The sequence below is a fragment of the Gammaproteobacteria bacterium genome, from assembly GCA_035501935.1.
GTDB lineage: Bacteria > Pseudomonadota > Gammaproteobacteria > JAJPIJ01 > JAJPIJ01 > JAJPIJ01.
Genome location: DATJVC010000022.1, coordinates 1 through 53,325 on the forward strand (window position 1 = coordinate 1; position 53,325 = coordinate 53,325).

Sequence of the window (53,325 nt, forward strand, 5' to 3'; positions counted from 1 at the left end):
AAGATGGACTTATATATTGGCCTGGCCAGTTAAATATAAGATTTCTAGGTGGCGGAGGCGGAGGTTTAATTTTGTCACGAATTTTCGTAAACGAATCTTTAATTTTCTCCCACATAGAATGTATGTACCTTATCTCATCCATATACAATTTGATTTATTTTGATGCGTTAAGTGATGATCCGAATTCCCATCTCGCGGGATGATGGAACACTGGCGATTCACGCCCATCAATCTCAGTAACATGAAATTCAATACATCTAGCCAGTAAATCAAACCGTTTTGCGGTGTTGATTTCACGCGGATCTGTATCATCAAAAACCGAGAACGATAAAATATAATCACCCGCTCCCAAAAGTAGCGGATCGATTTGAACGGTTACAAATCTAACTTCGTTCTCCGAAATCTTAAAAAAATCCACGGAGCTAGTTATCCATGCCAGTCTTCTGCCATCAAGCCCAAATATCGAAACATAATAGCGGCAGCGAAATTCTCCATTCATTTCGGCACGTAACTTGATGCTGATTTGCATACTGCCGCCTGTTGTAAAGTTCGTAGTGGAAACTCCATTACAAGATATTTCTATATTTAGAATTTTTACTCCAACATTGCTGGGCCAACGAAAAACCTGTTTGCCATTCTCCAGCATGATAGAAAATGCCTTAACGTTGTGGTCTCGTTGCAACAACATTTGGGGGTCAATTCTTTTAGCAATCCAATCTTTATTTGCATATCGGGGCGTTGTTTCACCAGCTTGGTGCTTTCCATCACCATGAAGCGCTATTGGCGACGATGACCAAACTGCCTGTATCACTTGTTCCTGACAAGCAACCTCGTATGAACCCACGATTTCTCGAGAGTTACCTTCCATTATTACTTTACCTTTCTCTATCCATACTGCTCTATCACAAAACTGCAAGACTTGAGGCATCGAATGTGAAACAAGTAGCAGAGTGCATCCAGAATGTGCCAGACTTTCCATTCGAACCGACGATTTCGCACTAAAATAAGCATCACCGGCTCCGAGTATCTCATCAATAATTAGAACATCTGGTTTAATGGCCGTCGCGGCGGCGAATTGGACGCGCGCTTGCATACCTTGAGAATAAGTATTCATGGGCTGATGCAGAAACTCACCGAGCTCGACAAATTTAACAACGTCCTCAAGGGCTGCCTCAAAATCATCGCCTAGCAATCCGTTGTAAAGTAAAGAAGAGCAGATGTTCTGGTAGCCGCTGAACTCGGGATGGAAGCCAAGCCCCGTCTGCATCAAGGCCTGAACCTTGCCGTTGACGGTTATCTCCCCGGAGGTCGGTGCGAAGTTGCCGGTGATGAGCTTGAGCAGTGTTGTCTTGCCGGCGCCATTCCTGCCGACGACGCCGACTCTCTCGCCACGCCGTATGGTCATTGAAACGGCATCCAGCGCCTTGAATTCCTCAATCGCGCGCCGTTTCAACGGCAACCAGCGATATAATCCCAACTCGTCGAGCACGCGCTCGCGCTGGCTGGCGTAAAGACGGTAGATCTTGGTCAGGTCCCTGCATTGAATCGCAATCGCGGATTCGGCGGGAACTGCCGTGATTGCGGTCGTTGGCAAATCCTTACGCATATTCATAGAACAGCTGTTTGCCGCGCTGCCAGGCCCAGTAACCGGCCATGGACGAACCCAGACCGAGCGTCACGGCAATCAGCACGACCTTCCACGATGGCAGTTCGCCCAGGACAATGAGACTCTGATAGCTCGTCACGAAATAGAAGAGCGGGTTGAGGTACATGATGAATCGCAGGTGTCCGGGCGCCATATCCGGGGTATAGGCGATCGGCGTGACGACCAGCAAGACCATGGTCACATACGTCAGTATCTGCTGAATATCGCGAATGAGCAGGTTAAGCAGGGACAGTACCCATACCACACCGGTCACAAACATGATTTGCAACAGCATGACGATCGGCACCAGCAACAGCGTGAGCGAAGGCTGGCCCAACGCGACATCGGCGGCCACCACCAGCAGGAGACCGACGGGCAGCACGACGCTGGCAACCAGGACGCTGCGCAGCGGAATCATCTCCGCAGGGAAGACTGTATTCAATAATATCTGTTTGTTCGCGGCCAGGGATGAGGACCCCGCACTGAGCGCGCCTCCGAATGCGAGAAACGGCACCATTCCAGAAAAGATATAGAGTATGTATTCCCGCTGCCCCATCGCGGCCGGCTGGATTTTGAAAATAACGGTATAAATAAGCGTATAAAGCCCGAGAAAAAATACCGGGCCGAGCACCACCCAGACCAAACCAAGGAGCGAGCCGGCGTACATGCCGCGGATCTCGACAGCGGCTGTCTTGAACAGGATCCCACGATGCGACCATACGGCGGAAAAAGGGGCGCTGAGAAATTTCATCTTGTTTTTTGCGCTTGATCCACTGCCGCGAAAACGGCATCCACCACCCGTTGCTGGGTGTCGTCGTCGAGAAAAGGATGCATGGGCAGGCTGATGACGCGCGCGGCGGCGGCCTCGGAGACTGGCAGCAACCCCGGCTTCTGACCTGCGCGGGCGAAGGCGGGTTGCAGGTGCAGTGGCGTCGGATAATGGACGGCGGTCGGTACGCCTTTCTGCCTGAGCTTTTCCGCCACGGCTTCGCGGTTCCCGACTTGTATGGTGTATTGGGCGTAAACGCTGGTGTTGTGGGGCTCAAGATACGGCGTGGTTATGCCGGGGTTGCTTCGCAACAATTCCGTATAACGGGCGCCGATACGCTCACGCGCCGCCACTTCGTCAGGGAAGCTTTCGAGCTTGGCCAGCAATATGGCCGCCTGCAGGGTGTCGATTCTGCCGTTGATGCCGATGCGTGGATGATGATAGCGGCGATCCTGGCCATGCACGTGGATCTCGCGCATGATTTTCGCCAGCGCGTCATCATCGGTGAAGCAGGCGCCCGCATCGCCATAAGCCCCGAGCGGTTTTGACGGGAAGAAGCTGGTGCAGCCGATGGTGGACAGGGCGCACGATCTCCGCCCCTTGCAGGTGGCGCCGAAGCTTTGTGCACCATCCTCGATGACCGGCAGATTGTGCCGCGCGGCGATGGCATTGATGGCATCAAAGTCGGCGCACTGGCCGTAGAGGCTGACCGGCATGATGCAACGGGTACGCGGCGTAATCGCCGCCTCGATCAATTGCGGATCGAGGTTATAGGTGCGCGGGTCGATGTCGACAAAAACCGGCTTTGCGCCGAGAAGCGCGATGGTCTCCGCGGTGGAGATGAAGGAGAACGGCGTGGTGATGACCTCATCGCCAACCCCCACTCCGAGCGCCATCATGGCGATGAGCAGCGCATCGGTGCCACTCGCCACGGCGATGCAATGTTTGGAGCCGCTGTAGGCGGCGAGACGTTCCTCAAGTTCCGTGACCTCCGGGCCCAGGATGTATTGCCCCTGTTCCAGCACGCGGCGTATGCGCGCATCGATGTCCGCCTGCAACTTACGATACTGTGTCTTTAGATCGATAAATTCCATCGATTTATTTTTACATCATCATGGAAACCGTTCGTGCTGAGGTATCGAAGCACGAACAATCGATTGTAGCAGGCGGTATTCGCCCTTCGATACCTCAGGGTGAACGGAATTTTTGAAATTGGCCTTGGTCACTCCCCCACCACGACACACACGCCGTTTTGCAAGCGATAGACTTCACGCGTGCGGGGACAGTGTGCCTCACCGACGCCAACCAAGGGCAGGTCGAGGCGTTCGCCGTGGCGGCTGATCCAGCCGATCTGCTTCGCCGGCACGCCGACGACCAATGAGTAATCGGGAACGTCACGGTTCACCACCGCGCCGGCGCCGATGAAGGCGTATTCACCGATGGTGACGCCGCAGACGACCGTGCAGTTGGCGCCCAATGTCGCACCACGTTTCACGAGCGTATCGCGAAATTCGTCCTTGCGCGACACGAAGGAGCGGGGATTGTAGACGTTGGTGAACACCATGCTTGGCCCGCAGAAGACGTCATCTTCCAGCGTAACATTGTCATAGACCGAGACGCTGTTCTGTATACGGACATTGTTACCGATGACCACATGATTTCCGACAAAGACGCCCTGCCCCAACATGCAGTCCCGGCCGATGCGAGCGCCGCCGCAAACATGCACCCAGTGCCAGATCGCCGTACCCTGACCGATCTGCGCACCCTCATCTACTATGGCTGTCGGATGAACCTTGTATTCCACTGGCTCAATAATCCAGAGGCAAAGACACGCGGTGACCATCGCGGGCGGAGGTGTAGGCAGCGACAAGCAACTCCAGAGATCGCAGTCCCTCACGGCCGTCGGTGTCGGGCTCCGCTTCTCCGCGCAGCACTTTAATCACGTTGTCGTAATAGAGCGGGTGGCCGAAGCCGTAAACGGAAGTGGTCTGATAGCTGGCCCCCTTGATTTCCTCATCCATTGCATCGGCCTCGGCAAATTTCCAGTGTTCAATTTTATTCACCGCCAGACCACCGACACGTACGGTTCCCTTTTCACCGATGATTGTGATTGAGCCCTCCAAATTTTGGGGATAGGTCAGCATGGTAACGGCAACAGTACCCAGGGCGCCCGAACGCCATTTCACGTTCATGACACCGCTGTCTTCGACCTGGATATCGCGCGCCAGCGTGGCGGTATAGGCCTGCACGCTCTCCACAGGGCCGATCAGCCAATCCAGTAAATCGATGTAATGACTGGCCTGGTTCATGAAGGCACCGCCGTCGAATTCCCAGGTGCCGCGCCATTTGGCGCTGTCGTAGTATTCCTGTGGACGCGTCCAGAACACATTGATGCTCACCATGTAGATGCGGCCAAACCGCTTTTTCTCGAAGGCCCGCTTGAGCAGTTGCAATGTGGCATTGCGACGATTTTGCTTGACCACGAACAACCGTACATTGGCAGCGTCACAGGCCGCCACCATCCGTTTGCCGTCGTGCCAGCGCGTTGCCATGGGCTTCTCGGTCACGACATGAAGTCCTGCTTCGGCTGCTTGTATGGTCTGTTGCGGGTGCAGACCGCTCGGCGTGGCGAGTACCACCACATCCGCTTTGGCCTGCTTGAGCATTTGCTCGAAATGCAGAAACTCCCTGGCGCCGGTTTCCTCCTTGGCCTTGGCGAGCACGCGTGGATCAATATCGCAGACCGCGACGAGGTCGGCGTTTTCCTGATGCTTCTTAAAGGCCTCAAAATGATTTTTGGAGATGCGTCCACAACCGGCAAGTGCAAAACGAATCTTCCGATCTTTAATGGGCGGCTTGAATTGGTTCATCATTTGATACGCCTCCTGATTCACTGTTCCGCTTGTGGGGGAATTCTCATTTGAAATAATAAAATACGCGATGGCCTACACACCGGCATAATTCATAACGCACAGCCTCTTTGAGATTCCCCGTGCCATTTCCCTGGCCAGCGCCTTCTGCTCACGACTAATCCAATCTCGCGCCTCTAAGCGAATTGAATACTTGTTCGCATATATAGTCTGACTCCGCGTCGCCCACGCAGGGCCCGATGGGCAGCGTCAGCAGACGTGGAGCGGCATCTTCGGTCGCTGGAAGACTGGTCCGCGCTGCATAGAGCGGCATTTGATGCAGCGGCGCGTAGTGCAGGCTCGCGCCCACATTGTGTTTTCTCAATTCGGCGATGATCTGATCGCGGGATTTCTTCATCCGCTCGACGGGCAGCAGCACCAGAAATAAATGTTTCGCATGGTTCGATCTCAGCACGCCCGCCTGAAGCCGGACGCCCTCGAACTGTTCCAGCATTTTGGCGTAGCGCCGGGCGGTCTCCAGCCGCCTCGCCTGCAATTCCGGCAGGCGACGCAACTGCACGCGGCCGATCGCCGCCTGCAGAATGGTGGCGCCGCGTCCTGCAGGCCCATGGAGAAATCATGCCCGTAAAAGATATTGTCGCCGAGAACCAGCGCGCAGCGATCGGTCGCGATGAAATCCCGGCCAATCAGGAAGGCCTGGGCCAGGCCCTCTGAATCCGGCGCCTCCCGTCACCAATATGACGTTGCCACTCATGGGGCTTTCCGCCGGACGTCTGTTGACCGGCTGGTGTCAGGAAACACCTTGTCATAGGTGTCGCGGATGCCGTCCTGCAGTTTGATCTTCGGGCGCCAGCCGAGATTGAAGATTCGGGCCGCGTCCGAAAGCTTGCGCGGCGTACCGTCGGGCTTGGAGGCGTCATAGACGATCCCGCCGCCATAGCCGACCACGTCCTTGATCAACAAGGCCAGATCGCGAATGGATATCTCCTCGCCCGTGCCGATGTTAATGATCTCCGGATCGTCGTAATGCTCCATCAGGAACAGGCAGGCGGCCGCGCAATCGTCCACGTGCAGAAATTCGCGCAGCGGCGTCCCGGTGCCCCAGAGGGTGACCGTTGGCGCATCGTTCACCCTGCCTTCGTGGAATTTGCGGATCATCGCCGGCAGGACATGGGAGGTCTGAAGATCAAAGTTGTCCCCGGGGCCGTAGAGGTTCGTGGGCATGGCCGAGATGAAACGGCAGCCGTACTGCCGCCAATAGGCCTGACAGAGTTTGATGCCCGCAATTTTGGCCACGGCATACCACTGGTTGGTCGGCTCCAGAGCCCCGGTCAGCAAATATTCCTCCTTGATGGGTTGATCGGCATATTTGGGATAGATGCAGGTGCTCCCGAGAAAGAGCAGTTTCTTCACCGCGCAGCGGTAGGCCGCGTCGATGATATTGGCCTCGATCATGAGGTTGTCGTAGATGAATTCCGCCGGATGGGTGTCATTGGCCAGGATTCCCCCCACCCTGGCGGCCGCAAGAAACACATGGTCGGGCCGCTCCGACTGGAAGAACTGCCGCACCGCGGCCTGTTCCTTGAGATCAACCTCCTTGTGCGGGACGGTGAGAATGTTGGCAAATCCCCGCGCGCGCAACGCCCGCACGATGGCGGAACCGACCAACCCGCCGTGACCCGCCACGAATATTTTCGCGTCCTTTTCCATGAAGCCTATTCGAAATAATGAAACACGCGATATCCTTCACGGCGGCATAGATCGTCGCGTTCGGCCTCCTTGAGATCCTCCCGCATCATTTCCTTGACCATCTCTTCAAGCGTGATCTTCGCGACCCATCCGAGTCTGGTCCGCGCCTTGGTGGGATCTCCCAGCAGCGTATCGACCTCCGTGGGGCGGAAGTATCGGGGGTCGACCTTGACCAATACCCTGCCGGTGCGCCGTTCCCGGCCTTCCTCGCTCACACCCTGCCCCTGCCAATCCAGTTCGATGCCGATTTCCTTGAAGGCCAGATTCACGAAGTCGCGCACGGAATACTGCCTGCCCGTGGCAATCACGTAGTCATCGGGCTCCGACTGCTGCAGCACCAGCCACTGGGCCTCGACGTAATCCTTCGCGTGTCCCCAGTCCCGCAGGGCGTTGAGGTTGCCGAGATAGAGGCGCTCCTGCAGTCCGAGTTTGATGCGCGCGGCCGCCCGCGTGATTTTGCGGGTGACGAAGGTTTCCCCGCGCACCGGTGATTCATGATTGAAAAGGATTCCATTGCATCCGTAGATGCCATAGGCCTCGCGGTAATTGACGGTGACCCAATAGGCATAGAGTTTGGCGGCGGCATAGGGACTGCGGGGATAAAAGGGAGTGGTCTCGTTCTGCGGTATCTCCCGCACCTTGCCGTAGAGTTCGCTGGTCGAGGCCTGGTAGAAACGGGTCTTTTTTTCCATGCCCAGAATGCGGATGGCTTCGAGCAATCTCAAGGTTCCCAGTGCATCGGCGTTCGCGGTGTATTCCGGGGTTTCGAATGAGACGGCGACATGGCTCTGGGCCGCGAGGTTGTAGATCTCGCCGGGCTGCACCTCCTGCATGATGCGGATGAGGTTGGTGGCATCGGTGAGATCGCCGTAATGCAGTATGAATTTTCGATCGGATTCGTGGGGATCCTGATAAAGATGATCAATGCGGCCGGTGTTGAAACTCGAAGACCGGCGCTTTATTCCGTGAACCTCGTAGTTCTTCTTGAGAAGGAACTCCGCCAGGTACGCGCCGTCCTGCCCGGTGACGCCGGTAATCAACGCCACTTTCCTGTTCTGTCGGCCTTTTTTCATTGTAGTCTCCTGCTGGTACTGATTCTGATTACCCTGACCACGCCACCGCCCTGCCGTGAGACGTCGATTGTAATGGCATGCGATCTACCGGCGTGAGACCGTCAACCGCCGGTAGAGATCAACATACGCCGCCGCCATCTGCCTGGCCGTGAAGAGCTTCCAGTATCGCTCTTCCGCCCGCCGCCCCATCGCCGCCGCCTCGTCCGGATGTTCCCAGAGGTGGCGCATGGCTTCGCGAAGTGCGGTTGGATCGCCGGCCGGCACTACAATTCCCGTTTCCCCTCCGATATTGATGAACGTCGTTCCGGTCCCAATTTCGCTGGAGATCATCGGCTTGCCGAACATGGCGCCTTCCAGCAACGATATGCCGAAGGCCTCGGAACGAAGGTGGGAGGGGAAAACCACGCCATGACACAGGGTCAGCAAGGCCGTCTTGTCTTCCTCCGGCAGTTGACCGAGAAAATGCACGTTACGCAAATCAAGTTTCGCTGCCTGCGCTTTCAGTTCCTGCTCGATGGGGCCGGCGCCGACAACCACAACCGGGTAATCGAGCCCACGTGCCGCCTCCATCAGAATGTGCAGTCCCTTGTAGTAACGAATGGCCCCCACGAAAAGAAAGAACCGTTCACCAAGCCGCCCCCGCCAGAAAGCGAGACGCTCTGGTGTCGGCTTTGGATAGGATGCCTTATCCATGCCGATGGGGATTACGCTGACCTTGGCGGAGAAACGATTCAAGACCTGGCTGGTAGCCAGATAGTTTGGGGATGTCGCCACAATATGATCAACACTCGCCAGGAAGCGCCACATGAGCGGCCGATAAAGTTTCAAGAGGTGCCGCTGGCGGATGATATCCGAATGATAAGTGACCACCGTCGGTTTTTTTACGCGAACCGCAAAGTGCACCACGTCCATGAACGGCCAGGGGAAATGATAGTGAATGACATCCGCGTGTTCCGCCAGTTGCGCAAAACGCAGCAATACCGACGCCGAAAAACCCGTTGACGCAATCTGAAAATCCTGGCGCGCGCGGTGGGCGCGGTGGCCGTGAATCTCAATCGTGCGGGCAACCCCCTTCCTGCTCAATGACAACACCTCCGCCTCCACCCCGAAATCCGAGACACCGCGCGCCAGCTGATTGATGACCTGTTCAATGCCTCCAATCGTGTCTGGAAAGTATGTCCTGTAGAAATGCAAAACCCGCATCAACCGACGCCCGGCTCATCCCGCCATTGCCTTGAACCACACGGCGTACGGCTGGGCCAGCCACCATTTCAACGGCACGCGGCCATAGTGCCTGCGCACGACTTCCATCGCCTCACGGTAATGCAGCCGGCGTCTGTTCTTTGTCTTGGTGTCCGCGTGCTCCCGGTTGCACGCGACGAATTCATCGACAAACTGCAAGGGCCCGAACGCCTTGAACAGCCGCCACCATAAATCGTAATCCATCGCCATGTGAAGTTTTTCATCAACGCCGCCGGCGGACTCCCACGCGGATCGCCTGATCAGTGTCGCGGGTTGGGAAATGATGCAGCGCAAGGCCAGACGACGCTCGGTAAAGGGCTCCACCCATGCGGGACGCCGGGTCCGGGTCTTTTCAACGACATTCCAGGATCTGCCGTACGCCGCCGGCGCGGCGGGACGACTTTCCAGGGCGCGGAGCAAAAGCGCCAGACCACCGGGTAGCAGCCGGTCATCGCTGTTCAGCCAGCACACGTAAGGCGCGCGTCCCTTCGCGATTCCCTCGTTGATCGCCTGCGCCTGCCCACCGTCCCTGCGGCTACGCCAGCCCGCCAACCTGTCTTCCCATTTCCGGATTACGTCAACCGAGTCGTCCGTCGAGCCGCCATCGGAAACAAAAACTTCGACGGGAATTTCCTGCTGAAAGATTGACGCCAATGCTTCATCAAGATAACGACCATGGTTATACGACGGAACGGCAATTGTAATCAGCGGATCTACAGCCATACGTTATTCGCCACTATTGGTCAGGAAATTCAGTTTCCTTCCACAGTTTTATCATCTTGAACACTAGCAATTAACAGACACGAGTTGCTTTGTCTGCAAGACCATATGCCGCGCGGCTTTCTCTTACTGCGGCGACGAATGCTCGAATTGAAAACAGCCCCGGGAGACTTGATAGAAGAATTATCACGCCATATAACACGGTCATGGCAAGAGCTTGCTCCGAGCCAACCCCCAATAATCCAAACAGATGGATACTACTCAGTTCTCGCACACCCCAACCAGCATACGAAATTGGAAGCGAGGCAAATACAGAAAAAACGGGGACTACAAAAAAACAATGGCTGATGTACAGTGCCACTCCCATTGCTTTTGCGGTGACATAGAATATTAGGCACATCCCCATGTTGATAATGAATGAGGTTACCAGCGCCGCCCAACCGGAGCTTGTACTGAAGACATTAATGATGCCAAAGTATATTTTGGACAAGAAATCCAGAATTCGCTTGGAAATAATTTTGTTTCCGACCCTTATAAATAATCCCAATATAAAAATTCCTATAAATGAAAATACAAATACCACAACAACCATTATTTTCACTTCGGCGTGCATCCCATCAAGGCCCTCCATGAATGATGAAATAATCGCCAGGAATAATGCCGTAACCATCGCGCTGAATTTCTCGGCAAAAAAAGCGCCCAGCCATCTACCCTGATCGGCACCTCGATAGCGCAATGTATAGCTTCGCACAAAATCTCCCGCAGCAGATGTGGGCAGAATATTATTAAGAAAATGTCCAGACCAGACTGATAATATATCTTTACGGAACGTAGAATAGATAGTCAAAGCTCGAAGCACAAAGTGCCAGCGAAGCGCCTGAAAAAATACCAGTACGATCGCGGCATAAATTGCAATAATGAGCATTCGCATTTTTTCAATACGAATCATCATTAGCTGGTCAAGGTCGATCTTGTGAGCTACAAAATAAAAAGCGAGTATAGTAATCCCCAACTTCAAGGAGAGAATGTAAAGAGTTTTATTTTTATTGAGCAATGTTGTAATTACTGCCATTTTTCATGCACCGCGATTAATTTTTATACTGCTTAATGCGAAGTTTAGAAACCGAAAATCAATTAAAACCTCAGGGCGGATCAATGCACCGTAACGAGCAACCGGCTTGACGTCATCCTGGCTCTCAACATAAAAACAATTCATGCCCGGCTTTAGATCGACAGCCTGAAAACGAACTCTGGTATTTCCCCGATCAAAAGAAGCCTCATGTTGCCCAGTTGGTGTTCTAAACCGAAGGTTGCGGCGCGCCGGGCCATTTACAAAGCCGGGGATTGCATCAAACTCAACATCGACTCGTTCTGATCGGACTGTAAATACATAAATCTCGACCCCATGCTCAATCCATCTGAATTTCGTAGGAAATCCTGATGCTTTTGCTTGAGCAGTCGTAAGTGTCTCAACAGGATAAGCTCCTCTGCCAACAAAAGCATAGCGGTCAACTTTCGAGACGAAATAGGCGGAATAGTATTCGTTCTGAAAGAATGGTTGCGCAATTTGATTGGTAGAGAAAAAAATATCGGGCTCCGATTTTTTCCCATAATCGCTAATCAGGATTGCATCCTGTGGCATCTTTGGCGCGCTGCTACACGGCATGGTTGGAAGCAACCTGTCCTGAAGCGGCTGAAAATTGTGCGTCAGGGCTGTGACTGTTCTCTCACGAAACTCATTTGCCAGCCAGGCATTTTTTATGCCGTTATTTAAGTGAAAAATGAGTGGTCGGTCTGCAACGGACATAAGCTGTGATTTGAGTTGGACAACCCCAATCATGCCGTTTATATCGCGTGCATTCTCAAACTTGGCCATGTGAAATGCCGGCAAAAAAGAAAGCTCATAGTTTGCGGCTGTTATAATATTGGCGGGCAGAAATAATAAACTAACACCAATAAACGGGATGTCATATAGCCGCGGCTTTTGTGTGGATAAATAAATTGCGCCGAGAAGAATTGGACCCAGCAGTGGAATAAGCCAGTCCCCAATCTTAAAGATTGCATAACCGGAGCGCGTGACAAAAAAGGCAAATGAACACATCAAGGCAATCGCTGAAATTGAACCAATAATTGCTTTGGCGCCCGCAGGCATTAAATCTGATCGAAAAACTTTGGTTAAGGCCCAGAAAAATGTCAGAAGAATTAACGCGCCGATAGCAAGAAGCTTCCAATTTCGAATTTCACCAGTGCCGAGAAGGCCATCGAATACCGAAGCATTTGTTGGGTATGTAAAAAAACCGAATAAAAGAGGAAGGAACCCCTCCGTGACATATTCGGTGAATACTGCCGGCGATGCGCTCCCGGGGGCGGCGGTTTTAAGGGAAAGAGCGATCCAATTGATTATTGCACGCTTGGTTTCCCCAAGCGAAAGAATACGAACCAATAAAAAAACGGCGAGACTTCCTGCGACAATCATGGTCCACCCGCGAAAATTATTTAAAGCATTCTTTTTATGTGCAAGACTGGACAAGAGAAATGCCCCGGCTATCACTGCGAGTGCAAAGAAACATAAAATTACATAAAAAATATATAAGGCATTTAACAAAAGGACGATTGCGATCACATCATTTATAGCAAAGTGATGCACGCTCGCATCTTTATTCGCTGTGGCTAACAGTCTCGATGCATATATGCAAACAGCCATAAACAGGGGAAGTGCGCTTATCTGTCCAAGCAAATAATAGCTATACTCCTGAGCAAAGCCACCCGAGAAGATGAACAATGCAACAGCAACACTCGACAATAGAATGCCAAAGCAGTAGATGCTCCGCACAACTGCGGCAAAGGCAAGAGCGTTTATAACGACCAGGCTGGATAGCAGGGCGGAGTTAAAATGAAGCGGATTCAGGCCAAAGAACTTCTGAGCAAATGCGCCGATCAGTGAGATCGCAAATCGGCCTTGCGGGCCCGCGCTACCAGTAAGCGGCAGGATCGAGGAATCAACTCCAGTGTCAAATTCGAGAACGGAATGGGTACTGAGATAGACCGAATCCTGACTATTATAAAAGAAATCATAATTGACGGCGCCAAAAAAATTCTCAATTCCAAAATTGATCGCAGGAATTAAAATCAGAAATGCCGGCAAGCTGCAAAGCAGCGCCATCTTAAGTGATACATAAGCTTGCGGCAGCAATGCGCGCATTTGTAATCTGCGACGGATCACAATCAAAGTCGAGGCTACCGCCAACAGCCCAAACGCCACCGCCATACCATCTGCACCCGACAAACCGAAGTTTGCGGAAATTACGTGCCCAATAAAAACAGATGTAGCCAGGCCGAATGTCGGTGCGAGAAGGAATTCACTGGACGAACCGCAAAGCATCAGCGGCGATAGCCCCAGCAGGCTGAAACCAATAACCATGCCCAAAGTAATCAGCATGGTCAAAGCTTGTTCTCAAGCACGTCACTAAGATGTTTCACGAGCCGCTGGCTTGCCTTTCCATCTCCATAGGGTGAGTATCCGATGACCATCTTGCGGTATACCTCGTCATCGTTCAGTAGCTTCATCACCCAGTCGTAGATAAGTTCTTCGTTGCTACCCACCAGAATTGAGCCGCCGAGTTCAACCAACTCCGGCCGTTCAGTTTCATCACGCAGGACAAGTACGGGTTTATTTAACGCCGGGGCTTCTTCTTGAAGTCCTCCAGAATCGGTCAATACGACATGGCACGCCCGCAGATACTGCATTAACTCCTGATATGGCATCGGGTCAACCAATTTGACATTCGCCACACCTCCAAGCGATTTATATACGACACCGCGGACGTTGGGGTTCGGATGCACTGCAAAGATAACGGAGATGTCGTTCGACTGGGACGCAATTCGTCGAACCGCGTTACAGATTCGCATGAGTGGATCGCCAAAATTCTCGCGGCGGTGTGCCGTGACGAATACCGTCTTCTTGCCTTGGACCGAAGTCGCAGAATCCGCGATTAATCTGTTCACAGTGATCTGAAGCGCATCTATGGCTGTATTACCAATCATAAAGATGAATTTTTCGGAAATACCTTCATTACGAAGATTCTGAGCAGAGGCTTCTGTCGGTGGAAAGTGCATCGTAGCGAGACGACCGACGAGGACTCGATTCATCTCTTCGGGAAATGGGGAATTTCTATTAAAGGTTCTTAATCCTGCTTCAACATGGGCAAAAGGAATTTTTTCGTGAAACGCCGCAAGTGCCGATGCGAACACGGTGGTCGTATCACCCTGTCCAATTATGCAATCGTACTTCTCGGCGTTGAATAATTTCCAAAATTCCGTCAGTAATCGACCACAAAGCACGCTGAGATCTTGATTGGGCCTCATTACATCCATGTTCCTAGTTACATTCAGACCAAACCATTCGATCAATGGGATCAAAAGTTCTCTATGTTGCCCCGTACAGATGGTTTCCACCTCAAAACGCTCTGGCATGCCCTGCAATGCAAGTATCACGGGCGCCATCTTGATCGCTTCAGGTCTGGTTCCAAATACGCATGCAACCTTGAATCGCCTCATTTCATATCCCAAAATCGCCATGCTAAAAGTTTCTTAAGCAACTGAAACGAATTCCCGAAAACATCCATCTCTGAAACAGACAGCTTGTTATCGTACGCAAGCATTAACGGTATTTCTCTCATCCTGGCGTTCGATTTATTCAACTTTAAGAGCAATTCCACCATACATGCGAAGCCCTTTTCTTTCAGTAATGGCGGATCAAATTTCGATAAGGCATCCATGATAATTCCGTGCCTGTAGACACGATAGCCGCAGGTATAGTCCCTAACATGGAATATCGGATGAACCAGCTTGTAAAGTACGGCCGCACCTACGCTCAGAAAGATTCTATGAAAAGGAACTCCTGTGATAGTTGCGCCACTTCTGTATCTGGATGCAATAACCAAATCTGTTTCTGGCTGATCTTTTAAAACATCAAGCATCTGAGGAATCTGAGCCGGATCATGGGTATTATCACAATCCATCACCACTAACACATCCTCTCTTCCCCCCCGCTTAGCGAACTCTGATAGCAGTGCATTCATCCCTGAACCCAACCCTTTATTTACAACGCCGTCTAGATAGATGATTTCGATGAGTGGAGTCCAAGCCAATACCTCTTTTTTGGTTCCATCTCGACAGCCATCGTCATATACGATAACCACAAGAGGCATCGGAAGAGACGCCTGTAATTTATAGATACGAGTAAACAGGGGTTTAATCGATTTTTCTTCATCATATGCAGGCAACCCCAAGTATATTTTTTGCATAACAATTTCTTTTTTTTCTCGATTTGTCTCCGATCACAATTATTTTAGTTTTTCAGTTCGGCTTGTAAATGAGTAAACGAATCATGAGGGCGCTCCCAGTTTGTTTCGAATCTGCCACCCCAGATCAGTGACGACATGCTTCACCAGGTAAGGCAACACTGCCTTGCGCACCTCGGTTCGCGAGGGGACCCTACCCCACACGCGTTGCCGGATGCGATCCATTTCCTGACAACCCACCTCTGAAATCGCCGCCGACGTTTTCTGCTGCGGATGCACCCGGAATCCGCCCAGAAAGCGGGGCAACCGGGCGAAGCGCGCCCCCGCGTCACGAAAACGAACCAACAAATCCCAATCCATGGCGAAGCGGAAAGACTCGTCAATCCGTCCTCCCACCTTGTCCCAGATGCGCCTGCGCCAGAAGATCGTTTCCTGCGGGACGTAGTCCGCCCATGAGAGTACCGCGTCATCATGGGCCGGCAGCATCCAGCGGCCTATCTGATGATCATTTTCGTCAATCAGGATGCGGTGGCCATAAACTACGTCGACCTCGGGATGCCGGTTGAAATACTCCGCGACATAAGCCAGCGCGCCGGGGAGCAGAATGTCGTCGGAATTCAACCAGGCCATGATTTCGCCCGAGGTCTTTGCAAAGCCAAGATTGAGTGCCTGCGATTGTCCCCTGTCGGGGCACGACTCCCAGCCCGCCAGTCGCTTCGAATAACGATCCAGGATTTCCCGGGTACCGTCCATGGAACCGCCGTCCTGTACGAAATATTCCAGATTGGGATAGTCCTGATCGAGCACGCTATTGATGGTGCGTTCGATAAAGCCGGCCTGTTTGTATGAGGGCGTAACCAGTGAGATTTTTGGGAGTCGAGTAATGGAGACGGGCTGCGCGTAATGCGCTGGAAGACGCATCTCCCGTGGTACATGCTGATTCAGATTCCCTAATCGGGGACTAAAAACCAGATTGTCCAAGCGAGGACGCAAAACAAGACGTGAAAATCCATACGCCCCCAAAATGCAGCGAATTATCGGATGAAGCGCGCGTCTCAGACCAGGAAAAGCGGCACGGTAAATGTCCAGCACCCTTCGTTGCCTGTCAATTGCCGGCCTCTTATGCAGCAAGCCGTGCGTCATCCGCAGACCAGCAAATCCGTGATAATGGTAATCCCAGCAACCTCCGATCGCCCGCGGCTGCGAATGGAATGACCGACCACGAGAAGCGGTGCCATCCCTTTGAATCACTAGTCACCTCAACCGCAAGACTCGTACGACTCAAAGACAACTTTTCGATCGGAATGCGATGACCATCAAATTCGACACGTATGAAGTCTTCGGCCTGCATGGGACGCACTGGTTCCCATTCGAGCGTAATGTGGTGACATCCCTGATGAAGCGGAATATAAACGCACGCGGAATGCATGGACCAGCAGAAAGCCCTGTCTGCCAGCGTCTCCTGATCGTGGAAACCAAGCAATTCGACGCCATCACCGTGGTCGCCAACCCTCCATCCGCCTGAATGAGAAAGATTCGGGTTGCGAACAGCGGGTATCATGGCGCCGGAACGCGCGAGATAGTGCAAACGCCCCTTGTGCACGAGCATGCCCAGCCAGTCGACATAGGCGGCTTGCGCGGCCCGCGGCTCAAAACGACGAATCACGTTCTTCAGGCGCAGCCGTGCGAAAATCTCGGCGAGACAAGCGCCCAGGTAGCCGCCACCTGTCCCCTTGAAGCCCTTGAGCAACCATCCGAACAGGTCTTCCATCAGTCTCCACAGGGAGGTGCCATCCGTGGAACTGTTGCGCCTGCTCAAACGCCGTCTGATGAGCGCCGGCAAGGCCGCAAATCGCAATCGCGCCATCTCAAGGAAGTCGGCTGACGTACGCCCACGAAGCTCCTGCAGTTCGGGAACTGGCGGGAAATAGTCCGCCCTTGCATCATCCATGCCCTGCGCTGCGAACTTGATCTCACCATGCGCAAAATTAAGGGTGTAATCTTCCAAATCTGTCAGCCTGCCGCTGTAGGCATGCCGGACGACGGGCGTGAAGTCAAATTCCACATGGTGGCCGGCGTGGTGCAGGCTGGCTGACAAAAGCCGTTTGGAGAAGTATTCGTACTCCGGCTCAAAGCCACCACAGGCGAAATAAATGTTTTTCCGCACCAGGAAACACTGGTCCACCGCCTTCAGCCATTCGCGCTGAACTGGTTTGTCGCGAATGTCCCTGGCGTAGATCCCGGCCGCAAGTTTCGACAGGAGATTGTCGGTAAGCGGTGCGGTGACGCTGCAGATGCCCGCCCATTCCGGGTGGGCGGCGACGGACTCCATCAGGTGCGTCAGTGCATGGGGTTCGGGTACGCAATGCGACTCGGTAAAGAGCAGCCATTCGCTTTCCGCCAGTTTCGCCGCCACCGCAACGAGGGGAATGTCGTGATTGAACGGATAACATTCCAGCCGATCCCAGGGCTGCAGATACTTCCGCAATTTTTCCACGATGCCCGCATCGAGTGATTGCGGCGCAGCGACCACAATTTGATAGCGATCCCGCGGGTATGACAGCGTCTTCGCCCAGCCCTCGATGCACTCCACCGCCAGCCCCTGATGGTATGCCATGGGCAGGATGACTGATACGTCAAAACGTGATGGATTTTCTTCTTTTTGCATTTCAGTCAAACGCCAGACTGTTCCGCATATCCTGACGTTCACCACAATGGGATGTTCTCCAGGCTGGCGTCAATGCAATGCGGCGAATCCCCAATCCAAGCGTTCGCTTATCCCCGCTGGCGGGATTGATATCGCACGGCCGCAAAAGCTCCGGCACCCTCAACGAGACACGCACCCGGTCACTGCAGATCCGCAGAACATGGCCTGGCACGTACGCCTCCAGAATCACCATGTTGTCGACGCGCTGCTGGCGCAATGTTAGGAGATGTCCGTTCACCCGCGCGTGGACTGCATTGACCGCTTGCGGCGCCAGCATATGGATGATTTCACAGCGCAGCACATGATCGCCGGCACCGACGGGACGGAAATCAATCCATGCGTCCGGCTCCAGCCCCGTCCAGGCGAAATGGTGCGGGCCATCGGTTTCCCGGAGATGCCATCCCATCCCGGGAATGGGACGGTCGAACGTAAAGTCATGCCCTTCCGGCAGCGACGCCAGCCATTTTGTGTCGGGCTCAGCCGCTGGCGGGGTGACACAACGGTTGAACCCCATGTGGTCATGCCCCCTCAGCAGAATGCAGGGGAATGGTTCATTGACCCTGACAACCGGCGTCGTGACGCGGACGGCCAGCCCCAAACGGTTCTCGCGGGTCAGATTCGGATTTGAGTGATGTAACAACCGTTCGTTGAAGAGAAAAAACTGGCCGGGTTTGAGGGCCAACGTCATTTTCTTCGTCTCGTCGACACAGGCTGGGTCTGATGCCACACCCCCGAACCGCAGGCTCAAGCGCGGATCCGTGTCACGAATGGGTGGAATATTCTGCCGGTGCGACCCCGGGATGACTTCGACACACCCGTTTTCCGGCGTGGCCGGTGTGATTGCCAGCCATGCCGAAACGTTCAGCACCGGTTTGATCTGCCAGTTGTAGTAATCCTGATGCCAGGGGTACTCTTCCATATGGTCAGGCTCGGCAGGCGGCTTATTGAACAGATTGGAATTCCACAGGATGAGATCAGGACCTAAAAGCGATGCCATGCGATCGACAATCGGGGGTGAGGAGCACAGCTCGTAGACAGTGCGACTGTCGAGGTGACGGACGCGAAGGCCGAAAGGACAGTAGGGAGTCGGGATTGTCAGCACGCGGTCATAAATGATCCGCCGTACCTTTTCCATCTCCTGCGGTTCGAAAGCAGTGAAGGGTCCTAAAAAACCCTGCTCCTGAAACTCCTCCATTTCGTCGGGCGACAAAGCAAACTGAGCCGGGCTCTGGGCGGCCGTTTGATCCCCGGGAGCGGTGAAACCTTCGGAAGAAGGTCTTCGTGCGCGCCGTCGCCCCCTCTCTCGATCGGATTCGACAATGTCGTGTACGCGTTGATACGCGTCGCGGCTTGCGGCAACCTGACGCTCCGCGGCTTTCAGAAGCAGAGACCGCGCCGATTCCGCACCGCGCCACCTCTCCGCGATTGCCGCCGCCAGGGTCTCATTGGTCTCGCTGCGGTTCAATGGCACGATGCTGCAACCGGCGCCGAACTGCGCCTGAAGTCCTTGCAGCTTCGTCATATAGTGCGGCGACGCCGCCAATGCGACAACCGAGACACCTTGCGACAGAGCGAACACCGCGGCGTGATAGCTGCCTGTTATCACCAGCCGGCAACGGCCGACTTGTCGCACGATATCCTCAGGCGCTGCCAAATGCTGACCGGTATCCTGATGCGTCGGGAATCCGGCCAGCAATGCGCAAATGGCGTCCGGATCCGAAGGTCCGGACATTGAAATCGGCACGGGTAGGAGCGAAGCCGCAAGCCCGTTTGCAACCTGTTGCAAGGTTCCCCGCAAATGTTCGATAGTGCCGGCATCAACGCCGGCGTAATCGGCCCGCCGCAGGTTGATGCCCAGACCGTCGCCCAGGGCGGGCGGGCGGGCCTCGAATGCCAGTTCCACGGCGTCGTCCCCCGTCACGGCTACCTGTTGTTCCGCAACGCCGAATGAACGCACTACGGCGGGACTTTGCAGTGACTCCCTGCAGCCAACCAGATTCAGTCGTGGCAGCACAGCCATCATCTTCCTGGACAGAGTCGGATCGCGGATTGGCTCAAATCCACAACTCAGGATGATCGCCGGTTTGCCGAATCGCATGCCAGCTTCCAGCGTATCCAGGATCGTCCAGGCGTGGTCGGCGAAGCAGTCGCTAAAATAGCCTCCGCCCGTCGCAAGTACGAGGTCGCAATCCCGCAAGGCGGACAGAATCCGTGCCGAGTCGGTAACCGGCCGTATCCCACCCTTGCTGCCCCAGTCATAGTACTCCGGCGCGTTGCCCTGCCTCCGGGCCGTGCCGCCGGGCCCAGCCTCCCGCAAAATCTGATCAGAAAACCGGCACCTCGGCGAAAGCAGGAGGGGCAGGCGATCATGGGTCAATACCAGGGGGGACACATCGGAACAGGTTGCGATCAGCAGCTTCTCGTTCCTCGTAATCCAATCAATCTCGCAATCAGGCCATATCTGACGCAAACGACGGGAAATGATTTGATAGAGCGCCCGGTCCCCCTGATTGTTGTTGTTCGAGAAATAGTTTCCCGAATCAATCAGGATATGTTTTTTCATTCCGCACCTCCGGAACAGGGGCGCCACCGGTATTCAAACTCACACGCCGGCTTCATAAGCGCCGGTTACGGGCAGCCCCACCATTCCCAGGAATGGCGCGGTATTGTTTTCATAATTCCAGTAGATCTGCAAGGGACCCAGCCACTCGGTTTCATCCAGCCTCACGCCTTTGTTTGCAACATTGAACGTTGCATATGAGATCTGGAAGGAATAGAGACCGGCTTCCAGCATTAATTTGATGCAAAGCTCCAACATCCCGGATACATTCTCTCCCACCGGGCACGGACCCAGGCCCAGCTGACGGGAACCGGTAACCGTGGCGATTTGATCGAATCGATTCTTGATCGTCAGGGATATATGCGCCTCCTCCCCCTGACGCGCCTGAAAATAGATGCGCATGCGTATCGTGTCACCCATTTGCACCTGGGTGGCCGGATGACCATCCGGCCCCAGTACCACTACTGCAAGCAATCGGACGGTATTTTCAAGCGCTGAATTCCCGGAACGTTTCCAGATGGCTGCCTGCATGATGTCATCCCGCACCGGCGGGGGCTTCGACGCGGCATTATCAGGGGTCCGTTCAGCAACCGATGCATGCACTTCCTGCTGTTCCTTCAGATATTCCCGGATCGCCTCTTTGCAATCGCCGACGAAGACCGCTTTCCCGCCCGCTAAATACACCGCCCGGCTGCACAGATCGCGCACCGTTGCCATATCGTGCGACACGAAAAGCAGGGTCACGCCCTTGTCGCAAAGCGAACGGATATAACCGAGACACTTTTGCTGGAAGAAAAAATCCCCCACGCTGAGTGCCTCGTCAATGATGAGAATGTCGGGGTCAGACAGCACCTGCACGGCAAAAGCCAGGCGCATCATCATGCCGCTGGAGTAGGTCTTCACGGGACGTTCGAGCACATCGCCAATTTCCGCAAAGGTGACGATTTCATCAAAACGACGGAGGATTTCCTTGCGGTCCAGACCAAGCAGCAGGCCGTTGAGGATGACATTGTCCCTGCCGCTGTATTCCGGATTAAAACCGCTGCCCAGTTCGAGCAGTGCGGAGACACGTCCATTGATCTTAACTTCTCCCGTGGTCGGGTTCAGAATCCCCGTCAGGATTTTTAAGAGGGTGCTTTTGCCGCTGCCGTTACGACCAATAATGGCGGTTGCTCCGCCGCGACGGATCTCAAAGCTGACATCCCTGAGGGCCCAGACTTCCCGCATGCCGGACCGTCGTTTCTGCCGGAGGGTGTGCAACAGCCGCTCCCGTTGATTTTCAAAAACCTTGTAGCGCTTGCCCACACTGCGGACAAAGATGGCGGTGGCGTCGCCAATCATCCTCACACCATGTCGGCAAAGCCGGGGCGCAGGCGACGAAACAAAAGCAACGAGCCCCAGGCAAAAAGTGAAGAGAACAGAAAATAAGCGGTCAACCCCGTCAGGTCCGGCCCCCGCCCGAAGTAGAGCACGGCGCGAAACTGCTCCACCACAAAAGTGAGGGGGTTAAGCATCAGCAGGCGTTGCAACATGGGCGGCGCGGCATCAACGCTGTAGAAAATTGGCGTAAGAAATAACAGCATATGTGAAAGCGTGCCGGTCAGCTGGCTGATGTCACGCACTATGACGCCGACGGCCGAGAGCAACCAGCCGAGGCCGAGCAGAATGGGGGAAAAACATATCAGAACCAGCGGAAAGAGGAAGGCGGTTGGCTTGGGGAGGCCGAACAGGAGAAGGTGGCCGATAAACCAGACGGCGACGCCAATCAGGGCATGGAACAGCGCGGTGAGCACCATGACCACGGAAAGAATCTCCAGAGGAAAAACCACTTTATTGACGAAGTGCGAATTGGCGGTGACAAGCACGGGCGCTCTGTTCAGACATTCTGAAAATGCGTTGAAGATGATAAGGCCGGCAAACAGCAACAGAGTGTAATCGCCCGTGCTGCCGGGAAACCCCCAGCGCGACTTGAGGATCACGCCAAACGCGATGGTGTAGACGGCGAGCAGAAAGAGCGGCTGAACGAACGACCAGATCACGCCCCCAAAAGAACCACGATAACGACCGGAGAACTCCCGTGTGACCAGCTCCCATACAAGCTCATGATGATTTCGGAGGATCAGAAACAATTCAACCATCCTCCGTTTGCTTGTTTCTCATCAGCAGTTCAAACCCAGAGGGCATAAATTGGATGATTGCCGGCACGCTACCGCCCTGCCGTGTCCGTCGGACACGGCGGGCAAGCTTTCACCGTCCAAACCGCGGCGACGATCTTCAGTCGCGACAAACCCGCGCCATGCTGCTTACCTGGAATTATTGCGGGTGAATTTCAATCCCAAAATATCCGGCACGAGGATTCTTTGGTCCTCGATCCGGGAGGAGGCTTCTTTATAAAGCGCCGCCGGATCATTCACTGCTGTCAGCACGCAGGCATCGAAGTCGGGCACCTGCTCGAAACGGCGCCATACGGGCCTCGCCACAAAACGACTGCGATTGCTGGATGGATCGAATGTGCCGATAATCTGGATGCCGTGCTCCTCCGCGCGCAATGAGGCAATTTCGGCAAATTCGGATACGCCGCACAACAACAGACGATTGAATTTTTCCTGATCGCAGATGTGGAACACCTTGGCGCAGGAATCCCCCGCGCGGCGGTAGAAATCGAAAGAGACGGAAAGATATTGGGCGGTCAGCCGGCTCTTTTCAGCGAACCCCTTGGGTGTAAGGTAGTAAAGATAACGGTTGGCCGGCGCCTGCTTGATCTTGACCAGGCCCTTGCGCACGCAACGCTTGAGGTAAAGGTTGGCGAGTCCCAGCGCCACGCCAAGATTGTCGGCCAGATGGCGCTGCGACACGTCGCTGCGGGTGTCGATGGTCTCCAGTATGCCCCGCGTAACGGCGTCTTCGCGGCTCGGAGTGTTCATAATATGAACACTATAGGCCCACCCCAAAAGCGCCGTCAAGGGAGAGTCAGATCAACTGCGGTTGTACAGGTCTTCGAAGCGGACGATGTCGTCTTCGCCGAGATAACGGCCGGATTGCACCTCGATGACCTCCAGCGGCGCGTCGCCGGGGTTCTCCAGCCGGTGCCTGATTCCCTGCGGAATGTAGGTGGATTGGTTTTCGGACAGCAGGAACACCTCCTCGCCGCGGGTTACGCGGGCCGTTCCCCTGACCACGATCCAGTGTTCGGCGCGGTGATGATGCATTTGCAGGGACAATTTGCCGCCGGACTTGACGATGATGCGCTTGACCTGGAACCCTTCACCGGCGTCGACGCCCTCATAACTGCCCCAGGGGCGATAGACGCGGCGGTGGCTGAGACGTTCCTCGCGCCCCCGGGTTTTCAGCCATTCGACAATGCGTTTGATATCCTGCGCCCGGCTTTTTCTGGTCACCATCACCGCATCCGCGGTCTCCACCACCACCAGATCGTCACAACCGATGACCGCCAGCAATCGATGCTCGGCAAGCAGGGCGTTATTGGCGGCGTCGATGGCGCAGATATCGCCGCGGATGACGTTGCCTTCCGGATCGCGCCGGGAGATTTCCCACAAGCTTGACCAGGCCCCGATATCGGACCAGCCGGCGGCCAGCGTCACCACGGCCGCTTTGAATCCGGATTGCGCGGTCACCTTTTCCATGACCGCATAGTCCACCGAGTCGCTGGGGCAGTTGCTGAAGGCCGCGGCATCGAGGCGCAGAAAATCGCCATCCACGCTCGTATGCGCGCACGCCGTCCGGCACGCGGTGAAAATCTCCGGACGAAACCGCCCGATGGCGGCGAGCCAGACCGATGCCTTCATCATGAAGATGCCGCTGTTCCACAGATAACCGCCGGATTCCACATACCGCCGGGCGGTCGCCTCGTCCGGTTTTTCGACAAATGATTTCACCTCATGCGTGCCACCCTGACCGTCGATTGCATCGCCCATGGCGATATATCCATAACCGGTCTCCGGGCGGATCGGCACGATGCCGAACGTCACCAAATATCCCGCCTGCGCGAGTTCCAGCCCCTGAGCCACCGCCTCATGGAAACAGGGCGCCTCCTGGATGACGTGATCGGCGGGCATCATAAGCAGAATGGGATCGGCGCCGGCAGTCGCGCTGATCAATGCGGCCACGGTAAGCGCGGGGGCGGTATTGCGGCCCGCCGGCTCGAGCACGATGCGGCCGGCTTCTCGTCCCAGTACGCGCATCTGTTCCGCGACCAGGAAGCGGTGTTCTTCATTGCAAATAACCAGCATTGCCGCGCTGGTGGTGCCGGCGCTTTTGACATGGAGGCCGTCGAGGCGCCGCACGGTCTGCTGCAACAATGACTCCTCGCCAAACAAGTTCAGGAATTGCTTCGGATAATGCTCGCGCGAGAGCGGCCATAGACGCGTTCCACCGCCGCCGGCGAGGATTACCGGTTGCAACACGCGGATATTTTTTTCCACGCTCATATGTCGATTCAGTATACCCTTCCGGAAAAAATCATGGCCCGGCGATCGCGCCGGTATGATTCAGTTCAGAGGTTCAATGTCGATTTCGCGGAGATGAACCGGCACCGGCTGGCCCGCGATCTGCAGCAGTAATGTCACCCGCTCCCGGCCGTTCTGCGCTTCGAAGATGGCCTCGTAACCGGCCAAAGCGCCGTCGATGATGCGGACTTTCGAGCCCCTGGCCAGTTTTTTTGCCGGGGATGAGTGAACGCCATCCGCACCTTCGCGGGCCTGCAATTGGTTGATGAGTTGAATCGGCACGATCGCTGGAGCGTTTCCAAAGGACACCATGCGGGCGACGCCCAACGTCGAGCGTATGGGCTTCCAATTGTCGGTCTGATCATCCAGATGGATGAACAAATAACGCGGGAACATGGGGACGATCTGATCCACCGCCCTGTTCCGCCGCCGGACGCGCTGGTGCATCAATGGCAGGTACACTTCGTAGGATTGGCGCTGGAGATTCTCGCGGGCGATCCGCTCCTGGTGCGGTTTGCTATGGATGAGATACCAGGCGCGCATTATAAAAACCGTTCGTGCTGAGGTATCGAAGCACGAGCGAAGCAGTATAGAAAGTGGGGTTCGCCCTTCGATAACTCAGGGCGAACGATTTCTTTGGAATGGTCTTGTGGTAAAGCCGGCATAAACGGATTTGTTCATGAGTTGATTAGCGGCCGACGCAGACGTAATCGAATCCCGCCGCCCGCATCTGCTCCGGCTCATAGACATTGCGCAGATCGCAAAAGACGCGGCCGCGCATGAGGCCGAGTATCTTTTCGAGGTTCAGACCGCGGTATTCGTTCCACTCCGTGAGCAGGGCGACCGCATCGGCGCCGGCAAATACGTCATAGACTGCCGCGCAATATTGGATGCCCATGGGCAGCAGTTTTCGCGCCTCCTCCATGCCGTGCGGATCATGCGCGCGGATGGTGGCGCCTTTTTCGATAAGCGGCGGCAGGATGGACAATGCGGGCGCATCGCGCATGTCGTCGGTTTCCGGCTTGAACGTCAGTCCGAGAACCGCGATTACCTTGCCAGTCTCATTACCGCCAAGGGCTTGACGTATCTTTTTCACCATGCGCGCCTTCTGGGCGGCATTGACCTCGATTACCGACTCGACGATGCGGCTGGAGACACCATGCTCCTGCGCGGTGCGCACCAGTGCCTGTGTATCCTTGGGAAAACAGGAGCCGCCGAATCCGGGGCCTGGGTGCAGAAACTTGCGCCCGATGCGGCCGTCCATGCCCATGCCGCGGGCGACGTCGTGCACGTCGGCGCCGACGGTCTCGCACAACATTGAAATCTCGTTGATGAAGCTGATCTTGGTGGCGAGAAAGGCGTTGGCGGCGTATTTGATCAGTTCCGCGCTTTCGATGCCGGTTCTCAGGATCGGCGCCTCGATCAGGTTCAGCGGGCGGTAAAGCTCGCGCAGCAATCTCTCCGCGCGCTCGCTTTCGACGCCGATCACCACCCGGTCGGGACGCATGAAGTCGGTAATGGCCGCGCCTTCACGCAGAAATTCCGGGTTGGAGGCCACGTCGAAATCCGCCTTGGGATTCTCTTCCCGGATGATGCGCGCGACGTTGCGCGCCGTGCCCACCGGCACCGTGGATTTGTCCACAATCACCGTGTAATCCCTGAGCAGCGGCGCGATTTGCCGGGCCGCCGCGTAAACATAGGACAAGTCCGCATAACCGTCGCCATGGCGGCTCGGCGTCCCCACCGCGATAAAGATCAGATCCGCCTCGCCTACCGCGGGCTCGAATTCCGTGGTGAAATGCAGCCGGCCTTTGCGCTTGTTTTCCCCCACCAGCGGCCCGAGGCCAGGCTCATAAATCGGCATGATACCGCGGTTGAGCTGGGTTATTTTCTCCACATCGACATCAATGCAGGTCACATCGGCGCCGAATTCGGCGAAACAAGCGCCGGACACCAGCCCGACATAACCCGTTCCGATCATGACGACGCGCATGGTGTGCTTTCCTTATTCCGTCACAACCGCCACAACTGAATACCGGCGGGCCGCCTGCTGCGCGGGAGCCTGCCCTTGACGTCCATCACGACGCCACGGCGACTCCGCAAAAGACCGGCCACCAACGGCCAGCCTTGCCCGGCAAACGCCTTGTGCGCGACGGCAAGGATCACCGCATCCGCCGGCTTCAGTTTCTCGCGTGATGTCAGTGTGACGCCGTATTCCAGCCGCGCCTCGGCCGCGCTTGCCAGGGGGTCGTGTATCTGCACCTTGATGCCATATTCCTGTAACGCGCGGATGATGTCTATGACGCGCGTGTTGCGCAGATCGGGAACGTCCTCCTTGAACGTCAGCCCGAGCACCGTCACCACGCAGTCCTTTACCGGTTTGCCGTCGTGGATGAGCAGCTTCACCGTCTCCGCGGCCACGTATTCACCCATCCCGTCGTTGATGCGCCGGCCGGACAGGATCACCTGCGGGATGTAGCCCATGATGGCGGCCTTGTGCGTGAGATAGTAGGGGTCGACACCGATGCAATGTCCGCCCACCAGGCCCGGCTCGAATGGCATGAAGTTCCACTTGGTCCCCGCCGCCGCCAGCACTTCTCGGGTGTCGATGCCCATCCGGTGGAAGATCAGCGCCAGTTCGTTCATGAGCGAGATGTTGAGATCGCGCTGGGTATTCTCGATGACCTTGGCGGCCTCGGCCACCTTGATCGAAGAAGCCTTATACACGCCGGCGGCGACGACGGAGCCATAAACCGCGGCGATGATTTCCAGCGCCGCCGGCGTCTGGCCGGAGACCACCTTGGTGATGGTCTTGAAGGTGTGTCGCTTGTCGCCCGGATTGATGCGCTCCGGCGAGTAGCCCACGAAAAAATCCCTGCCGCACTTGAGGCCCGATTCGCGCTCCAGCACCGGCACGCAGTCCTCCTCGGTGGCGCCGGGGTAGACCGTGGACTCGTAGACCACGATGTCGCCGCGCTTCAACTGTCCGCCCACCGTTTCCGAGGCGCCGAGCACGGACGCCAGATCGGGGCGCTTGGCCTCGTCCACCGGCGTCGGCACCGCCACGATGTGGAAATCCGCGGCCTTCAGATCCGCAGGCTTGCTGGTGAATAGAACGTCCGCCAGTTTGAGATCGCGGCCCTCGACCTCATGGGTGTGATCGATGCCCTTCTTCAACTCCGCGATGCGTTTTGAGTTGATGTCGAAGCCCACCACGCGCGCCTGCCTGCCGAATTCCACCGCCACGGGCAGGCCGACGTAGCCGAGGCCGATGACGGAGATTTTGCGTCGATGTTTCATGCCTGCACTCCATAATAACCGCGATACCACTCCACAAAACGCGCCACGCCCGCTTCAATCGGCGTGCCCGGGCGATAACCCACCGCATTGGCGAGGTCATCGATGTCGGCGTAGGTCTCCGGCACATCTCCCGGTTGCATGGGCAGCATGTTCTTGCTGGCCTTTTTGCCCAGGCAATTTTCAAGCACCTCGATGTAGCGCAGCAAATCCACGGGCTTGTTGTTGCCGATGTTGTACAAGCGGTATGGCGCCCGGCTGGTGCCCGGATCGGGTTGGTCCCCCGACCATTCCGGATTCGGCGTCGCCACCTTGTCCACCGTTCGGATCACTCCTTCAACAATGTCCTCAATGTAGGTGAAATCACGCTTGTGATGACCGCTGTTGAACACGTCGATGGGCCGGCCGGAGAGGATGTTGCGCGTAAACAGGAACAACGACATGTCCGGTCTGCCCCACGGGCCGTACACGGTGAAGAAGCGCAGGCCGGTCACCGGCAATTGATACAGATGGCTGTACGCGTGCGCCATCAATTCATTGGATTTCTTGCTTGCTGCGTAGAGCGACACCGGATGATCGACGTTGTCGTGCACGGAAAATGGCATGCGGGTGTTGGCGCCATAGACCGAACTGGACGAGGCGAACACCAGATGCTCGACGCCATTGTGCCGGCAGCCTTCCAGGATGTTGAGAAACCCAGATACATTGGCATCGATATAGGCGTAAGGATTGACGAGCGAGTAGCGCACGCCCGCCTGCGCCGCCAGATGCATCACCCGCTGCGGCCTGGCATCGGCGAAAAGCGACGACATGGCCTGTCGATCGGCAATGTCCAATTTGTGAAAGGCAAACCCGGGCCGTGTCGAAAAACGCGCGAGCCGCGCCTCCTTCAGGCGCACATCATAATAGGCATTGAGATTGTCGACGCCGATCACCGCATCGCCGCGCTCCAGCAATCGTTCGCATAAGCGCGCGCCGATGAAGCCGGCGGCGCCGGTAACCAGGATTTTCATTGTCGACCGGGAATATTGATGGCGGACCGATTTTAACAGAATACGTGAACCACCCGCGAAAAACGAAAATTTGCCTTGATGCGTCGTTCGTCCTTCCATACATCAGGACGAACGTATTTATTTTCTGAAAAACCGTTCGTGCCGAGGTGCCGGGGCACGAACGGATTCCGTGCGTCCCGGCATTATCGAAGCGGATTTTATTTGTCGATGCCGTCCATGCAGAGATACTTGATTTGCAGATACTCCTCAATGCCGTATTTCGAGCCTTCGCGCCCGAAGCCGGAGAATTTCATGCCGCCAAACGGCGCCACTTCGTTGGAGAAAATCCCGGCGTTGATCCCCACCATGCCGTATTCCAGCCTGTCGGCCATGCGCCACACCCGCCCGATATCGCGCGTGAACACGTACGAGGCCAGGCCATACTCGGTGTCATTGGCCATCGCCGCCGCCTCGTCCTCGGTATCGAAACGAAACACCGGCGCCACCGGTCCGAAGGTTTCCTCGCGCGCGACAAGCATCCGTGGCGTGACACCGGTCAAAACGGTCGGTTCGAAAAACGTGCCTCCGAGGGCGTGCCGCCGACCGCCGATCAGCACTTTTGCGCCGTGTCCCACCGCGTCGCGGATGTGATTTTCGACCTTGGCCAGCGCCGCCGCGTCGATAAGCGGCCCCTGGTTCACGCCCGCATCCATGCCGTTGCCCGGCTTCAATTTGCCGGCCGCCTCCGTCAGTCTGGCAACAAAGCGATCATGAATCCCGGACTGCACCAGCAACCGGTTCGCGCACACGCAGGTCTGGCCTGAATTGCGGTACTTCGATGCCATCGCCCCCGCCACGGCCGCGTCGAGATCGGCGTCATCAAATACGATGAAGGGCGCGTTGCCGCCCAGTTCCAGCGAGAGTTTCTTCACCGTGGGCGCGCACTGCTGCATCAACAGCCGGCCGATTTCCGTGGAGCCGGTGAAACTCAGCTTGCGCACGATCGGACTCGCCGTCAGCACGCCGCCGATTGTCTCAGGTTTGCCGGTGACGACATTGAATACGCCCGCCGGCACGCCCGCCTCCTCAGCAAGCGCCGCCAGTGCCAGCGCGGAGAGCGGCGTTTGCTCCGCGGGTTTTACGATGATCGTGCAGCCCGCCGCCAGCGCGGGCCCGGCCTTGCGCGTGATCATCGCCGAGGGAAAATTCCAGGGCGTGATCGCGGCGCACACGCCGACCGGCTCCTTGGTCACGACGATGCGGCGCCCCGCGATATTGCCGGGGATGACGTCGCCGTAAACACGCTTGCCCTCTTCCGCGAACCACTCGAGGAACGAGGCGGCATAGGCGATTTCCCCGCGCGACTCCGTGAGCGGCTTGCCCTGCTCGGAGGTCATGATGACCGCCAGTTCCTCCTGATGGGCCATCATCAAATCGAACCACCGGCGCAGCAGGACGGCGCGTTCCCTGGCCGTCTTCGCCCGCCAGGCGGGATAGGCATTGCACGCCGCCGTTACCGCGCCCTCCACGTCCGCCGCGGTCATCGACGGCACCTGCGCCAGGACTTCCCCCGTTGCCGGATTGGCCACGGCGAAGGTCCCGCCATCGCCGGCCTCGACCCATGTCCCGCCGATGTAGCACCGCTTCCGCCAAAGTTGATCTTTATTCATAATTTCACCATGAGGTTTCAATACGCGCGCAGGCAAAGGTTGAGAGCCGGCAGAAGGATACGATTGACTGTAAAATCGTCTGGCGTCACCGGCGAATTATATGGCAGAAATGAGTTTGAACTTAAATGTAATCTAAGGATGCAAAATCCCATGAAATATCTGGACACCGGATCGATCATCATCATTGCCATTACTTTGTTCCTTTTTCTACTGGCCTTGTTCCTGAAAGGTCTCACGCACGACCTGTTGCTGGAAGCCGGCGTCTTCCTGGTATCAGTAAAGTTGATTCTTCTCGGATACAAAAACAGCGTTCTCGCCCAGACGCTTGAACAGGAGATGAAAGAGATCAAATCGCTGCTCAGGGCGCCGAACCCCCGCCAGGACGGTAAAAATCGCCCGGATTGACGGGCGGCATTTTCATCCCCTGCCCTCACCGGGACGTGTTCACATACATGGCGCCGAACCGCGGGGGGTTACAACGTGCAATGACAACGCTGCTCACCCTCGGACTGTGCTGTGTGGCGTTGATTGGGGCGCTTTATGCCATGCAGGAGTCCCTGCTTTTTTATCCGGAAAAACTGCCGCGCGACTATCGGTTCAGCGTACCTGATGCCGTCGAAGTCGAAATCCCCGTCGATGGCGCCGTATTATCCGCACTGCATTTGCGGCTGCCGGACCCCAGGGGGCTGGTGTTCTTCCTGCACGGTAACGCGGGCAGTTTGCGCAGCTGGTTTTCCAACTCTGAATTTTACCGCCGCGTCAACTATGACCTGTTCATGATCGACTACCGCGGCTATGGCAAAAGCACGGGGTCGATAGAAAGCGAGGCTCAACTCAACGCGGACGTGAGAAAGGCGTGGGACGTCATTGCGCCGCGATATGCCGGTAAAAAGATCATCATCTACGGCCGCTCGCTCGGCACCGGACTCGCCGCGAAGCTGGCGAGCGAGGTGAATGCGACGATGCTCATCCTGGTCTCGCCCTACAGCAGCCTGCGGGAGCTGGCGTGCTCCTATTATCCCTTCGTGCCCGGCGCCCTGATAAAGTACCCCTTGCGGACGGATTTGCTGCTGCCGCGGATCAAAATGCCGGTACTGCTCATACACGGCGCGGAAGACGAGGTGATCCCGTACGCGCACAGCGTGGCGTTGAAAGCACTGGCGCCTGATGTCGAATTGATCCGCATCGAGGGGGCGCATCACAACGACATCCATGAATTCCCGGCCTATGTCGATTTGCTTGCCCGGCGTTTGCAACAGTTGTAGCTTGTGACGGGCCGCGCACCGCCCCGGATCGAACAATGGCAACACACGACTATCCGCTGCTGATCAAGCAGCTCTGGCATACGCCGCTGGCCTGCGCGCCGGATCAGGAGATCGTCTACCGCGACAGCCTGCGTTACAACTATCACGATCTGTGGCGGCGCATCGGCCGGCTTGCGAACAGCCTGCACCGGAGCGGCGTCCGCCCCGGCGACACGGTGGCGGTGATGGACTGGGACAGTCATCGTTACCTGGAGTGCTATTTCGCCGTGCCGATGATGGGCGCGGTGCTGATGACGGTGAATACGCGGCTCACGCCGGCGCAAATTCTCTACACGCTGAATCACGCCCGCGCCGATATCCTGCTGGTGCACGCCGATTTCGTGCCGCTCGTGGAGGAGATATGCAAACAGTTAATCACCGTCAAAAAGCTTGTTTTGATCGGCGATGGCCTGCCGCCGCCACCAGCCGGCGATCTTTCATTCGACGGTGAGTACGAAGAATGGATCGCGCGCGGTGACGTGGAGTACGAATTTCCGGATTTCGACGAGCATACGCGCGCCACGACGTTCTATACCACGGCGACGACCGGCGATCCGAAGGGCGTCTATTACACCCACCGGCAACTGGTGCTGCACACGCTGGCCGCAGCGGCGGGATTGGCCTCCGCGCCGGCAGGGCAGCGTTTCCATCGCGGCGACGTGTACATGCCGCTGACGCCGATGTTCCACGTGCATGCCTGGGGCGTGCCCTATATGGCAACGATGTTCGGCGTGAAGCAGGTCTACCCCGGCCGCTATGCGCCGGATTTATTGCTGCGCCTGATCCGCGAGGAACAAGTCACCTTCTCCCACTGCGTCCCCACCCTGTTACGCATGGTATTGACCGCCGCGAAAGCCCAACAAGCATCGCTCAAGGGCTGGAAGGTGGTCATCGGCGGCTCCGCGCTGCCGCCGGCACTGGCGCAGATGGCGCTCGATCTGGGCGTCGATATCTTCGCCGGTTACGGCCTGTCCGAAACCGCGCCGGTGCTGACGCTGGCGCAGCTGCGTCCCGAACATGATGGCGCGGACGCGCAAGCCCGGCTCGCCATGCTCTGCCGCGCCGGCGCGCCGATCCCGCTGGTGGACCTGCGGATCGCCGACGAAAACATGAACGCGCTGCCGCACGACGGCCATAGCGCCGGTGAGATCGTCGTCCGCGCGCCGTGGCTGACGGCGGGATATCTGCACGACGAGGCGGCCTCCGAACGTTTGTGGCGCGGCGGCTACCTGCACACTCAGGATATCGGCGTCATGGACGACCGGGGTTATCTGCGCATCCGCGACCGGCTCAAGGACGTCATCAAGGTGGCGGGCGAATGGGTGTCGTCGCTGGAACTGGAGCACGCCATCGCGCATCTGCCGGGAGTCGCCGAAGTCGCAGTCATCGGCGTGCCGGATCCACGCTGGGGCGAGCGGCCGCTGGCCCTGATTGTACGCACTGCACCGGAGGCGACGGATGAAGCCGCAATCGCCGCGAAGCTGCACGCTTCATGCGATGCAGGCACAATCAGCAAGCACGCCGTGCTGGCCAGGATTCAATTTGTCGACGGCATCGCCAAGACCGGCGTCGGCAAAATCGACAAGAAAGCCCTGCGCAGCCGATATTCCTAGCGCCGCACATCGGTAATCCGGATGAACCATTTCGGTTTCATGCGGCCGAAATCGGTTCGATGGTTCTTGCGCAAGCCCTTCTTTGAGTCGAGCACGCAAGCGCGGCCTCCCTCGCGCACAAACACCACCCAGTGCCAGAAGGGCCGTCCTTTCTCCAGACGCCACTTGATGGCCAGCAGGGCGAGATCCGGCAACGGTTCCCATGATCGAAAAGGATGTTCAGATCTGCTCGTTTTCACGCCCAAGTGTTCGAGAAGTTTGCGCACATGAGTGGTCTTGGACCACAACTCGTCATCCCGCGCCGAGATGCCCAGAGAACCTGCAACCGCCTTTGCCTGGGCATAGGACAGCCCGGCGATTGCGGCGACGCTCGCAATGCCGCAGCCCGTCGGCTCCAGTTGAACCACTGGTTTCATGAAGAACTACATGTGGCGGATGATGGCCTCGCCAAATCCCGAGCAACTCACCAGTTTCGTGCCGGGCAGCAAACGCTGAATGTCTGCTTCCACCTCGTGCGCCGATTTGTGCTCGTGGCCGGCGGCCAGCGGCTTGATGGCGCTGGCCCGCACCTTGGCCAGGTCATAGGTCAGCGTCTTGGCGGCGATGGCACCGGCCACACCCTTGATGACGAAATCGGCGGCCTCGCGCCAGCCCATGTGCCGCAGCATCATCTCCGCCGAGAGAATTATCGAGCCGGGATTTACGCGGTTCTTGCCCGCGTACTTTGGCGCCGAGCCGTGCGTGGCCTCAAACACCGCCACAGCGTCGCCGATGTTGCCGCCGGGCGCGATGCCGAGCCCGCCCACCTGCGCCGCCAGCGCATCGGAAATATAGTCCCCGTTCAGGTTCAGCGTGGCGATGATGTGAAAGTCCTCGGGCTTGAGAATGATTTGTTGCAGGAAGTTGTCCGCAATCACGTCCTTGATCAAGAGGTCGTGTCCATTGTGCGGATTTCGGAGCGTGCACCACGGCCCGTCGCCGATCACCGTGGCGCCGAATTCCTTGCGCGCGATTTCGTAACCCCAGTTGCGGAAGGCGCCCTCGGTGTACTTCATGATGTTGCCCTTGTGCACCAGCGTCACTGAACGGCTGTTGTGGTCGAGGGCGTAACGGATGGCCTTGCGCACCAGTCGTTCCGTGCCCTGCCGCGACACGTGCTTGATGCCGATGCCGCAATCCCCGGTGAACGGCATGCCGGTCACGCCCATTTGCTTCGTCAGAAATTCGATCACTTTTCCGGCGCCCTCGGAACCGGCCGGCCACTCGATGCCGGTGTAAACATCCTCGGTGGCCTCCCGGAAGATGATCATGTCGGTGGCGCCGGAATCCTTCATCGGCGTCTCGGTGCCGGGGAAATAGCGGATGGGACGAACGATGGCGTAAAGGTCAAGTCGTTGGCGGATGGCGACGTTGAGCGACCGCATGCCCGCCGCGACCGGCGTGGTCAGCGGCCCCTTGATGCCGACGACAAAAGTGCGCAGCGCGTCCAGCGTCTCGTCCGGCAGATTGTGCGCTTCGCCATAAAGCTTCTGCGCCTTCTCGCCGGCATAGACCTCCATCCAGGCGATCTGCCGCCGCCCTCCGTAGGCTTTCTGCACCGCCATGTCGACCACCCGCCGCATCACCGGTGTCACGTCGATGCCGATGCCGTCGCCCTCGATGAACGGCACGATGGGGCAGTCCGGCGCCTTCAGGCTGTAATCAGCGTTGATCCTGATGGGCTCGCCGTCCGCGGGAACTTCTATCTTGTCGTAGGTCATCCTGGTCCTGCGATGTTGTTTTGAATTCGCAACTTCATCAATAGCATTTCAATTTCTTCCCGCCGCGAGTTGATTGCGAAAATGCAGCAGGATGCCCGCCGTCGCCAGCAGGATGCCCGCCTTCATGATCCGCTTCGATATCCATGCGGGGAAAAGAATATCAGGCGTGTGATGGTTACCCGTCATTTCGATGACCAGAAGATGCAGCGGGCATCGGAAGCCCGAGACCGCGATGGCCGCCGCCTCGACGGCCACCACGAGGAAGCAGATCCGCAGGAGGGGCCCGCGCTCATGCGTGCAGGCGCCATAAATGATGTAGCCGAGACAGAAGAAAATGACAATCGTGATAATCGTATGAAAAATCTGGATTGCAAATAACACGGTCACGGTGCACATCCACTCACATTTGAAGTGATCTCAGCGAAGGCCGCGATGAGGCGTCTACCACATTTAAAAAACGTCTGGCCGCGATTGCGGCCAGACGGGCTGATGCCGGGTGGGCGGATTAGTGACCCGCGGCGCGCTTATCGTGATGAAACTGTTCCTCCTCGGTCGAGCCATTCAGCGCAGTGAGCGAGGAGTGATCGCCGGAGATGACCTGGGTCACCTCGTCGAAGTAGCTGGTGCCGACCTCGCGCTGGTGCTTGACCGCGCTGAAACCCAGTTTCTGCGCCGCGAATTCCAGCTCCTGCAACTCCACGAACGCCGTCATGTGGTTGTGGGCGTAACCGTGCGCCAGCATGAACATGCTGTAGTTCAGCGCATGGAAGCCGGCCAGCGTGATGAACTGGAACTTGTAGCCCATCGCGCCCAGCTCCTTCTGGAACTTGGCGATGGTGGCGTCATCCAGGTTCTTCATCCAGTTGAAGGACGGCGAGCAGTTGTAGGCGAACATCATGTCCGGACGCACCTTGCGCACGCCTTCAGCGAACTTCTTGGCAAATTCCAGGTTCGGCGTGCCGGTCTCGCACCAGATGAGATCGGCGTAAGGCGCATAGGCCTGGCCGCGGGCGACAGCCTGCTCGAGTCCCTTGTTGGTCTCGAAGAAACCCTCGTGAGTGCGCTTGCCGGTCAAAAACGGCCGGTCGCGTTCGTCGGAGTCCGAAGTGAGCAGGCCGGCGGATTCGGCGTCGGTGCGCGCCACCAGAATCGATGGCACGCCCATGATGTCGGCGGCCAGGCGCGCGGCGATGAGTTTCTGGATCCCCTCCTCGGTCGGGACCAGCACCTTGCCGCCCATATGGCCGCATTTTTTCGCGGCGGCGAGTTGATCTTCAAAATGCACGCCGGCGGCGCCGGCCTCGATCATGTGTTTCATGAGTTCGAAGGCATTCAGCACCCCGCCGAAGCCGGCCTCGGCGTCGGCAACAATGGGCGCCAGCCAGTCGATGCTGTCGTCGCCCTCCGAGTGATAGATTTGATCGGCGCGCAGCAGCGCGTTGTTGATCTTGCGCACGACCGTGGGCACGGAGTCCACCGGATACAGCGATTGATCGGGATACATTTCGAAGGCGCTGTTGGCGTCGGCGGCGACCTGCCAGCCGGACAGGTAGATGGCTTTGAGGCCGGCCTTGACCTGCTGCATCGCCTGGTTGCCGGTCATGGCGCCCAGCGCGTTGACGAACGGTTCGGTATTCATCAGCCGCCACAATTTCTCCGCGCCGCGCTTGGCCAGCGTGTACTCGATCTCCACCGAGCCGCGCAGGCGCGCGACGTCGGCGGCGCTGTAGCCGCGTTTGACGCTCTTCCAGCGCGGGTTGTCCCGCCATTCCCGCTCCAACTGCCGGGCCTGTTCCTGCTGCCTGATGCTGATAGACATAACGTCATCTCCTCCTGAACTGATTTTAATTTAAGCCAATAAACCGTAAGCCTCAAGCGTGAGAAAATTCGGCAGCCTTTTCCCGGACACCATCTTGTCCAGAAGCTCCGCTGCTTCTTTGTATTTCCGCACCTGATACATGTCACCCAATTGCCGGCGGATGCTCTGCAGTTCCTCCGTCATCAATTCCCTGAACATCTCGACCGTGATCCGCCGCCCGTCTTCCAGGATGCCCCGGGGATGGCGGATCCATTGCCAGATTTGGGCGCGCGAAATTTCCGCCGTGGCCACGTCTTCCATCAGATTGGCGATCGGCACCGCACCGCGCCCACTCAGCCATGATTCGGTATAGTGCAGCGCCGAACTGATGTTGTGCAGCAGGCCGCGGATGGTGATTCCGCCCTCCGGCGCCTTGAGCAGGTCTGCGGCCGTGACGTTTACATCAAGGCGCAGATTATCAATTTGATTGGCGGCCGTCATGTGTTTGTTGAACACCTCCCTCGCGATGGGCACGAGCAGCGGGTGAGCCACCCAGGTGCCGTCGTGACCATCCCTGGCTTCGCGTTCCTTGTCCGCACGCACCTTGTTCAACGCCGTTTCATTGGCGATGCGATCATCCTTGATGGGAATGTGCGCGGCCATGCCGCCCATGGCATGAATGCCGCGTCGGTGGCAGGTCTGTATGAGCAGCAGCGAATAGGACCGCAAAAAGTGCTGCGTCATGGTCAATTCCGAACGATCCGGCAGCACATAGTCCGGATGGTTGCGAAGGCACTTGATGAAACTGAATATGTAGTCCCAGCGGCCGCAGTTGAGTCCGGCGGCGTGATCGCGCAGCTCGTAGAGGAACTCGTGCATCTCGAAGGCGGCGGTGAGCGTCTCGATGAGCGCGGTGGCGCGAATCGTGCCACGCAGGATGCCGAGGGCGTCCTGCGCGAAATTGAAGACCTCGTTCCACAACCGCGCCTCGCGGTGGCTCTCCATCTTCGGCAGATAGAAATACGGGCCGCTGCCCCTGGCGATGAGTTTGCGGGCGTTATGAAAAAAATAGAGACCGAAATCGAACAGACCGCCGGGGATGGGTTCGCCGTCGAACAACACGTGCTTTTCATGCAGATGCCAGCCGCGCGGCCGCACGATAAGCGTCGCGGTTTTTTCATTGAGGCGATATTCCCTGCCATCGGAGGACAGGTAACTGATGGTGCCGTCCACCGCGTCGCGCAGATTGACCTGGCCATCCATCATCTGCTCCCAGGTGGGGCTCGAGGAATCCTCGAAATCGGCCATGAAGGTGTTGGCGCCGGAATTGAGCGCGTTGATGATCATCTTGCGATCCACCGGTCCGGTGATCTCGACCCGCCGATCCACCAAATCCTTCGGGATCGGGGCAACCTTCCAGTCGCCTTCGCGGACGTGTCTGGTTTGCGGCAGAAAATCCGGCAGGCCGCCGGCGTCGAAATATTCCTGGCGGCGCACGCGAATGGCCAGCAACTCCCGGGAACGCGGGGCAAATTGGTGGACCAGCTCCTCGACGAAGGCAAGCGCATCCGGCGTCAAAATCTCGGCATATCGCCGGGTAATGGGGCCGGTAACCACCAGTCCCTTCAAGAATGACGGTTGTAGCATTGCGCTCATGGTCAATTTGCCACAGTTATCTTCAGATCAATACCTTGCGTGTGTGTTTAAGCTGACTGTAACACTACGTTGCATTGCATCATTTGACAATCTAATTTTTTCAATATTTACTATTAACATTATTAATACTATATCAAGTCCGCCTTAATTTATGGCCACAAACAGCAAGCGCGTTTACTACAAACAAGATCGGCTCAAGCAGTTGCGCGCGTTCTGCCACAGTGCCGCCAGCGGAGGCATCTCCCGGGCGGCGGAGCGGATGTTTCTGAGCCAGCCTTCCGTATCGCTGCTGGTGCACGCGCTGGAAAAGGAGCTCGACACCGCGCTCTTTGATCGCAGAGGACCGCGCATCCATCTGACGCCGGCCGGCCACCGGCTCTACGCGCTGGCGGCCCCATTGATTGAGGGACTGGAGAATCTGCCGGCCCACTTCATCGAAAGTTTCAAACAGGTCATTACCGGTGAATTGCACATCGCCGCCTCCGAAACGGTGTTCCTGCACTTGCTGCCGGACGTGATCAGGGAGTTCAGCCGCCGCCATCCGGCGGTGCGTTTCCATTTGCACAGCGTCGCCGGCCGCAACGGTCTTCCGCTGCTCAGCGCCAATGAGGCCGAGTTGATGGTGGGGACGCTGCTGGAGGTTCCTGCAGACATTGCCTATCGACCGCTGACCGCCTGCGATCAGATGCTCATTACTCCAACGGATCATCCGCTGGCCGGCAACAAAGATCCGACGCTGGCCGATATCGCCGTCCACGGCCTGATCCTGCCGCCGCGACATTCAAGCAGTTCGGCGCTGGTGAACCTCGTCTTCCAACGGCACGAAATTCCCTGCCGCGTCACGTTGGAGGCGGGCAGTTGGGAAGCCATCAAACAATTGGTCGCGCGTGGACTGGGGATTTCCATCTGCCCCGGCATGTGTCTGACCGGCGAAGAAAATCTGGCCGTCGCGCCGCTGGCCCGCCATTTCCCCAAGCGCAGCTACGGCGTGATCACCCGCAAGGCCGGAAATCTCAGCCCGGCCGCCGGCCGGTTCATCCAATTACTCGGAGAAACGTCGTTCAAGGGTGGCGGCGGCGGCGTCATGAAATCCTCCGTCCACGCGTTATAATTAGTACAGGAAATTGCATATGGAGTCTGAACGATTAACCCGGAATATGAGTGACAAAACCCGCACTGAACGCGATGAGGGCCTGGCCCTGGCGGAGGCGCGGCCCAAGCTCAAGCGCCCGCCACTTTATCATGTCATCCTAATCAACGACGACTATACGCCGATGGAATTCGTCGTACAGATACTGGAGTTGTTTTTCAACAAGGACCGGCCTACCGCCACGCGCATCATGCTGGAGGTGCACACGCGCGGCAAGGGGATTTGCGGCGCCTACACCCACGAAATCGCCGAGACCAAGGTGGCCCAGGTCAACGCCTATTCCCGCGAAAACCAGCATCCCCTGCTCTGTACGCTGGAACCCGCGTAGAATAAACGCCATGCTGAGCAAGGAACTTGAAACCACGCTGAACCTGGCGTTCAAGCACGCCCGCGAGCAGCGGCATGAATTCATCACCGTCGAGCACCTGTTGCTGGCGCTGCTGGACAACTCCGCGGCCGCCCGCGTGCTCAAGGCCTGCGGCGCCAACTTGAACCAGTTGCGCAACGAGATCAACGCCTTTCTGCGCGAGAATTCACCGCTGTTGCCGGAAAAAGACGACATCCGCGATACGCAGCCCACGCTCGGCTTTCAGCGGGTATTGCAGCGTGCCGTGTTTCATGTGCAGTCCTCCGGTAAAAAAGAGGTCACCGGCGCCCATGTGCTGGTCGCCATCTTCAGCGAACGTGAGTCACAGGCCGTGTATCTGCTGGGCCGCCAGAACGTCGCCCGACTGGACGTGGTCAACTACATTTCCCACGGCATCTCCAAGGTCGCCGAGGACGGCGGCCAGGAACCGGGCATCGGCGATGAGGACGCCGACGCCACGGAACCCGGCAAGAACGCGCTGGAGCAGTTCTCGCTCAACCTCAACGAGCAGGCGCGCAAGGGCAAGATCGATCCGCTGATCGGGCGCCAACACGAGGTCGAGCGCACCATCCAGGTGCTCTGCCGCCGCCGCAAGAACAATCCGCTGTTCGTCGGCGAGGCCGGCGTCGGCAAGACCGCCATCGCCGAGGGACTGGCCAAGAAGATCGTCGACGGCGAGGTCCCGGAGGTGCTGAAAAACAGCACGATTTACGCCCTCGACATGGGCGCGCTGCTGGCCGGCACCAAATACCGCGGCGATTTCGAGAAACGCTTCAAGGGCGTGCTGAACCAGCTCAGCAAGGACGCCGGCGCGATCCTGTTCATCGACGAAATCCACACCATCATCGGCGCCGGCGCGGCCTCCGGCGGCGTCATGGACGCGTCCAATCTCATCAAGCCGGTCCTGATGTCCGGCGATCTGAAGTGCATCGGCTCCACGACCTATCAGGAGTATCGCGGCATCTTCGAGAAGGATCGCGCGCTGTCGCGCCGCTTCCAGAAGATCGACATCACCGAGCCGTCGGTCGAGGACAGCGTCAAAATCCTGCAGGGCCTGCGGTCGCGCTTCGAGGAGCATCACCAGGTCAAATACACCCAGCAGGCATTGCGCGCCGCCGTGGAACTGACGCAGCGTTACATCACCGATCGGCATCTGCCGGACAAGGCCATTGACGTCATCGACGAGGCCGGCGCGGCACAGCATTTATTGCCGCCCTCCAGGCGCAAGAAGACCATCACCGTGCACGAGGTCGAGCAGATCGTCGCCAAGATTGCGCGCGTACCGCCGAAAACCGTGTCCAGCAACGACAAGGACGTGCTGAAAAACATCGAGCGCGACTTGAAGCTCGTGGTCTTCGGCCAGGACGAGGCCATCGAAAAGCTGGCCGCCGCCATCAAGATGGCGCGTTCGGGCCTGGGCGATCAGCGCCGTCCGATCGGCCAGTATCTGTTCGCCGGCCCGACCGGTGTGGGCAAAACCGAGGTCAGCCGCCAGCTGGCGAGGGTCATGGGCATCGAACTGGTGCGCTTCGACATGTCCGAATACATGGAGCGGCACACGGTGTCGCGCCTCATCGGTGCGCCGCCGGGATATGTCGGCTTCGATCAGGGCGGGCTGCTCACCGAGGCCATCATCAAGCATCCGCACGCCGTCCTGCTGCTCGATGAAATCGAGAAGGCGCACCCGGATGTGTTCAACATCCTGCTGCAGGTGATGGATCACGGCACGCTCACCGACACCAACGGCCGGCAGACGGATTTCCGCAACGTGATCATCATCATGACCACGAATGCCGGCGCCGATCGCATCAGCCGCTCCTCGATCGGCTTCACGCAGCAGGATCACAGCTCGGACGCAGGCGAGATCATCAAGAAGATATTCAGCCCGGAGTTTCGCAACCGGCTGGACGCCGTCATCCAGTTCAAGCCGCTGGATCCACAGACCATCGCCCATGTGGTGGACAAATTCCTCGTCGAACTCGAAACCCAGCTGGACGAGAAGAACGTGACGCTGGAAGTCGATGACGCCGCCCGCGGCTGGCTGGCGGAGCACGGCCATGACCCCATCATGGGCGCGCGCCCGATGTCGCGGTTGATTCAGGAGAAGATCAAACGGCTGCTGGCCGAGGAACTGCTGTTCGGCAAGCTCGAACAAGGCGGCGACGTGCTGGTCACCGTCAAGGGCGGCGAACTGGCCATCGACATCAAATCTTCGAACAAAAACCCCGAACGCGCGGTTTAGCCGGACCCGATACAGCCTGGCCGGTGACGGCAGCAAACTGGCCATGCCCATCACCGAACTCAATCACTACTCGATCCGCACCCTGGATCTGAAGGCTTCCGAGCAGTTTTACACCGGGATATTGGGTTTCACTGTCGGCCCCCGCCCGGCCTTTCCCTTTCCCGGACTGTGGCTGTACAACGGTGATCATGGCTCGTACTCGAACGCACGCGTGCACATCATCGGCGTCGATCCCAACGATCCCGAAGGGCTCAGGAAATATCTGGGGGATCGAAATCCGGACAGTCTCAAGGGTGGTACCGGCACCGTGGATCACATCGCCTTTTTCGCCACCGGCCTGGACGAGATGCGCGGGCGCTTGAAGAAAAAAGGCGTGCCTTACCGGGAGCGCACCGTGCCCTCGCTCGGCCTGCACCAGATCTTTCTGGAAGACCCCAGCCAGGTCACCATCGAGTTGAACTACCCCGCCTCGGAAACCAGATTATAGTTTCTTGGTGAAGACCTTGGAGTTGCGCTGGTAGTTGTAGAGCATCTTCCGCTCGATCGGCAGGCTCTCGATGGTGGCCTCGTTGAAGCCGCGTTCGACAAACCAGTGCGCGGCCTGGGTCGTCAGCACGAGCATCTGTTTCAGCTTCATCTGCCGGGCACTGGTTTCCAGGTTGTTGAACAGCATGTCGCCGCGGCCCTGGTCCCGGTAATCCGGGTGCACGGCCAGGCAGGCCAGTTCCGCCAGCCCCTCCGACGGATAGGGATAGATCGCAGCGCAGCCGATGATGGCGCCGTCGCGCACCAGCACGTTGAAGTGATCGATCTCGGTCTCCAGTTTTTCGCGCGAGCGACGCACCAGCGTGCCGTCCGTCTCCAGCGGCGCGATGAGTTCGATGATGCCGGCGACGTCGTCGATGGTGGCCTTGCGCAGGGTGTCGAACGGATTGGCCGACACCATCGTGCCGATGCCGTCGCGCGAAAAGAGTTCCAGCAGCAGTCCGCCGTCCTCGCGCCGGTCCACGAGATGCACGCGCCGCACGCCGCCGCGGCAGGCGGTGATGGCGTCATCCAGCTCCGGAATGCGCTGGGCCAGCTCGGGATCCGCCTGCATGAGTTGTTCGGTCTCCGTGTCGGTGAGTTGATGCACGAGCTTGCCGCGCTTGTCGAGGATGGCCTTGTTCTCCAGCAGGAAGATGAGCTTGTCGGCACCGAGGCTCGACGCGATGGAAGTCGCCACTTCATGGGCGTTGAGATTGAAGCATTCCCCCGTCGGGGAGTAGCCCACCGGCGGCGTCACCAGGATGTCGCCGTTTTCCAGCCGTGTCCGGATGGTCTCCACCTCCACCTTGCGCACGACTCCCGAATACAGGTAATCCACGCCGTTGCGCACGCCGATCGGCTTGGCGATGACAAAGTTGCCGGACACGACCCGGATGCGGGCGTTGGCGGCGGGATGATTCGCCAGGCCGCGTGACAGCTGCCCCATGATTTCGATGGTGATGCTGCCCACCGCGTCCTTCACACAGGCCAGCGTGGTCTCGTCGGTGATGCGTATGCCGCCCTTCATGCGCATCTCCAGATTGCGGGCCCGCAGCCGCTCCTCCACCTGCGGCCGGGCGCCGGGCACGATCACCAGACGGATGCCCATGCTGGACAGCAGGGCGATGTCATGGATGAGGTTGCGGAAGGTGGGCTCCCCCACCGCCTCGCCGCCGAAGGACAACACGAAAGTCTGCCCGCGATGGGCGTGGATGTACGGCGACGCCTGCCGGAACCAGTCGACGAATTGTTTCTGCTTGTCAGCCATGATTCGAACCCATCCAAAAAAAAAGTAATGCGTCAAACCCCGTGGCATTTCACCCCGCACGGCGTCCATTCCAGGACGACGTATCCGGCGGGCGCGCACATTGTAATGGCTGATCCACCCGCCTGCCATCGATCCTGCGCTTGGTGTATGCTCCGCACCTCAAAAAAACGGATGTTGTCGCATGAGCGAACGCCGCAATAAATACAGTTCACGCATCACCCAGCCCAAATCGCAGGGCGCCTCCCAGGCCATGCTTTACGGCACCGGCATGACCGATCAGGACATGGACAAACCCGAGGTCGGCATTGCCAGCGTCTGGTTCGAGGGCAATACCTGCAACATGCACCTGCTCGATCTCGCCGCCAGGGTGAAGGAAGGCGTGGCCGCGGCCGGTCTGGTCGGCATGCGCTTCAACACCATCGGCGTTTCCGACGGCATTTCCATGGGCACGGACGGCATGAGCTATTCCCTGCAGTCGCGCGATCTCATCGCCGACTCCATCGAGACGGTCATGAACGCGCAGTGGTACGACGCCTGCGTCACCCTGCCAGGCTGCGACAAGAACATGCCCGGCTGCGTGATGGCGCTCGGCCGGCTCAACCGGCCCGGCCTCATGATCTACGGCGGCACCATCAAGCCGGGTCACCGCAGCGGTGACGGCGGCGAGCAGGTGCTGGACATCATCTCCGCCTTCCAGAGCTACGGCGAATTCATCGCCGGCAAGATCGACGACGGCACCCGGCGCGACATCGTGCGGAAATCGTGCCCCGGACCCGGCGCCTGCGGCGGCATGTACACCGCCAACACCATGGCCTGCGCCATCGAGGCGCTGGGCATGTCGCTGCCCTACTCCTCCTCCACGCCCGCGGTCGATCCCGGCAAGCGCGAAGAGTGCCTCCGTGCCGGCGCCGCGGTCAAAAACCTGCTGGAACGCGACATCAAGCCGCGCGACATCATGACGCGCGAGGCCTTCGAGAACGCGATGGTGCTGGTCACCGCGCTCGGCGGATCGACCAACGCCGTGTTGCATCTGATCGCCATGGCACGCGCCGTCGGCGTGCCGCTCACCATCGACGACTTTCAGAAGGTTAGCGATCGCACACCGTTCCTCGCCAACCTGAAGCCCAGCGGAATATACGTCATGGAGGACGTGCACAACATCGGCGGCACGCCCGCGGTGATGAAGTTCCTGCTGGAAAACAAAATGATCGTCGGCGGCTGCCTGACCGTCACCGGCAAGACCGTGGCGGAGAATCTGAGGGACGTGCCCGTATTCAAGGCCGGCCAGACCGTCATCCAGCCGCTCGACAAACCCATCAAGAAAACAGGACACATCCAGATCCTCAAGGGCAATCTCGCGCCCGGCGGCGCGGTGGCGAAGATCACCGGCAAGGAAGGCCTGCGCTTCTCCGGCCCGGCGAACGTGTTTGATTCCGAGGAGGAGATGCTGGCGGCGCTGGAGAAAAAGAAAATACAAAAGGGCGATGTGATCGTGATCCGCTACGAGGGACCCAAGGGCGGCCCCGGCATGCCGGAAATGCTCACCCCCACCTCCGCCATCATGGGCGCGGGGCTTGGCGCCGACGTGGCGCTGATCACCGACGGCCGTTTTTCCGGCGGCTCGCACGGCTTCATCGTCGGCCACATCGTTCCGGAGGCGCAGGAAGGCGGCCCGCTCGCGCTCATCAAGAATGGCGACCGCATTACACTGGATGCCGAAAAAAACCGCATCGACGTCGAAATCACGGATGAGGAATTCGCGCGACGGCGAGGGCAGTGGAAAATGCCGCCGTACAAGGCCACCCGCGGAACGCTTAACCGCTACATTAAAACCGTGAAGTCCGCCTCTGAGGGTTGTGTCACAGACGAATAATCGCCGTGACGGGTTTCATTCGGGGGATGAAAATTTGACCTGCGCCACGCTGCGAAGCGGCAGGGACGCCGAAGGCCTGGCGGCCGGTTTTTTGACCGGGTATGGCAACCCGGTATCGATACCCCTGGCCTTGTAATCCTCATAGTACTGCATCACCCGGCGCACGTATTCCCGCGTCTCGGCAAAGGGCGGGATCTTGTAGCCGTAATCGATGACCGCGTTTTCGCCGGCGTTGTAAGCCGCCACGGCAAGCCGGACGTCATTCTTGAACATCTGCATGAGGTCGCCCAGGTAATGCGTGCCGCCGTGCACGTTGGCGACGGGGTCATTGCGGTTGAGCACGCCATAGCGCCGGCCGGTTTCCGGCATCAATTGCATCAGGCCCACCGCCCCTTTGCGCGACACCGCGTCCTTGTCGTAGGCGGACTCCGCCGTGACGACCGCATGCACCAGTTCCTTGGGGAGGTTGTTTTTGGCGGCGGCCTCGGCGATGACCGGCTCATACTTCCGCCGATCGCTGGCGAAACTCGGATTGCTGAAGGACCGCGTGGCGGGCACCCAGCCCTTCCAGGTCCGCACCAGCTTCTGGTAACCGGAGCGGTCCGGCCGATCGGTCAGCGTCACGCGGCCGTATTTATCGACGTACTTGTAAATGTCCGCCATGGCGGGCGGTGTGCCCAGCACGAACAAAATGACCCCCGCAAGCAATCCCAGCTTGAGCGGTAACCCCCTGTTGACAGGCGTTTTTATGATTTTTGAATGCACATTAATAACAAGTTGTAAATCTATAATAAATAAGCGCTTGCTTTAATACAAGCACAGGCGAATAAGCCCGCCATCAGATCATCCAACATTACTCCCAAGCCGCCTTTCACCCGCCGGTCCAACCATCCTATGGGCCAGGGTTTGATTATGTCAAAGCAGCGGAATAAAACAAAACCGGCAATCACCCACGGCCAGCCGACAGGCGCGCCGATCATGGTAATCCCGAAACCGATGATCTCATCCCAGACGATGGCCGGGTGATCCGCAACGCCGAGGCGTCGCGCGGCATACCCGCACAGCCCCACCCCCGTGACAAAACCGGCGACTAAAATCGCTGCATAAGTGATCAGCGGCAAATCCCGAAGCAGCCAGTACAGCGGCACCGCCAACAGCGTGCCGGCCGTGCCCGGCGCACGCGGACTCAAGCCGGTTCCGAGGCCAAGGGCCAAGAGACACAGGGGATCGCGCAGCAGATATAAGGGAACTCGAGGGTGCGGATCGGGAGACACGTTAGAATGATACACCCTCCGACCTGGAAGTCCGGGCATGAAACCTGTCTCGCTAACAGCGTATTACTGCACCGGCGTTCGCATGGAGGACGCCGCCTCCCGGCGGCCGATCTGCGGCGACCAATATGCGCGCCTGTTCATGAACGAACAGGGCCTCAAAGTATACGAGCAGTTCAAGGACTTCCGCCCTGCCAAGCTCAGCAACGCCTGGCGCCATCGCCTCATCGACGACTGGCTGCGCGAACGGCTCGCCGGCCGGCCGGAGCAAACCGTGCTGCTCATCGGCGCCGGCTTCGACAGCCGCGCCTGGCGCCTCAAGGGCGGCCGCTGGATCGAAGTCGACGAACCGGCGTTGATGCAATACAAGGAGGAGCGCCTGCCCGCCGCGCAATGCCCGAATCCGTTGACCCGCCTCAGCATCGAATTTGACCGGCAATCGCTCGCCGATCTGCTGGCCCGCTATCAGACTGGTGACGAGGTCATGATCATCATTGAAGGCGTGTTCATGTATCTCACGCGCACCGCCGTCCGGGCCCTGCTCGACACCTTGCGGAATCTCTTCCCGCGGCACCGCCTGTGGTGCGATCTCATGACGCGGTCCTTTTTTCGCACGTTTTCGGCCACCATGTATCAGGTGCTGCACGGCATGGGTGCCCGGTTTCAGGATGTCATTGAAATGGAAAATCCGGAATCGCTGTTTCTGGCCCGTCACTATCGCGCTCGAAGGCGAAGCCCGATCGCGGGACAACTCCTGCCCGCCTTCCTGCGCTGGCTGCCGATTACCTTGAACCGTGGTTACACTCTCTGGGACTTCGAGAGTTTGCCGCGCCCGGCCGGCCCGTCTGATTGACGGCTATTCCCCCGTCCGCGCCCGGCGGCGGCGCGCCTCCTTGGGGCTGGCGGTCAGAGACCGGTAAATTTCCACGCGATCACCGTCTGCCAGCGGATCATCAAGGTTGCGCAATCTCCCATAAACGCCCACCTTGTTGATTGTGAGATCGATTTCCGGGAAGCATTTCAGCAATCCGGATTCCCGGATGGCGTCCCGGACCGACAATCCGGCGGGCAGATCCAGATTGACGCACGACTGCCCGTCGGGCCGCGCATAAACAACTTCGACATGCAGCAACTCAGCGCCGGCCATACAGCTGAGCCGCGCGCTGGCTGAAGGCGTCCACCAACGTGCTGTTGACCTTCTGAAAGGTCCTGCCCAGCGTCATGGCCAGCAACTTGCTCGCCAGTTCAAAATGCAAATCGAGCGTCACCAGCGTGCCCTGCGCGACGGGTTCGAAACGCCAGCAACCCCTCAGGCTCTTGAATGGACCCTCGACCAGATGCATGTCGATGCGGCTGTCCTCACGCATGGTATTACGCGTGGTGAAATCATGGTGCATCCCCGCCTTCACCAGCGTCAGCCGCGCCGTCACCTCATTGCCCTGCCGCCCCAGCACCCTGGCGGTGGTGCACCACGGCAGGAATTGTGGATAGGATTCGATGTCAGCGACCAGGTTGTACATGTCGCGCGGACTGTAGGGGACGATGGCGCTTTTCCGGACCTGCTGCATCGGATGGTGAACGAGTGGATCAAACCGTATTTTCGGTTAAATCGGCGGCAAACGGAAGCCGGGCATCCCGTGCGAACAGGTATAATCCATTCATGGCAAAGGACAAAAAAGAAGCCAAAAGCAGCACCATCGCGCTCAACAAAAAGGCCAGACACGATTATTTCATCGAAGAACGCTTTGAGGCCGGAATTGCGCTGCAGGGCTGGGAGGTCAAAAGCCTGCGCGATGGCCGGGTGCAATTGCGGGACGCCTACGTGTTGCTCAAGAACGGCGAGGCCTGGCTGTTCGGCGCGCTCATCACCCCGCTGCCCAGCGCCTCCACGCACGTCGTCCCGGACGCCCAGCGCACGCGCAAACTGCTGCTCAACCGCCACGAATTGTCCAAGCTCATCGGCGCCGTCGAACGCAAGGGCCATGCCCTCATCGCCACGGCCATGTATTGGAAGCAGGGACGCGCCAAGCTCGAGATCGCGCTGGCGCGCGGCAAGCAGGCACACGACAAGCGCGCCACCCTCAAGGAGCGCGACTGGGAGCGCGACCGCCAGCGACTGCTCAAGCACGGCTGAGATATAGTTACGGAAATTCCGCGCTAAAGGTTCATTCCGTCCGTCGCGTTGCGCACGACGAGGGCATGGATGCTGAACAGCCTGCGCTCATCGGTCCAGACGCGGACAGGAATGTAGCCACAACGGGCGGCAAGCCGGTGAAACTCCGCGATCGAATATTTGTAGGAATTCTCGGTGTGGATGGTTTCGCCCGCGCGGAAATTGAACCGTGCCCCGCCGACGGTCACGGTCTGGTCGAACCAGCTGATAAGATGCATCTCGACACGGCCGCGGCTCTCATCATAGAAGGCGTGATGCCGGAAGCCATCGAGCCGGAAGTCCGCTGCAAGTTCGCGGTTGATACGTGCCAGCAGGTTCAGATTGAAGGCCGCTGTGATGCCCCCGCGGTCGTTGTAAGCTGCATCAAGCAGCCGCTTCTCCTTCTTCAGATCGACCCCGATGAGCAGAATGCCGCCCTCTCCGAGCGTCGCGGCCACGGCGCGCAGGTAGCGCATGCCGTCGCGCGGTCCGAAATTGCCGATGCTGGAGCCGGGGAAGAAACCGACGCGACGCCCACGCGGGGAAAATTCGGCCGGCAATGAAAACGGCTGCATGAAATCGGCGCATACCGCCGCCACATTCACCTGCGGGTAGATCTCGGCGAGCGCCGCGGTTGATTGCAGCAGATGCGCGCGCGAGATGTCGATCGCGATATAGCTGACCCGGCCATGCATGACATTGAGCAAATACCGAACCTTGTTGCTGCTGCCGCTGCCGTATTCGATAAGCACGCAGCCTCCGCCAAGCAGGACGCCAATCTCGCGTGCATGCCGCTCCAGCAGCCCGATCTCCGTTCGAGTCAGATAGTATTCCTCCAACCCGCAAATCTGCTCGAAGAGCAAGGAGCCGCGCTGATCATAGAAGTATTTCGGCGGCAGCACCTTTTGCGGACGGCTCAAACCCGCCACTACGTCGTGCGTAAAATCGCCCAGTGCCGGTTCACAGTCGTGAAAAGCGACGCGTGGGCAGGCGTGTGTCTGGACCGAACGCCAGCGGGGCGCATATATCCTACGGAGACCGTATGGCATTGGCTCATCCTCCTCGTAGCGAAGAACTTTTTTGTCGCCGCAATGGCCGCACCCGAGGCGCGAAATCGAGAACGCCGTCCTGGCGCGTATTCCCCATTCTGAGTAGGGATGTTGTTTTTTTCTAACTGTCCCCGGCCAGCCGCAACCCCGCGAACTGCCAGCGTGATTGCGGGTAGAAAAAATTGCGATAGGTGGCGCGGATGTGGCCGTCGGGCGTGGCGCACGAGCCTCCCCGCAGCACGAATTGGTTGCACATGAACTTGCCGTTGTACTCGCCGACGGCGCCGCGCGCGGCCCGAAAGCCCGGATAGCCGGCATAAGGGCTTTGCGTCCACTCCCATACATCGCCATAGAACTGCTGCGGCCCCTTTGCCGCCGCTGTTTTCGGATGCGGCGCGCCGCCGTCAAAAAGGTTTCCTGTTACGGCCATGCCGGCCGCCGTAACCTCCCATTCGGCCTCCGTCGGCAGACGCCTGCCGCGCCAGCGCGCATAGGCATCAGCCTCGTAATAACTGACATGGCAGACCGGCTCGCCCGGTTCCACCTTGCGCATTCCGGCCAGTGTCATCTGCCACCATTTGCCATCCAACTTTTCCCAATAGAGCGGGCTGTCCCAGTTGTGCTGATTCACCGCCGCCCATCCGTCGGACAACCACAATTCGGGACGCTGGTAGCCGTCCGCGGTCATGAACTCCAGATATTCGCTACAGGTGATCAGCCGCGAGGCGATGCGGAAAGGCTCCATCCACACCCGGTGTCTGGGTCCTTCGTTATCAAAGCTGAAACCGCGGCCGTTGTGGCCAATCTCATGAATGCCTCCGGGGCTTTCGAGCCATTCAACTGGCGGTGGGTTGAGACCGCTTGCCGCCTCGCCTTGACGATATGCTGGCCGCAGCGGATTTGTAGCCAGGATATGTTTGATATCCGTAAGCAGCAGCTCCTGGTGCTGCTGTTCGTGATGGAGCCCCAATTCGATGAGGGAGGATGCCTCCTGCCGATGCTTGTCATCCATGCAATCAATGCATTCAAGCATAAAACGATCAACGTATTCGCGATAGCTCGCGATTTCCACCACCGTCGGTCTCGACAGCAACCCGCGTTGCGGCCGCGGATGCCGGACTCCGACAGTTTCATAGTAGGAATTGAACAGATAACCGTATTGCGGATGGTAAACGGCGTAACCGGGCAGGAAGGGCAACAATACGAAGGTTTCGAAAAACCAGGTGGTATGCGCCAGATGCCACTTGGGCGGACTGACGTCGGGCATGGTCTGCACGACATGGTCCTCAACCGCCAACGGTTTGCAGATATCGAGAGAAGCGGCCCTGATTTTACGATACATCGATGCCAATTCCGCGCGCGCCATGACTGCCTCGGCGGGCGGTAATATGGACTGCGATTTGATGTGTAGCTGGACGCCGGACTTCACCATGCCGGGACCCTCTCTTCAAGTTTCGTCCAAACTGTCTACCCATTTTAGACCAGACATTAAAGACAATGACAGTGAAACTTTTTTTGTCGTACACTATCAATGTAATAGCGATTTGGGGGCGACATGGCTTCGACGTGGGTCACGAAACCTCAAGGAGCATGCCGAGGGGCAGGGCACCTCGTAAATCCAACTGCAAATTAATAGTTGCCAACGACGACAACTACGCTTTAGCTGCTTAGGCAGCTAACCTTCGACTCGGTCGTGCTTGTGCGCTGAACTCGAAGGTCATCCACACAAGATCGTGACAAGGCCCGCCTGGGGCCAACCTCACTAAAGCAGTACAGGCTCGCTGCGTTGCCGCCCTGTCGCTCGGAGGCGCGCGGTTAAATCAAAGAGACGGCTACGCATGTAGAACCTTAGGCGGAGGACTTGCGGACGCGGGTTCGATTCCCGCCGCCTCCACCAATATCCAAACTCCAACCGTTCCCGGTTGGGGTTTTTATTTCCCGCAACGTCTTGACAAACCCTCGGGTATTCTAGTATTTTACCTATTGGTTAATTAACTAATAGGTTTCTATGATGCCGATTGATCATCTCAGCAGCACCTTTGCGGCACTTGCGGACCCGACTCGCCGCGCAATTCTGGCGCGCCTCGCCTCCGGTGAAACGTCGGTCACGGAGCTCGCCGAACCGTTCGAGATGACCCTGCCCGCCGTGACCAAGCACCTCAAGGTGCTGGAACGCGCGGGCCTCATCACGCGCGGCCGGGAAGCGCAATGGCGGCCCTGCCGGCTCAAGGC

At 57.9% G+C, this 53,325-nt stretch carries 49 protein-coding genes, 1 other RNA gene and 1 pseudogene; 12 read left to right on the forward strand and 39 right to left on the reverse strand.

Annotated elements, in window-relative coordinates:
* Positions 1 to 154: 154 nt before the first annotated feature.
* The 27 genes and pseudogenes from VMH34_05415 to VMH34_05545 form a co-directional block, all read right to left on the reverse strand.
* Complete coding sequence (locus tag VMH34_05415; protein HTT08212.1) at positions 155 to 1,606, reverse strand: ABC transporter ATP-binding protein; 1,452 nt, start codon at positions 1,604 to 1,606, stop codon at positions 155 to 157.
* Complete coding sequence (locus tag VMH34_05420; GenBank protein ID HTT08213.1) at positions 1,599 to 2,396, reverse strand: ABC transporter permease; 798 nt, start codon at positions 2,394 to 2,396, stop codon at positions 1,599 to 1,601. The genes VMH34_05415 and VMH34_05420 overlap by 8 nt, the downstream gene beginning before the upstream one ends.
* Positions 2,393 to 3,508: a DegT/DnrJ/EryC1/StrS family aminotransferase gene (locus tag VMH34_05425; protein HTT08214.1), complete on the reverse strand. Its 1,116-nt coding sequence runs from the start codon at positions 3,506 to 3,508 to the stop codon at positions 2,393 to 2,395. The genes VMH34_05420 and VMH34_05425 overlap by 4 nt, the downstream gene beginning before the upstream one ends.
* Positions 3,509 to 3,636: 128 nt before the next feature.
* The gene (locus tag VMH34_05430) at positions 3,637 to 4,218 is read right to left on the reverse strand and encodes an acyltransferase (protein ID HTT08215.1); all 582 of its coding nucleotides are present in this window, start codon (positions 4,216 to 4,218) and stop codon (positions 3,637 to 3,639) included.
* Positions 4,219 to 4,222: 4 nt separating this feature from the next.
* Positions 4,223 to 5,284: a Gfo/Idh/MocA family oxidoreductase gene (locus VMH34_05435; protein ID HTT08216.1), complete on the reverse strand. Its 1,062-nt coding sequence runs from the start codon at positions 5,282 to 5,284 to the stop codon at positions 4,223 to 4,225.
* 157 nt (positions 5,285 to 5,441) lie between these two features.
* Positions 5,442 to 5,867, reverse strand: a complete 426-nt coding sequence (locus tag VMH34_05440; GenBank protein HTT08217.1) for a DegT/DnrJ/EryC1/StrS family aminotransferase — start codon at positions 5,865 to 5,867, stop codon at positions 5,442 to 5,444.
* Between the two features lie 5 nt (positions 5,868 to 5,872).
* Positions 5,873 to 6,013, reverse strand: a pseudogene (locus VMH34_05445) (sugar phosphate nucleotidyltransferase).
* Positions 6,014 to 6,034: 21 nt separating this feature from the next.
* Complete coding sequence (locus tag VMH34_05450) at positions 6,035 to 6,994, reverse strand: GDP-L-fucose synthase (protein HTT08218.1); 960 nt, start codon at positions 6,992 to 6,994, stop codon at positions 6,035 to 6,037.
* Positions 6,995 to 6,999: 5 nt separating this feature from the next.
* Positions 7,000 to 8,106, reverse strand: coding sequence for a GDP-mannose 4,6-dehydratase (gmd, locus tag VMH34_05455; GenBank protein HTT08219.1), 1,107 nt, complete (start codon positions 8,104 to 8,106; stop codon positions 7,000 to 7,002).
* Positions 8,107 to 8,190: 84 nt separating this feature from the next.
* Entirely contained in the window at positions 8,191 to 9,309 is a 1,119-nt protein-coding gene (locus VMH34_05460; GenBank protein ID HTT08220.1) for a glycosyltransferase family 4 protein, read from the reverse strand.
* A 15-nt stretch (positions 9,310 to 9,324) separates the two neighbouring features.
* Positions 9,325 to 10,071: a glycosyltransferase family 2 protein gene (locus VMH34_05465; protein ID HTT08221.1), complete on the reverse strand. Its 747-nt coding sequence runs from the start codon at positions 10,069 to 10,071 to the stop codon at positions 9,325 to 9,327.
* A gap of 70 nt (positions 10,072 to 10,141) precedes the next feature.
* The gene (locus tag VMH34_05470) at positions 10,142 to 11,140 is read right to left on the reverse strand and encodes a lysylphosphatidylglycerol synthase transmembrane domain-containing protein (protein ID HTT08222.1); all 999 of its coding nucleotides are present in this window, start codon (positions 11,138 to 11,140) and stop codon (positions 10,142 to 10,144) included.
* Positions 11,141 to 11,143: 3 nt separating this feature from the next.
* Positions 11,144 to 13,507 (reverse strand): hypothetical protein, encoded by a 2,364-nt coding sequence (locus VMH34_05475; GenBank protein HTT08223.1) that lies wholly within the window; start codon positions 13,505 to 13,507, stop codon positions 11,144 to 11,146.
* A gap of 2 nt (positions 13,508 to 13,509) precedes the next feature.
* Entirely contained in the window at positions 13,510 to 14,625 is a 1,116-nt protein-coding gene (gene wecB / locus VMH34_05480) for a UDP-N-acetylglucosamine 2-epimerase (non-hydrolyzing) (protein ID HTT08224.1), read from the reverse strand.
* Complete coding sequence (locus VMH34_05485; protein ID HTT08225.1) at positions 14,622 to 15,374, reverse strand: glycosyltransferase; 753 nt, start codon at positions 15,372 to 15,374, stop codon at positions 14,622 to 14,624. The genes wecB and VMH34_05485 overlap by 4 nt, the downstream gene beginning before the upstream one ends.
* An 81-nt stretch (positions 15,375 to 15,455) precedes the next feature.
* A complete protein-coding gene (locus VMH34_05490; GenBank protein HTT08226.1) occupies positions 15,456 to 16,292 on the reverse strand; it encodes a glycosyltransferase family 2 protein in 837 nt (278 codons plus the stop codon).
* 199 nt (positions 16,293 to 16,491) lie between these two features.
* Positions 16,492 to 18,039 carry a hypothetical protein gene (locus tag VMH34_05495; protein ID HTT08227.1) on the reverse strand — a complete coding sequence of 516 codons (1,548 nt, stop codon included), beginning with the start codon at positions 18,037 to 18,039 and terminating at the stop codon, positions 16,492 to 16,494.
* 1 nt (position 18,040) lies between these two features.
* Positions 18,041 to 20,641, reverse strand: a complete 2,601-nt coding sequence (locus VMH34_05500) for a phytanoyl-CoA dioxygenase family protein (GenBank protein ID HTT08228.1) — start codon at positions 20,639 to 20,641, stop codon at positions 18,041 to 18,043.
* A gap of 39 nt (positions 20,642 to 20,680) precedes the next feature.
* Complete coding sequence (locus tag VMH34_05505) at positions 20,681 to 21,979, reverse strand: ABC transporter ATP-binding protein (GenBank protein ID HTT08229.1); 1,299 nt, start codon at positions 21,977 to 21,979, stop codon at positions 20,681 to 20,683.
* A gap of 2 nt (positions 21,980 to 21,981) precedes the next feature.
* On the reverse strand, positions 21,982 to 22,776 hold the full coding sequence (locus VMH34_05510) for an ABC transporter permease (GenBank protein ID HTT08230.1): 795 nt from the start codon (positions 22,774 to 22,776) through the stop codon (positions 21,982 to 21,984).
* A 165-nt stretch (positions 22,777 to 22,941) separates the two neighbouring features.
* A complete protein-coding gene (locus tag VMH34_05515; protein HTT08231.1) occupies positions 22,942 to 23,562 on the reverse strand; it encodes a winged helix-turn-helix transcriptional regulator in 621 nt (206 codons plus the stop codon).
* Positions 23,563 to 23,613: 51 nt separating this feature from the next.
* Positions 23,614 to 25,086, reverse strand: a complete 1,473-nt coding sequence (locus VMH34_05520; GenBank protein ID HTT08232.1) for a mannose-1-phosphate guanylyltransferase/mannose-6-phosphate isomerase — start codon at positions 25,084 to 25,086, stop codon at positions 23,614 to 23,616.
* Between the two features lie 60 nt (positions 25,087 to 25,146).
* Positions 25,147 to 25,647 carry a transcription/translation regulatory transformer protein RfaH gene (rfaH, locus tag VMH34_05525; GenBank protein ID HTT08233.1) on the reverse strand — a complete coding sequence of 167 codons (501 nt, stop codon included), beginning with the start codon at positions 25,645 to 25,647 and terminating at the stop codon, positions 25,147 to 25,149.
* Positions 25,648 to 25,792: 145 nt separating this feature from the next.
* Complete coding sequence (locus VMH34_05530) at positions 25,793 to 27,097, reverse strand: UDP-glucose/GDP-mannose dehydrogenase family protein (GenBank protein ID HTT08234.1); 1,305 nt, start codon at positions 27,095 to 27,097, stop codon at positions 25,793 to 25,795.
* A gap of 20 nt (positions 27,098 to 27,117) precedes the next feature.
* Positions 27,118 to 28,404 carry a nucleotide sugar dehydrogenase gene (locus VMH34_05535; GenBank protein ID HTT08235.1) on the reverse strand — a complete coding sequence of 429 codons (1,287 nt, stop codon included), beginning with the start codon at positions 28,402 to 28,404 and terminating at the stop codon, positions 27,118 to 27,120.
* Positions 28,401 to 29,414, reverse strand: a complete 1,014-nt coding sequence (locus VMH34_05540; GenBank protein HTT08236.1) for an NAD-dependent epimerase — start codon at positions 29,412 to 29,414, stop codon at positions 28,401 to 28,403. The genes VMH34_05535 and VMH34_05540 overlap by 4 nt, the downstream gene beginning before the upstream one ends.
* Positions 29,415 to 29,611: 197 nt before the next feature.
* Entirely contained in the window at positions 29,612 to 31,063 is a 1,452-nt protein-coding gene (locus VMH34_05545) for an NAD-dependent succinate-semialdehyde dehydrogenase (protein ID HTT08237.1), read from the reverse strand.
* Between the two features lie 150 nt (positions 31,064 to 31,213).
* On the opposite strand from VMH34_05545, the gene VMH34_05550 reads away from it, so the two are divergent.
* The 3 genes from VMH34_05550 (at position 31,214) to VMH34_05560 (ending at position 33,980) form a co-directional block, all read left to right on the forward strand.
* Entirely contained in the window at positions 31,214 to 31,468 is a 255-nt protein-coding gene (locus VMH34_05550) for a hypothetical protein (protein HTT08238.1), read from the forward strand.
* An 80-nt stretch (positions 31,469 to 31,548) separates the two neighbouring features.
* Positions 31,549 to 32,328 (forward strand): alpha/beta fold hydrolase, encoded by a 780-nt coding sequence (locus VMH34_05555; protein HTT08239.1) that lies wholly within the window; start codon positions 31,549 to 31,551, stop codon positions 32,326 to 32,328.
* Positions 32,329 to 32,363: 35 nt separating this feature from the next.
* Positions 32,364 to 33,980, forward strand: a complete 1,617-nt coding sequence (locus tag VMH34_05560; GenBank protein HTT08240.1) for a fatty acid--CoA ligase — start codon at positions 32,364 to 32,366, stop codon at positions 33,978 to 33,980.
* Here VMH34_05560 and VMH34_05565 read toward each other — a convergent pair.
* From VMH34_05565 to aceB, 5 genes are all read right to left on the reverse strand, one after another.
* Positions 33,977 to 34,396 (reverse strand): hypothetical protein, encoded by a 420-nt coding sequence (locus VMH34_05565; protein HTT08241.1) that lies wholly within the window; start codon positions 34,394 to 34,396, stop codon positions 33,977 to 33,979. The genes VMH34_05560 and VMH34_05565 overlap by 4 nt on opposite strands.
* 6 nt (positions 34,397 to 34,402) lie before the next feature.
* Positions 34,403 to 35,740, reverse strand: coding sequence for an NADP-dependent isocitrate dehydrogenase (icd, locus tag VMH34_05570; protein HTT08242.1), 1,338 nt, complete (start codon positions 35,738 to 35,740; stop codon positions 34,403 to 34,405).
* A gap of 48 nt (positions 35,741 to 35,788) precedes the next feature.
* Positions 35,789 to 36,127: a hypothetical protein gene (locus tag VMH34_05575; GenBank protein HTT08243.1), complete on the reverse strand. Its 339-nt coding sequence runs from the start codon at positions 36,125 to 36,127 to the stop codon at positions 35,789 to 35,791.
* 118 nt (positions 36,128 to 36,245) lie between these two features.
* Positions 36,246 to 37,559 (reverse strand): isocitrate lyase, encoded by a 1,314-nt coding sequence (aceA, locus tag VMH34_05580; protein HTT08244.1) that lies wholly within the window; start codon positions 37,557 to 37,559, stop codon positions 36,246 to 36,248.
* Between the two features lie 30 nt (positions 37,560 to 37,589).
* Positions 37,590 to 39,185 carry a malate synthase A gene (gene aceB / locus VMH34_05585; GenBank protein ID HTT08245.1) on the reverse strand — a complete coding sequence of 532 codons (1,596 nt, stop codon included), beginning with the start codon at positions 39,183 to 39,185 and terminating at the stop codon, positions 37,590 to 37,592.
* A gap of 160 nt (positions 39,186 to 39,345) precedes the next feature.
* On the opposite strand from aceB, the gene VMH34_05590 reads away from it, so the two are divergent.
* Genes VMH34_05590 through VMH34_05605 form a run of 4 tightly spaced genes read left to right on the forward strand, consistent with a single transcriptional unit; the run spans position 39,346 to position 43,440 of the window.
* The gene (locus VMH34_05590) at positions 39,346 to 40,305 is read left to right on the forward strand and encodes a LysR family transcriptional regulator (GenBank protein ID HTT08246.1); all 960 of its coding nucleotides are present in this window, start codon (positions 39,346 to 39,348) and stop codon (positions 40,303 to 40,305) included.
* Between the two features lie 46 nt (positions 40,306 to 40,351).
* Positions 40,352 to 40,672: an ATP-dependent Clp protease adapter ClpS gene (gene clpS, locus VMH34_05595; GenBank protein ID HTT08247.1), complete on the forward strand. Its 321-nt coding sequence runs from the start codon at positions 40,352 to 40,354 to the stop codon at positions 40,670 to 40,672.
* Positions 40,673 to 40,682: 10 nt separating this feature from the next.
* On the forward strand, positions 40,683 to 42,953 hold the full coding sequence (gene clpA / locus VMH34_05600) for an ATP-dependent Clp protease ATP-binding subunit ClpA (GenBank protein ID HTT08248.1): 2,271 nt from the start codon (positions 40,683 to 40,685) through the stop codon (positions 42,951 to 42,953).
* 43 nt (positions 42,954 to 42,996) lie between these two features.
* Positions 42,997 to 43,440 (forward strand): VOC family protein, encoded by a 444-nt coding sequence (locus VMH34_05605; GenBank protein ID HTT08249.1) that lies wholly within the window; start codon positions 42,997 to 42,999, stop codon positions 43,438 to 43,440.
* Here VMH34_05605 and argA read toward each other — a convergent pair.
* Positions 43,435 to 44,748: an amino-acid N-acetyltransferase gene (gene argA / locus VMH34_05610; protein HTT08250.1), complete on the reverse strand. Its 1,314-nt coding sequence runs from the start codon at positions 44,746 to 44,748 to the stop codon at positions 43,435 to 43,437. The two genes, VMH34_05605 and argA, sit on opposite strands and share 6 nt — an antisense overlap.
* A 181-nt stretch (positions 44,749 to 44,929) precedes the next feature.
* Between argA and ilvD the strand changes: the two genes are divergently transcribed.
* Positions 44,930 to 46,621, forward strand: coding sequence for a dihydroxy-acid dehydratase (gene ilvD / locus VMH34_05615; protein HTT08251.1), 1,692 nt, complete (start codon positions 44,930 to 44,932; stop codon positions 46,619 to 46,621).
* 15 nt (positions 46,622 to 46,636) lie between these two features.
* On the opposite strand, the gene VMH34_05620 is transcribed toward ilvD, so the two are convergent.
* Positions 46,637 to 47,386: a lytic transglycosylase domain-containing protein gene (locus VMH34_05620; protein ID HTT08252.1), complete on the reverse strand. Its 750-nt coding sequence runs from the start codon at positions 47,384 to 47,386 to the stop codon at positions 46,637 to 46,639.
* A 20-nt stretch (positions 47,387 to 47,406) separates the two neighbouring features.
* Positions 47,407 to 47,895, reverse strand: a complete 489-nt coding sequence (locus VMH34_05625; protein HTT08253.1) for a phosphatidylglycerophosphatase A — start codon at positions 47,893 to 47,895, stop codon at positions 47,407 to 47,409.
* Between the two features lie 37 nt (positions 47,896 to 47,932).
* Between VMH34_05625 and VMH34_05630 the strand changes: the two genes are divergently transcribed.
* Complete coding sequence (locus tag VMH34_05630; GenBank protein HTT08254.1) at positions 47,933 to 48,745, forward strand: class I SAM-dependent methyltransferase; 813 nt, start codon at positions 47,933 to 47,935, stop codon at positions 48,743 to 48,745.
* 3 nt (positions 48,746 to 48,748) lie between these two features.
* Here VMH34_05630 and VMH34_05635 read toward each other — a convergent pair whose 3' ends face one another.
* Positions 48,749 to 49,039 carry an RnfH family protein gene (locus VMH34_05635; protein ID HTT08255.1) on the reverse strand — a complete coding sequence of 97 codons (291 nt, stop codon included), beginning with the start codon at positions 49,037 to 49,039 and terminating at the stop codon, positions 48,749 to 48,751.
* The gene (locus VMH34_05640; protein HTT08256.1) at positions 49,026 to 49,460 is read right to left on the reverse strand and encodes a type II toxin-antitoxin system RatA family toxin; all 435 of its coding nucleotides are present in this window, start codon (positions 49,458 to 49,460) and stop codon (positions 49,026 to 49,028) included. Before VMH34_05640 ends, VMH34_05635 begins: the two co-directional genes overlap by 14 nt.
* 92 nt (positions 49,461 to 49,552) lie before the next feature.
* On the opposite strand from VMH34_05640, the gene smpB reads away from it, so the two are divergent.
* Complete coding sequence (gene smpB / locus VMH34_05645) at positions 49,553 to 50,026, forward strand: SsrA-binding protein SmpB (protein ID HTT08257.1); 474 nt, start codon at positions 49,553 to 49,555, stop codon at positions 50,024 to 50,026.
* Between the two features lie 23 nt (positions 50,027 to 50,049).
* On the opposite strand, the gene egtD is transcribed toward smpB, so the two are convergent.
* Both egtD and egtB read right to left on the reverse strand, forming a co-directional pair.
* Positions 50,050 to 51,093, reverse strand: coding sequence for an L-histidine N(alpha)-methyltransferase (gene egtD / locus VMH34_05650; protein HTT08258.1), 1,044 nt, complete (start codon positions 51,091 to 51,093; stop codon positions 50,050 to 50,052).
* A 121-nt stretch (positions 51,094 to 51,214) separates the two neighbouring features.
* On the reverse strand, positions 51,215 to 52,525 hold the full coding sequence (gene egtB, locus VMH34_05655; GenBank protein HTT08259.1) for an ergothioneine biosynthesis protein EgtB: 1,311 nt from the start codon (positions 52,523 to 52,525) through the stop codon (positions 51,215 to 51,217).
* 114 nt (positions 52,526 to 52,639) lie between these two features.
* On the opposite strand from egtB, the gene ssrA reads away from it, so the two are divergent.
* Together ssrA and VMH34_05665 are read left to right on the forward strand one after the other, a co-directional pair.
* Positions 52,640 to 52,990: a transfer-messenger RNA gene (gene ssrA, locus VMH34_05660) on the forward strand.
* Positions 52,991 to 53,104: 114 nt separating this feature from the next.
* On the forward strand, positions 53,105 to 53,325 hold a 221-nt coding region (locus tag VMH34_05665), incomplete at its 3' end, for a metalloregulator ArsR/SmtB family transcription factor (protein HTT08260.1).

Bases quoted from the DNA above. Each gene is read 5' to 3' on its own strand.
- VMH34_05590 (HTT08246.1), top strand. From the start codon at position 39,346: ATGGCCACAAACAGCAAGCGCGTTTACTACAAACAAGATCGGCTCAAG.
- VMH34_05540 (HTT08236.1), bottom strand. From the start codon at position 29,414: ATGAAAATCCTGGTTACCGGCGCCGCCGGCTTCATCGGCGCGCGCTTA.
- VMH34_05475 (HTT08223.1), bottom strand. From the start codon at position 13,507: ATGCTGATTACTTTGGGCATGGTTATTGGTTTCAGCCTGCTGGGGCTA.
- VMH34_05535 (HTT08235.1), bottom strand. From the start codon at position 28,404: ATGAAACATCGACGCAAAATCTCCGTCATCGGCCTCGGCTACGTCGGC.
- VMH34_05605 (HTT08249.1), top strand. From the start codon at position 42,997: ATGCCCATCACCGAACTCAATCACTACTCGATCCGCACCCTGGATCTG.
- VMH34_05425 (HTT08214.1), bottom strand. From the start codon at position 3,508: ATGGAATTTATCGATCTAAAGACACAGTATCGTAAGTTGCAGGCGGAC.
- VMH34_05495 (HTT08227.1), bottom strand. From the start codon at position 18,039: ATGCAAAAAGAAGAAAATCCATCACGTTTTGACGTATCAGTCATCCTG.
- VMH34_05420 (HTT08213.1), bottom strand. From the start codon at position 2,396: ATGAAATTTCTCAGCGCCCCTTTTTCCGCCGTATGGTCGCATCGTGGG.
- wecB (HTT08224.1), bottom strand. From the start codon at position 14,625: ATGAGGCGATTCAAGGTTGCATGCGTATTTGGAACCAGACCTGAAGCG.
- gmd (HTT08219.1), bottom strand. From the start codon at position 8,106: ATGAAAAAAGGCCGACAGAACAGGAAAGTGGCGTTGATTACCGGCGTC.
- VMH34_05560 (HTT08240.1), top strand. From the start codon at position 32,364: ATGGCAACACACGACTATCCGCTGCTGATCAAGCAGCTCTGGCATACG.
- VMH34_05635 (HTT08255.1), bottom strand. From the start codon at position 49,039: ATGGCCGGCGCTGAGTTGCTGCATGTCGAAGTTGTTTATGCGCGGCCC.
- VMH34_05435 (HTT08216.1), bottom strand. From the start codon at position 5,284: ATGAACCAATTCAAGCCGCCCATTAAAGATCGGAAGATTCGTTTTGCA.
- VMH34_05470 (HTT08222.1), bottom strand. From the start codon at position 11,140: ATGGCAGTAATTACAACATTGCTCAATAAAAATAAAACTCTTTACATT.
- aceB (HTT08245.1), bottom strand. From the start codon at position 39,185: ATGCTACAACCGTCATTCTTGAAGGGACTGGTGGTTACCGGCCCCATT.
- VMH34_05550 (HTT08238.1), top strand. From the start codon at position 31,214: ATGAAATATCTGGACACCGGATCGATCATCATCATTGCCATTACTTTG.
- smpB (HTT08257.1), top strand. From the start codon at position 49,553: ATGGCAAAGGACAAAAAAGAAGCCAAAAGCAGCACCATCGCGCTCAAC.
- VMH34_05415 (HTT08212.1), bottom strand. From the start codon at position 1,606: ATGCGTAAGGATTTGCCAACGACCGCAATCACGGCAGTTCCCGCCGAA.
- VMH34_05510 (HTT08230.1), bottom strand. From the start codon at position 22,776: ATGGTTGAATTGTTTCTGATCCTCCGAAATCATCATGAGCTTGTATGG.
- VMH34_05555 (HTT08239.1), top strand. From the start codon at position 31,549: ATGACAACGCTGCTCACCCTCGGACTGTGCTGTGTGGCGTTGATTGGG.
- clpA (HTT08248.1), top strand. From the start codon at position 40,683: ATGCTGAGCAAGGAACTTGAAACCACGCTGAACCTGGCGTTCAAGCAC.
- VMH34_05630 (HTT08254.1), top strand. From the start codon at position 47,933: ATGAAACCTGTCTCGCTAACAGCGTATTACTGCACCGGCGTTCGCATG.
- VMH34_05505 (HTT08229.1), bottom strand. From the start codon at position 21,979: ATGATTGGCGACGCCACCGCCATCTTTGTCCGCAGTGTGGGCAAGCGC.
- VMH34_05565 (HTT08241.1), bottom strand. From the start codon at position 34,396: ATGAAACCAGTGGTTCAACTGGAGCCGACGGGCTGCGGCATTGCGAGC.
- VMH34_05545 (HTT08237.1), bottom strand. From the start codon at position 31,063: ATGAATAAAGATCAACTTTGGCGGAAGCGGTGCTACATCGGCGGGACA.
- ilvD (HTT08251.1), top strand. From the start codon at position 44,930: ATGAGCGAACGCCGCAATAAATACAGTTCACGCATCACCCAGCCCAAA.
- icd (HTT08242.1), bottom strand. From the start codon at position 35,740: ATGACCTACGACAAGATAGAAGTTCCCGCGGACGGCGAGCCCATCAGG.
- VMH34_05490 (HTT08226.1), bottom strand. From the start codon at position 16,292: ATGCGTCTTCCAGCGCATTACGCGCAGCCCGTCTCCATTACTCGACTC.
- egtB (HTT08259.1), bottom strand. From the start codon at position 52,525: ATGGTGAAGTCCGGCGTCCAGCTACACATCAAATCGCAGTCCATATTA.
- VMH34_05515 (HTT08231.1), bottom strand. From the start codon at position 23,562: ATGAACACTCCGAGCCGCGAAGACGCCGTTACGCGGGGCATACTGGAG.
- aceA (HTT08244.1), bottom strand. From the start codon at position 37,559: ATGTCTATCAGCATCAGGCAGCAGGAACAGGCCCGGCAGTTGGAGCGG.
- argA (HTT08250.1), bottom strand. From the start codon at position 44,748: ATGGCTGACAAGCAGAAACAATTCGTCGACTGGTTCCGGCAGGCGTCG.
- VMH34_05460 (HTT08220.1), bottom strand. From the start codon at position 9,309: ATGCGGGTTTTGCATTTCTACAGGACATACTTTCCAGACACGATTGGA.
- VMH34_05465 (HTT08221.1), bottom strand. From the start codon at position 10,071: ATGGCTGTAGATCCGCTGATTACAATTGCCGTTCCGTCGTATAACCAT.
- VMH34_05520 (HTT08232.1), bottom strand. From the start codon at position 25,086: ATGAGCGTGGAAAAAAATATCCGCGTGTTGCAACCGGTAATCCTCGCC.
- VMH34_05485 (HTT08225.1), bottom strand. From the start codon at position 15,374: ATGCAAAAAATATACTTGGGGTTGCCTGCATATGATGAAGAAAAATCG.
- VMH34_05450 (HTT08218.1), bottom strand. From the start codon at position 6,994: ATGGAAAAGGACGCGAAAATATTCGTGGCGGGTCACGGCGGGTTGGTC.
- VMH34_05640 (HTT08256.1), bottom strand. From the start codon at position 49,460: ATGCAGCAGGTCCGGAAAAGCGCCATCGTCCCCTACAGTCCGCGCGAC.
- clpS (HTT08247.1), top strand. From the start codon at position 40,352: ATGAGTGACAAAACCCGCACTGAACGCGATGAGGGCCTGGCCCTGGCG.
- rfaH (HTT08233.1), bottom strand. From the start codon at position 25,647: ATGCGCGCCTGGTATCTCATCCATAGCAAACCGCACCAGGAGCGGATC.
- VMH34_05500 (HTT08228.1), bottom strand. From the start codon at position 20,641: ATGAAAAAACATATCCTGATTGATTCGGGAAACTATTTCTCGAACAAC.
- VMH34_05530 (HTT08234.1), bottom strand. From the start codon at position 27,097: ATGCGCGTCGTCATGATCGGAACGGGTTATGTCGGGCTGGTGTCCGGC.
- egtD (HTT08258.1), bottom strand. From the start codon at position 51,093: ATGCCATACGGTCTCCGTAGGATATATGCGCCCCGCTGGCGTTCGGTC.